This window comes from Lamprobacter sp., assembly GCF_034860625.1.
GTDB lineage: Bacteria > Pseudomonadota > Gammaproteobacteria > Chromatiales > Chromatiaceae > Lamprobacter.
Map to the genome: position 1 here is coordinate 1 of NZ_JAYESN010000006.1, position 57,671 is coordinate 57,671.

A 57,671-nucleotide genomic window follows, 5' to 3' on the forward strand; every position below is an offset into this window, starting at 1 on the left:
CGCAACTGCCCGACCAGCACCGAGGGCGGGCGCTCGGAGTCATCGCGCAGGCTGCGCCCGACCCAGCTGATCACCAGGCGTTCGCGCGCGGCGAGCAGGGCTTCGAGGAACAGGTAACGGTCATCCTCACGCCGCGAGCGATCGCCGGGGCGATCGTCGTTCGCCATTAGGTCGAAGTCGGCCGGGCGGCGGCTGCGCGGGTAGTCGCCATCGTTCATACCGAGCAGCCAGATCTGCCGGAACGGGATCGCGCGCATCGGCATCAGGGTGGCGACGTTGACCGCACCGGCGAGGAAGCGCTGGCTGAGGGTCGGGGTGTCGAGGCTGGGTAGCAGGCTGTCGCGCACCACCTCGAGCGGTAGCGGTTCGTTCTCAACACCGCCGTCGGTACAGTCGAGCAGCCACTGCTCGAGGGCGTTGCGCCAGAGCGCGAGCGCGCGCTCGTCGGCCTCGCTGCAGGCGAGGAACAGTGCATCGATGCGCTCGGCGAGCAAGGCGCTCCAATCCGTGGGGGTGCGCGGTGGTTGCAGCAGGCTCCAGCTCTCGCCGAGGGCCTCGAGCAGCTGCGCCAGGGGGCCGATCAGGGCCGCCTCCAGACCGCCGATCTCGTCGAAGGGTTCGATCCCCTGCCAGGCCTCGCTGCCGCCGGTGGCGAAGCCGAGCAGCATGCGCTTGAGACCGAAGCGCCAACTGTTCTGCTCCAGGCCGTCGGGCAGATCGAGGCCGGCGCGTTGCTCGGCATCGAGGCCCCAGCGGATTTTGGCGCCCTCGATCCACTGGCGCAGGCGTGGCAGGTCGGCCTCGGCGAGGCCGAAGCGGGCGCGCAGCGCAGGGATCTCGAGCAGGTCGAGCAGGTCACTGACGGCAAAGCGGGCTTGTGGCAGGTTGAGCAGGCTGTCGATACCGATCAGCAGCGGGTCGCGCTGACGTTCCGACTGGTCGGTGATCTGAAACGGGATGCGGCGCGGATCATCGCGCTCGAGGCGACCGAAGACGGCCTCGATGTGCGGGGCATAGACGCTGACATCGGGCACCATCACCAGGATGTCGCGCGGCTGCAGCGGCGTGCCGGCGCGTTTGGCGCTGGCGAAGGCGTCGAGCAGTTGGTCGTGGAGGATCTCGACCTCACGCTGCGGGCCATGGGCGATGAGGAAGCTGAGGCTGCGGTCGTGGCGTGGGTCGATCGCGGTGCCGAGTTCCCGACGCTCGTGCAGCGGGCGCAGTTCGAGGATGTCGTCTTGCAGCTGTTGCAGCAGCGTGGCGTTGTTCGGATTGCTAGCGTCGATCGGCGACTCGAAGAGATCGATCTTGAGATTCTGCTCGGCGAAGTGGGCCTCGTAGACGCTGCGATCGTCGTGTTCGTCAAGCAGGCGGATGTAGTCACGGCCCTGCTTGCCCCAGGCAGCGAGCAGCGGGTGGCCGTGCAGATGCAGCTCGGCGTCCTGCAGGTGCTCGGGCACCTTGCGCATGGCGGTGCGCTGGTAAGGCCGAAACAGGTCGCGAAACAGCTCACGGCCTTCCACCAGATCGCCCCAGTAGTGCTGGCTCGGGTTGTGCACGAACAGCATGACCTGGGCGACGGGCGCGAGGGCCTCGAGCACTTCGATGGCTTGGCGCGGCAGCGAGGAGATGCCGAAGACGATGACCCGGCGTGGCAGGTCACTGGGTCGGGTGGCCCAGGTCAGGGTCTTGGCCTGGGCGAGGAAGCGCTGGTGGATCTGGGCACGGCTGGCCTCGGCGGCGGGCGCGGGCGCGGTGCTGTCCTGGTGGTGCTTGGCCAGATCCTGGCGCAGTCGGCGCCAGAGCAAGGGCTGCCAGCGGTGTTCCTCAGGCAATGGGATCTGGGTGCCATTGGGGCGGATCAGCACATCCTCGCCCTGCTCCCAGGCGCTCAGCCAGTCGGCGCGGTAGACCTGGTATTGGTCGTAGAGGTCGGACAGGCGCGCGGCCAATTGCTGGCGGCGGCGGGCGTCGCCATCACTGTCGAGGAAACCGCGCAAAGGGTTGAGCCAGGTGCGCTCCTCGGTGTGGGTGGCGAGGGCATCGAGATCGCCGAGCAGCCGATACAAGCGCCAGACGAGCGGTGCCTTGTCGTAAGCGGAGATCTCAGGGAGATCGCCGAGCACGGCACGATAGGCCTGCCAGAGGAAGCGCGCCGGGAGCATCAGGTCGAGGGCGGCGGCGATGCCGCAGCCGCCGCTGAGGGCGTCCGCTGTCGCGATCCGACCTTGACGGCTGGGCTCGTCGCCGTCGAGGTCCTCAGCGCGCGGGGCGGCGAGCGCGAGCTTCAGCCATTGGCCGATGCCGTTGCTCTGCACCAGGATGACCTCGTTCTCCAAAGGATGTAGCGGATGCCGGCTGAGCCAGGCGCTGAGCAGTCCGCGCAGGGATTCGAGCCGGTTGCCCTGGATCAGCATGAAGCCGGTGGGCCAGTCGCTCGTTAGGTCCGTCTCTTCGCTCATGATTGGCCCCTCTGGCGGGTTCAGGTAAAGGATCAGTCAGTGGTCACAGGGCTTGTGACCCGCGATCGGGTAGTGCTCCAGATCTGTGGTGGTCTTGCCGGTGCCTGGATTGCCCTCGATAAAATACAGGTGGCCAGGACGCAGGACGCAGGCCGCCTTGCAGGACATCGTCCAGACCGGGGATACCCGAGGGAATCAACGTCGTCGACCTCGGCATAGATACGCTCCTTATGGTCACCGAGCCAGCATCGCTCAGAAGCATGGTCGAGCCGCCGATGTCGGACAGCAGGGGCCATCATTCATCGAAAAATACGAACTAAAATTCGGATTTTTCGAAGTGGTTAGCGAATCAGCCAGAGATGACTCTCGATATGATCAACCTACGCCAACCGCCAGAGACGTGACCGGGACCGCCGTTCCACGGCAGCCCAGCCAACGCCGGGCTTTCGGGGAGGCGAGCTTCCGTGCCTACGTCAGTATTGAGGCCAAGTTATGTCCCCATCCGACCTCCCTCCTCCGCATCCGAACTGGGCTGCATCGATGAGCCCCCAGGCACGCCGTCTCCTCGATCTGCCGCTACCGCCGGAGACTCGCTCGCTGCTGGCCGCCGCGCCGACTGTCACCGTGGCCGGCTCTCACGAGGAGCTCATGGCCCTCGCCGTCCGCGATGCCGGCGATGATGGCATCCACGAGGTCGATTACCAGGTGCCTGGAGTCGGCCCTGTGGTCGAGGCCAATGTCTGCCGCACCCGTAACGGCATCTCAGCCAACTACATCGAACCCTACATGCGTCGGCGCGACCCGGATTGCATGGTCATCGGCGATGATCGCCCAACCGATAAGCAGACTTATGTCGAGCGCTTTGGGGCCTCCTTCGACCCCGTCCGCGAGGAGACCTTCGAGTGGCTGAAGTCGCAGCCACTCGCCGTCTTCGCCTTCTATGCCGGACTGCCGAGCCAGGCAACCCAGGCGCTGGTGATCGCCCCGGACAATGCGGGTTTCTTTGCGCTGGGACTCGCCTTGCTGCAAGGCATCGTTCCGGTCGAGGACCTACCGGACGACTTCCAGCCCAAGGCCGTGATCTATGTCGCACCGCCGTTTCGGCATACCCATTTTGAAGGCCGTCAGGTCGTGGTCCACAACCGCCGCGACAGTCTGCATGAGGTGTTCAGCTACAACCTTTACCCCGGCCCGAGCGCCAAGAAGGGCGTCTACGGGGTGTTGCTCAACATCGGCGAGGAGGAGCGCTGGGTCACTATGCACTGCGCGACGGTGCAGGTGGTCACGCCCTACGAGAACAAGGTCGTCATCTCCCACGAGGGAGCGAGCGGCGGCGGCAAGAGCGAGATGCTCGAGTACGCCCATCGCCGGCCTGATGGGACCCTTTTGATCGGCCGTAATCTCGAGACCGGCGAGAAACGCAAATTTACCCTGCCCAAGGGTTGCGACCTGCGCCCGGTGACCGACGACATGGCGCTCTGCCATCCGTCGCTGGAGAAGGGCAACGGCAAGCTGACCCTGATCGATGCCGAAGAGGCTTGGTTCGTGCGCTGTAACCACATCGACCGCTATGGCACCGATCCGCACATCGAGGCGCTCACCGTGCATCCGCCGGAGCCGCTGCTGTTCCTCAACATCGAGGGTCGTCCTGGTGCAACAACCCTGATCTGGGAGCACATCGAAGACGCCCCGGGGGAGCCCTGCCCGAATCCGCGCGTGGTCATCCCACGCAAGATCATCCCCGACGTGGTGCGCGGTGCTGTCGATGTGGACGTGCGCAGCATGGGCGTGCGCACGCCGCCTTGCAGCGCCGAGCGGCCCACCTATGGCATCGTCGGACTGTTCCATCTGCTACCGCCCGCGCTCGCCTGGCTCTGGCGGCTGGTGGCACCGCGTGGCCACGCCAACCCGAGCATCGTCGAGACCGCAGGCATGACCTCCGAGGGCGTTGGATCGTACTGGCCCTTTGCCACCGGGCGCATGGTGGATCATGCCAACCTGCTGTTGAACCAGATCATCGAGACGCCCGAGGTCCGTTATGTGCTGATCCCGAACCAGCACATCGGCATCTGGGAGGTTGGCTTCATGCCGCAGTGGATCGCGCGTGAGTATTTCGCGCGTCGCGGCGGTGCCCGTTTTGCCGCCAACCGCATGCGACCCTCACGCTGTTCATTGCTGGGCTACACCCCCGGCAGCATCATGATGGAGGGCAGCACCATCGGAAACTGGTTCTTCGAGGTCGAGCACCAGCCCGAGGTCGGCCCGGCGGCCTACGACAAGGGGGCCGCGATCCTCACCGAGTTCTTCCACCGCGAGCTGAAGGCATTCCTCGGCTCCGATCTACTGCCAACCGGACAACGGATCATCCAATGCTGCCTCGATGGCGGCAGCCAAGCCGAGTATCAGGAACTGCTTGATCTGCCCTTCCTCGAGCCAGACGAAGATTAAAGGACGCGAGCTTGGAGCAGTTCGACTTCAGGCGACACCGGCACCAGCCGCGCTCCTTCGATGCCGCACCGCCGATCCTGAGGCGTCATGTCCTCGGGGTCGACTACCTGCAGCTGCGCGGCAAGCAGTCGGGCGACCTCTTTGTCACCCGGCATGGCTGGCCGGTCCTGGAATCCATCGTCCCCTCGCAGTGGTTCGTCGGCGATCGGCTGCGCAAGGTCGGTCGCCACCTCGCTGGAGCGACCGGCGCCGTCTATCGGGTGCCGGTGGCGCATCCGGCGCGCTCAGACTTTGCGTTGGTGGTGAAGTTCAGTCGCTTCGCGCAAGAGGCGCTGATCTCAATCCCGCCGAGCGAGCCCATGGGCTGGGCCGAGCGCGATCGGATCGCGGTGAGCGAGTTCCTGTCGCCGTTCGAGGAATTTGCCAATCTGGAGCGCCTGCGCACCCGTGCCGGGATGCGCATCCCGACCAAGGCGCCGCTGGCGATCTACTCGCCAGCCACCCGCTACCTCGACTGGCAGCTCGGCCGCATCGACCACCGCCGCTGGTGGTACGACCGCGTGCTCGCCGAGGACCAGGCCGAGCAGCCCGAGGGCTCCAGGGTCGCTTACGACTGGGAGCGGATGTATGTGCTGATCTATCGCTGGATCGATGGCATTGATGCCGAGACGGCCTGCCAGCAGGGCTCGCTCACCGACACCGAGCTGCGCACGCTCTGTCAAGAGGCACGCCAAACATTGCGCGATCACGGCTGGGATGTGCTGGATCATAAGGCGCGGCATGTGATCGTGCGTCCGCAGAGGACGTCCGGGGCCGACGCCAAATTGAGGCCCGCACCCATGCTGAAGCCAGCAGCTGAGCCGGAGTCCCAGTTGTCGTCCGAGTCCGAGCCCGAGTCCGAGCACCAATCGACACCAGGCCGCCTCGTCTGCCGTCACGGGCATCGGCTTTGGGCGCTGGTCGATTACGAGCTCCTGGTGCCCTATCCCGCACCCAGCGGCGAGACACTTCAAGCGCAGTAGACTGCCGCGCGCGGTCTGTTCACTATAAGGAACCACCGTATGACGAACAAACACGACGACAAACGCTGGGGCGTCGTCGCCGGGGCACTGATCATTCAGATGAGTCTGGGCGCCGTCTATATCTGGAGCGTCTTCCAGACACCACTATTGGCCCAATTCCCAGATTGGTCCGAGACCCAGGTCACTCTGCCGGCCCAACTCGTGATCGCGGTCTTCGCCGTCGCCGTGATTCTGGGCGGACGTATTCAGGACCGGCTCGGACCTCGGCTGGTCGGCAGCCTGGGTGGCCTGATCCTGGGCCTTGGGCTCATGCTTGCTGGACTGACGGACCACTTCTCTGAAGGACAGGCTTTGGCCTGGCTGGTGGGCACCTATGCCGTGATTGGCGGTCTCGGCATCGGCATGGCTTATGTCTGCCCGGTCGCGACCTGCGTAAAATGGTTCCCGGACAAGCGCGGGCTGATCACCGGCCTTGCCGTGGCGGGCTTTGGCGCCGGCGCCTTCTTCTTCGCGCCCTTGGCGCGGGCGCTGATCGGTGGTGGCGACTATGAGCTGTTCGGAATCGGGCTCTTGCCGCTGCCGCAGGCCGGCGTCTTTGACACCTTCATGGTGCTCGGTGCCATCTTCCTAACCACCGTGGTGCTCGGCTCCCAGCTGCTGCGCAACCCACCTGAAGGCTATTGTCCCGCCGGCTGGACACCACCGGCAGCCACGGCGAATCACCCCTCGACGCAGGCCAGTTACACCCCGGCCGAGATGCTGCGCACCCCGACCTTCTGGCTGCTCTGGATCACCTATCTGTCCGGCAGCACGGCTGGACTGATGGTGATCATGAAGGCCGCACCGATCTGGGAGGCCTTCAGTCTGTCAGCGGCCGTCGAGGTCCCAGTCTCCTACGAGCGCTTCGCGACCATTGCCTCGGCCGCGGCGATGGCGGTAGGGGTGCTCGCGCTGTTTAATGCTGCTGGGCGCATCCTCTGGGGCCGGGTGTCAGACAGCCTCGGCCGCAAGCAGACCTTGATCATCATGTTCGTGCTCTGCGCCTTGGTCCTGTTCGCGCTTGACTGGATGCGCCTCTACCCCCTGTACCTGCTCGGGGTCTCGTTGGTCGCCCTCTGCTTTGGCGGCTATCTCGCACTCTACCCGGCGATCACGGCCGACTACTATGGCACCCGCCACATCGGTGTGAACTATGGCCTGCTGTTCACCGCCTACGGCAGCGGCGGCCTGCTCGGCCCGTTCCTGGCCGCGGTGCTGCTGGAGACCACCGAGGGCATCAGCTATCAGGCGCTGGATGCGACCGGAACACTGACCACCCGGGTGTTCCAGCTCGGCAATTACGACACCGCCTTCCTTGCCGCTGGTCTCCTTTGTCTGGCCGCTGCAGTGCTGACGCTGGCGCTGCGGGCGCCGCAACGTGGCGATCTGCGTTTGGACGGGGCGGAGCAGGCCGGTGCCAACCGGGGTCTGCCGGCGTACGAACAATCCTGATCCAGGCAATGCGTCAGCAGCAGCCGATCGGTCAGGACACCATCGACAGAACCGATCTTCTACCAAGTCCAGACCCTCGGCTCCAGCCGCTTCTTCAGGGTGCTTGACATCCAAAAGCCAGAAACGCGGAAGACCGCGAAAATGGCTCATTTCACCAGCCTAAGTTACACCCCGGCCCGATTAGGCGTTGATGCGTAACAGTCTGAGATTACGCGCGCTCGAGCGCCTGTACCTCATCAAACCCGAGGCCACTTGCTCCGATTGCCTGGGCAAGCGCCAGGTGGTTGTAGAGAATGTTACAATCATACCTTTGGTGTTTCGTCTATTTCCGCTTTTTTGGCAAGGTGACATTATGGCGACCAAACGTCTCTGGCGTCGAATCAGTTTGATCTCACTCGCCACCATTCTGTTATTGCTAATGATCGCTTTGCCGGTCATTGTCTTTTTCTATGCCGACGTGATTGTTGATATTTGGTGGTATCAATCGCTCGGTTTGGGATTTTATTTTTGGCAGCGATTGCTATATAGCTATGTTGTTTTTGCTGTCTTTACCACGATTTTCTTCTTCTTCTTTTATTATAATTTTCGAATTGCAACCCGCGACATGCTGATCAAGCGATTGGTTCCAGCTAAATTTCTGTTGCGGCTTCGGCGCAAAAAGAAGCGGTCTGCAGTACAGAATGCACTGATTCTGACATCGGCAAAGGACTCGCAGCGCAGTCGTTTCATTCAGTTCGACTGGCTCATCTTTGGCCTGCGCAAGTTAACGATTCTGGTCGCTCTGGTACTAGCGGCAGTCCTCGCCTATCCATTATATTCACAATGGGAAGAGACGCTGTTATTCATCTTCGCGCCGAGCGCCGGCATCACTGATCCATTCTATGGCCAGGATATCAGCTTTTATCTTTTCGCATTGCCACTATTTCGTCATATTTTACTCGAAGTCTTTTTTGCGCTTGCCGTCTTGCTGGTCATACTCGGCCTAATCTATTACCTGCAGTACCAGGAGTTGAAAAAGCGCAATATGAATATTGCGCTGGGCGCCAGAAGGCACCTCAGTGTGATCGTCGCGCTGATGTTTTGCGTCGGTATCGCAGAATTAGTATTCCAACGTTACATGTTGCTTTATGGCGATAGCCATACACCGCTATTTTTTGGCCCTGGCTATACGGAAATGAACATCGTACTGCCGCTGATCTGGGCAGCGATGCTCGTGTTGCTTGCGCTTGGTGCTAGCAGCATTTGGTATCTCAATAAAAAACGCGGGTTATCGATTGTGTTGGTCTTCTCGATACTGCTAGCCGCAACCCTGGGCCTGCGGTACTGGGAAGCCATTCCCAATACGATTCAGGACTACCTGGTGGAGCCAGATGAGTTGGCCCGACAACAGCTTTATATCGCGCGTAATATCGCCGCCACTCTAGATTCGTTTGATCTGAACGAGGTTGAGACGCGACCTTATGTGATCCCAATCGATGATGGCAATGTCGAGCACACTGATCCCAGTGACATCGATCCAGTCGCGCTGCGCAATATTCCTGTCTGGGATCGCGACGTGTTGATCGATGTCTATCGCGAGATGCAAGAGATTCGCAGCTATTATAGCTTCCTCTCGGTGAATACGGATCGCTATACCATCGATGGCCGTTATCAGCAGGTCTTTCTCGCCGCGCGAGAACTGGATTTCGATCATTTACCTCAGGATTCACAAAATTGGGTCAATCGTTGGTTCCGATACACTCACGGCTACGGTGCCGTCATGACACCCGCCGCGCAGCTCGGCGAGGAAGCAATGGAGTGGTTCCTCAAGGATATGCCGCCGCGTTCCGATTATGGCTTGACGATCGAAGAACCTGCGATCTATTACGGTATGCAGGATCTTTATGATGTGATCGCTCCCAATGCCCTGGGAGAGATTTCCTACCCAGGCGAGACCGGGGTGGTTCAGGATGATTATCGCGCCGATACCGCCATCCCGATCAATAGCTGGTTCAGGCGCGCCATCTTTGCCCTTCATTACCGCGATTACAAGCTGTTTTTTACCACTGCCATCCAATCGGACAGCCAGATTCTCATCCGCCGCAATGTGCCGAGCACCATTCGCGTTATTACTCCTTTCCTAGAGCTCGACAACGATCCTTACCTGGTGGTGACAGCCGAACATCTCTACTGGATCATCGACGCCTATACCCTGTCTGATCGCTATCCTTATGCCGAGCCGGTAAATGCTAATGTCGGCGCCCATCCCGATCATGGCATGGCAAGCCCGATCGCCAAGGAGTTCAATTATATCCGTAATTCCGTGAAAATCGTCGTCGATGCCTATACCGGGGAGATGAGCTACTATCTTGCCGATCCGAATGACCCGATCGCGCGCGCCTACCAGCGGATGTATCCCGGCTTGATTAAGGACATGAATGAGTTTCCAGAGGCGTTGAAAGCGCACATCCGTTACCCTCAGGATCTGTTTACGACCCAGATGCAAGTGTATGCGAAATATCATCAGACTGATCCGACGGTCTTTTACGCACAGGAAGACCGCTGGATGTTTCCGCGGATTTCGCGCGCCGATGAGGTCAAGACACTGTTTCCCTATTACGTCACGCTCAACCTGATCGACCACTCACGTTTCGAGCATCTTCTGCTGGCGCCGATGAATCCGAAGGGGCGCGACAACATGCGAGCCTTTGCGGTGGTGAGTTCAGATGCGGAGAACTATGGTCGGATCATCGTCTACAGTCTGCCTACCGGCATGCTGGTGCTCGGGCTATCGCAGATCGACGCGCTGATCGAACAGGATTCCAAGATTGCCGAACAGTTCACGCTCTGGGGGCGTGGCGGTGCGGAGATCCAGCGCGGCAAGCTGATCCTGATTTTGCTCGACGATGTGATCACCTATGTGCAGCCGGTATATCTGAAGGCGGCGCATGGCGTGAAGATTCCCCAACTGAAGCGGGTGATCCTGAGTCAAGGCGGCGAGGTAGAGATGGCGCCATCACTTGAAGACGCCTTAGTCGCCCTCCGCGAGCGGCAACGGCAACGCGAGGATAAGGCGCGCGGGAGATCTGCGACGGAGGGCCCGAAGGAGACCCCGCGACTCGAGTTTGACCCTGAGTCGAGTGCGGAGGCCTCAGCCGAGGCCGCTGCGCTCAGCGTTGGGAACCATCCCAACGCTGCCAGCGCGTCAGGTCAGAGTCCTGACTGAGCGCGAGCCCGATCCGATGGCGCGCGGCCAGTTCATCGCCATGGCCGAGCCCGGTTTCGTTGACGCCGACATAATAGAGTCGCCAAGAGCCATCTTCCATCGCCACCAGGCAGGGCGTGCCCACCGCAAACGCATCCCAGGCCCCGGAGCCGCTCTCGGCATGGGCGAAGATTGACCCGTCTGGTTCCGACCCTGGCCGTCGGGTCCAGTGCAGGCCGTCGTCGGACTCGGCCAGCCCGATCGAATGCCCACTGCCGGCAACCCCCTCGTAGACCATCAACCAACGTCCATCGTGCCAGAGCACCTGCCGGGTACCGATGCCGAGGCCATCGAAGGCATCCGGCTCGCCGGGGCCGAGCACCTCGCCGCGTTTACGCCAATGCAGCCCGTCGTCGGAGTCCGCCAGGCCGACACCAAAGACCATCCGCGCCGGGTCCAGGCTGTGGTAGTAGAGTCGCCAAAGATCATGGCGTACCCGCACCACTTGCGGCCAGCCCAAGCTGGCGGCATCAAAGGCATTGGGCTCGCCGAAGTCCAACAGAGCGCCTTGATAGGGGCCGTCAAGACGCTGCCAGTGCAGACCATCGCGCGAGATCGCGCAGCCTGGCCGCAGACGCAGACCCTTGACGTCGAAGCGCCCCATCCGGAACCGGCTCTGATCGCCGCCCAAGTACCACATCCAGTACAGCCCGTCCTCATAGCGGACGCAGCTGACGCCGACGTGAGTCGAATCGAATCGGCTGTGATCAGCATGGGCCTCGAACACAGCGCCGCGCGTCGCTGGGCCGTTGATTCGGGTCCAGCGCAGGCCATCGTCCGACTCGGCGAGCCCGATGCGACCCGTTGGCAGATTGATTTCGGGATCGAACCCATGGTCGCGGCCGTAATACCACATTCGCCAACGCCCATCCGGAAGGCGTAGCACACAGGGACCGGAGACCCGATCGTCATCCCATTGCCCGGGGGCTCCTGGGCCGAGGAGCAGGCCTTTTTGCATGGCATCTGTCATCATTACTGGCTCCGGGTGATCTCTGTCTTAATCCATGTCCTTAATCCGCATCCAATGGCGCGAACAGCAGTTCCAAATCCTCATGACTGAGTGACTTGGTCGCGCTGCCGCCGCCTTCCAGCATCGCATCAGCCAGGGCCTGCTTGCGCGCCTGGAGCTCAGCGACGCGTTGTTCGACCGTGCCTTCGGTGAGCAGTTTGTAGACGAAGACCGGCTTATCTTGTCCGATCCGATGTGCCCGGTCTGTTGCCTGCCGCTCGGCGGCAGGATTCCACCAGGGATCGTAGTGGATCACTGTATCGGCCGCGGTCAGATTCAGTCCGCTACCGCCAGCCTTCAGACTGATCAGGAATAAAGGCACCTCGCCAGCCTGGAAGCGGTCTACTGGTGTTTGCCGATCGCGGGTCTGTCCGGTCAGCTTAACGTAGTCGCGATCTTTCTTCTGTTTGAGGCGTTTATCCAGGGCTTCTTCGATCAGGCTGAGCATGCTGGTGAACTGCGAGAACAGCAAGATGCGTCGCCCTTCTTCCATCAGATCGGCGAGGAGTTCTATCAGCAGGTCCAGCTTCGCAGAGCCCTTGACGTGCCGTGCGCTTTCCAGCGAGACCAGGCGGGGATCACAACAGCATTGGCGCAGCTTGAGCAAGGCATCCAAGATGATGATGCCACTCTGCGCCAAGCCCTTGCGCTTGATCTCCTCGCGCACCTTCTCGTGCAGCGCCAGACGGAGCGTCTCATAGAGATCGCGCTGATCCGTGGCCAAAGGGATCTCGCGCAGGATCTCGGTCTTTGGCGGTAGCTCAGCGGCGACCTGCTCCTTGGTGCGACGCAGCAGGAAGGGCGCGACACGACGGCGCAGGCGTTCGGTTCGGTCCTGGTCGCCATGGCGCTCGATCGGATTGCGGAACAGGCGCCGGAAGCCACGCTCGTCGCCGAGCAGATCGGGCATCAAAAAATCCAGCAGCGCCCAGAGCTCGCCGAGATGATTTTCCAGCGGGGTCCCGGTGAGACAGAGCCGATGGCGCGCCTCGAGCGATCGGGCGGCTTGCGCCACTTTGCTGCGCGGATTCTTGATCGCCTGTGCCTCATCCAGGATCAGCAGATGCCAGGGCTGGGCGCTGATCACTTCCAGGTCGCGCGGCAGCAAGGCATAGGTGGTGAGCACCAGGTCCTGCTCGGCGAGCGTGTCAAAGTGCGCTTGGCGTTTCGGCCCTTGCAGGATCACGACCCGCAACGATGGCGCAAAGCGTTCGGTCTCGCGCTTCCAGTTGAACATCAGACTGGTCGGCGCGACGACCAGGCTGGGGCGATCGGCACGGCCAGCCGCCTTTTCGATCAACAGATGCGCGAGGGCCTGGATGGTCTTGCCCAACCCCATGTCATCCGCGAGCACACCGCCGAGCTCGAAATCGCGCAAGAACTGAAGCCAGTTCAGACCCTCTTGCTGATAAGAACGCAGCTCCGCCTTGAGCTCGTCCGGTGGCTCGACGCGTTCGATGCGCTCGAATTCGCGCAAGCGCCGACCCCATTCTCGCGCCTGCTCGCCACCACGCCAGCTCAGGTTGGGCGCCTGCTGTTCCAACTCGGCGAGCTCGGTGGCCTGAAGGCGCGAGAGTCGCATCCGACCATCGCCCTGCAAACGCGCCATGGGGTCGTAGAGCTCAACCAGGGTCGAGAGGATTGGCTTCAGGCGGTCGGCTTGGAAGAAGATATAGCGGCCATCCTCGAGCCGGAGGCTGAATCGGGTCTCATCATTAAGCGCATTGAGCGCCTCCAGCGACAGATCCACGTTCGGATTTTGGATCAGATTCAGCAGGATCGGCAGCAAGTCCAAGCGCTCGCCGTCGACTTCGACGCCCAAGCTCAGATCAAGCCAGCGCCCAGCATCACCCTCCTCGATATCCAGATCCCAGTCGCCGACACGACCCACCCGAAAGCGGAAGCTCGGATCGACCTCGACCCGCCAGCCTTCGCCTTCGAGCAGCGGTAGATCCCGATCCATAAACGCCAGCCAGGCCTCAACTCTGGGCGGTCCGAACGGCACGCCGACGCCCTCCGAGGTCTCAACCTTTTGCTCGAGTCCAAGCATCTCCAACCGCTTCAGCGCCGCTTGCTCGGCCTGCGGTTGCCGATCGCATTCGATGACCACTCCGTCCTTCAGATGGGAGACATGATCACCGGCTTCGCGCGGGTCGATCATCGCCCCGGCATAATCCAGCCGAAGGCGAGCCTCGTCTTCCCACCGAGGCTCTGCCGCAGCACCATAGGCCCAAGCCGAATAGCTTGACACCCCTGGAATCTCGCGGCTGAGAAGCCGCAGAGAGGGCGTTGGTGCATCGATGCTGACCCGGCGATGCTTAGGGTGTGGCGGGCTCGGCAGCTTGAGCCCTTTGAACCGCGTGCGTGTCTGCTCCTCGAAGGCATCAAGGCTGGCCAGCGGAATCGCTGGCGCTCGCACCAACGCAGTCGCCTCGCGCTCGCCGAGTGGGGTTTCGATGGGGCCGCACTCGCCAGAGGCTGGGTCCAGATACCAGGGTGGGTGCAGCGGCAGCAGAACCAATCCTTCGCGTTCCGTGTTGAAGCGGAGGTGGAGCTGCGAATCCTCTTGCCAGCACCAACTCAGCTCGCCTGCAACCGGGTTGCCTCGCATCAGGCGCGGCCCATCCTTGTCCCGCCAGTGGCCTCGTCCAGATCGCAGCACGGCCTCGAGCAGTTCGATGCCCAGGTCATCGCTGAGGACCGCGGCGCCAAACTCGCCACCGCTAGGCTGCGCTGCGGAGAGCGCGATGATGCGTCGATCCTCAGCTCGAATGAAACGTCCCTTCGACTGTGCGCGCAGATTGAATGGGGCTGGTTTACCATAGCCCCCGGACTTGAGCCGGCGCACCTTAGCGGCGCTCAGGATCACCTTGGCGTGTGAAAGAGCGGGCGTCTGCAGCCGTAGCAGATAGAGCAGCCATTGTTGATCATCTTCGTCGATGTCCAGCTGCTCGGTCTCGAAGAGCCAGCTTGCGACCGATGCTGGTAGCACTTGCCTAGGTGGTGTGGGCTGGAGTCGGCGCGGCGATGGCGCCTGACGGCCCCCATCGATCGCTTCGTCAGCGGCCAGCAGCAGTGCCGCCACATGTTTGCAGTTAAAACCGACCGGGCAGGAGCAGTGACCGCGGATGTTGCTTCCTGATCCGACGCGCGCATCGATCTGGACCACAACCTGATACACCCGCGTGCCAGACCCTCGCACCCGTCCCGAGATCACGCCTTTGTCGGCACGTTGATCGACACTGAGCACATGCCCGTCTTCGACATAGCGCCGACCTCTGTCGACATAGGCAGCCGGCAGCTCATGTTCGAGCTGTTGTTCAGTAAAAAGCATGATGTGGGTTGGGTTTCGATTGGAGTCTACTGAATCATACTACCTTGCCCGTCCGATCAACCCAAGCTTCCAAGACCTTGAGACACCGACCCCAGGAAATCGCAGATTGAGTGAGCAGAACATAACGCGATCCGAGCAGTTCGCAGAGCATACCCCCATGATGCAGCAATATTTGCGCATCAAGGCCGAGTATCCTGACATGCTGCTGTTCTATCGCATGGGGGACTTCTACGAGCTGTTCTTCGAGGATGCCGAGCGCGCCGCGCGGCTGCTCGATATCACCCTGACCAAGCGCGGCCAGTCCGCCGGGCAGCCGATCCCGATGGCCGGCGTACCCTATCACGCCGCCGAGGGGTATCTCGCGCGACTGGTCCGACGTGGGGTCTCGGTTGCGATCTGCGAGCAGAAGGGTGATCCGGCCAAGACCAAGGGTCCCGTCGAGCGCGAGGTGGTGCGCATTGTCACTCCTGGTACCTTGACCGATGAGGCGCTGCTCGAGGAGCGGCAAGAGAATCTCCTCTGTGCCCTTGTTGAGTCTGGCTCTGAAGCTGCAGCCACCTCTAGGACCGGCGCCGGTTTGCGAACGGGACTCGCAGTACTGGAGCTGGCCAGCGGACGTTTCACCCTGCTTGAGCTGGAGGGTCAAGAAGCCTTGGCGGCAGAGCTTGAGCGTCTACGCCCGGCCGAGCTATTGATCAGCGAGACCAGCCGACTACCCGAGCAACTCGGCGAGCACCTGGCAACTGGCCTGACTGCCGGCATCACCCGCCGTGCGCCCTGGCAGTTCGAGGCCGATAGCGCCGAACGGCTGCTGTGCGAGCAATTCGGCACCCAGGACCTGAACGGGTTCGGCTGCGCCGGGCTGCGGTTGGCGATCGGTGCTGCGGGCTGTCTGCTGCAATATGTCAAAGAGACCCAGCGTGTCGCCCTGCCCCATCTGCGCGGCCTCAGAACCGAAACCCGCGATGAGGCGCTGATCCTGGATGCTGCGACCCGTCGCAACCTCGAGCTCACGCGCTCCCTCAGCGCGGTCTCCGGCGGCACCCATGGCAGCGGTGCAAGCGATCAGCATACCTTGGCTGGCATCATGGATCGCACCGCGACCGCGATGGGCGCGCGCTTGCTGCGGCGCTGGATCAATCGCCCGCTGCGCGATCGGGTAGCCGTTGGGGAGCGCCATCAGGCGATCGAGGCACTGCTGCTCTCAGATGCCGACGAAGCACTGCGCGAGGAGCTGGCTGCGATCGGCGATCTGGAGCGCATCCTCGCGCGGGTTGCGCTCGGCTCTGCGCGTCCGCGTGATCTCGCGGCGCTGCGTGAGGCCCTCTTGCGGCTGCCGGCGCTGCATGCGGATCTCGGCATGGCCGAGAGCGCGCGACTTGGACAGCTTGCTACCGAGATGGGCGAGCATCCGGAGCTGCTCAGCCTGTTACAGCGCGCCCTGATCGAGCAGCCGCCGATGCTGATCCGTGACGGCGGTGTGATCGCGCGCGGCTATGATCACGAGCTCGATGAGCTGCGCGATCTAGCTGAGCATGGTGACCAGTTCCTGATTGACCTCGAACAGCGCGAGCGCGCCCGCACCGGCATCAGCACGCTCAAGGTCGGTTACAACCGGGTGCATGGCTACTACATCGAGCTCGGCCGCAGCCATGCCGAGCGCGTCCCCGACGACTATCAGCGCCGCCAGACCTTAAAGACCAGCGAGCGCTATATCACCCCGGAACTGAAGCGCTTCGAGGGGCAGGTGCTGAGCGCGCGTGAGCGTTCACTGGCGCGCGAGAAGCTGCTGTACGAAGCCTTGATCGAGCAGTTGCAAGCAAGCCTAGCGCCATTACAAGCCACTGCTGCGGCCATTGCCGAGCTGGACGTGCTCTGCAACCTGGCCGAGCGCGCCGAGCGGTTCAATTGGAGCCGACCACAGCTCAACGACGCGCCGGGGATTCGGATCAAGGAGGGTCGCCACCCGGTGGTCGAGCAGGTGCGTGCCGAGCCCTTCGTGCCGAATGGGCTGAACCTGAGCAACCAGGAACGGATGCTGGTGATTACCGGCCCCAACATGGGCGGCAAGTCGACCTTCATGCGTCAGGTCGCGTTGATTGTGGTGATGGCCTATGCCGGCAGCTTTGTGCCGGCAAAAAGCGCCGAGCTTGGCCCCATTGATCGCATCTTCTCGCGCATCGGCGCCGCTGATGATCTGGCGCGCGGTCGCTCCACCTTCATGGTCGAGATGGAAGAGACCGCCAACATCCTCAATAACGCTACCGCCAACAGCCTGGTACTGATGGACGAGATCGGTCGCGGCACCAGCACCTTCGACGGCCTCTCGCTAGCCTGGGCCTGTGCCGAGGCGATTGCCGATCAACTGCGCGCCTTCACCCTCTTCGCGACCCACTACTTCGAGCTGACCGTGCTACCGGAGCGCCATGCGAGCGTGCGCAATGTGCATCTGGACGCGGTCGAGCACGGCGAGCGCATCGTCTTCCTGCATAGCCTGCGCGAGGGGCCGGCCAGCCAGAGCTATGGCTTACAGGTCGCGGCGCTGGCCGGGGTGCCAACAGCGGTGATCGCGCGCGCACGGAAGCATCTGCGCCGGCTCGAGGAGCAATCGGTCGAGCGCGACCAGAGCGCCAGGCAGTTGTCGTTGTTTCCGCCCGAGCCAGCGCCGGCCAAGACGCCAACTCCGCCGTCAGCGCCAGCTCAACCAGCGTCGTCTCAACCAGCACCAAGTGTCTCGGCAGCATCTTCATCTGTTTCCTCGGCGTCGGCTAAGCGAGAGCCTGCGCAAACGCCAAACCATACCCAAGAGCCTGCCATGATCCGCGAGCCGGACCCGAATCCTGGTTCCGGTCCCGGTCAAAATCCAAGCCCAAGCCCAAGCTCAAGACCAAGTCCGGCGCTAGAGGCACTGCGCCGACTAGACCCTGATGAGCTCAGCCCACGCCAGGCGCTCGAGAACCTCTATCGTCTCCAGGCATTGGACCATGGCATGGATTCAAGACCACCGGAGGGATTGCTGAAAAAGCGCGTACCGAATTCATGAGCCACACCTGCTCGCGCAGGCTATCGCTTGTTTGCCATCCAGTGCCGATCACTGTGCTGGCGGGGCGCGGCGATCTTTACCATCGGCCGCCTCGTTTGGCTGATCAATGGCACGGTCATCGTTCTGCCGTTATATCGATCGGGAATGAAAAACCGCCTGTTCCGCATGACCCCAAGGCCGCTCGTCGCTCTGCGCGCATGAATCAGCATCAGCCGGCCGCTCTTCGCAGGATGCCGAGCCAGCCTGAATCTCTCGCAGCGCGACCCATCTGGACGCCATGCTGGATGCTGTGCGCGGCGCTGTTCTGCATCGCCATCGCCATCACCACTCCAGCGCTCGCCACCAGTACTAGCACTAGCCTGCTCAGCCCACCCGACACCTCCTCGCCACGCGCCACCTTCGACAGCTTTCGCCGGCTCACCGACCAGATCGCTGAGCAGTATGTAGCGTATCGAGAAGCGCCCAGCGCACAACGCCAGCAGACCTTCTTGCGCGCCGTCGAGCAGGGCAAGCAACTGATGGATCTGAGCAACGTGCCACCCGCGGCGCAGCATGAGATCGCCACCGCCACCATCATCTGGCTCTGGGAGATCATCGCCCGCGTCGATCTGCCCGAGGCCGAAGTGATCCCAGAGGCGGCCGATTACGCCAGTGAGGGTCCGCTCGCCGACCAACCCCCACGCTGGCGCCTCCCGGACACCGTTATCGTCATCGCGCGCGTCGACGAAGGTCCGCGCGCAGGCGAGTTCCTGTTCAGCCCGGAGACGGTCGCCTCCGCGCGCAGCTATGCTGAACTGGCGCGGGGGCTGCCCTATCGGCGCTCCTCGCGCATCGACAACGTCAGAGACCTCACCGCCACGGCGCTCGGCTTCTCCGGCTGGATGCTACCTCCGCACCTAATCGAGCGCCTGCCCGACTGGGCGCGGCAGCCCATCGCCGGCCAGGTGCTGTGGAAATGGGCCATCCTCGTGGTCAGTCTGGGGCTGACGCTGGTCCTGCTCGGGCTGGTGCTGAATTGGGCGCACCGCCGTGCTTGGGATGCTCGCCCCGGCACCTTACTGCGACGCCTGAGCGCACCACTGACGCTGCTGCTCTGGATGCCCCTGCTGCGCCGCTTCCTCGATGACCAGGTGCAGGTCACCGGCCTGGTGATCGCCTGGCCCGACTACCTCGCCGAGCTGACCCGGGTGCTGGCCCTGATCTGGCTGGTGTTGCTGGTCGCGCGCTGGATTCCCGAGGCGCTGATCGCCGCGCCAGGGCGCAACACCGAGCGCGCGGATGCCAGCCTGATCCGCTGGGTCGCGCGGGTCTTCGCGCTGTTCACGGTGCTGGGACTGGTGTTTGCGGCGGCCCAGGATCTCGGGATTCCGGTCTATGGCCTGGTCGCCGGCGCCGGGGTCGGCGGCCTGGCGATCGCGCTCGCCGCCCGGCCGACGCTGGAGAACTTCATCGGCGCGCTGAACCTGTTCGCTGACCGACCGATCCGCGTCGGCGACCTGTGCCGCTTCGACGAGCGCCATGGTCAGGGCTGGAATCCGGTCGGCACCGTCGAGGCCATCGGCCTGCGCTCGACCAAGATCCGTCAGTTCGATCGCTCGCTGATCACCATTCCGAACGCCGATCTGGCCGAGCGCAACATCGTCAACCTCAGTGCCTGCGAGCGCTTTTTACTGCAGCAACGCCTGCCGCTGCGCTACGAGACCAGCACCGATCAGCTACGCTATCTGCTCGCGACCCTGCGCGAGCTGCTGCACGCGCATCCGATGACGATTCACACCGAGGAGTTTCCGATCCGCGCTCGCTTTCTCGGCTTTCGCGACCAGGCGCTGACGCTGGAGCTGCGCGCATACATTCGCACGACCTCTTACACGGAGTTTCTGGCCATTCAGGAAGACATCATGCTGCGCGTGATGCAGGCGATCCAGCAGGCCGGCACCGGCTTTGCGCTGCCAGCGCAGACGCTGTATCTGGCTCGTGACAGCGGCCTCGATGCCGAGGCGCGCACGGCGGCCGAACAGCGCGTGTGCGAATGGGCTGCCGCGCATGAGCTGCCGTTTCCCGACATGGACGAGGCGCAGCGCAAACGCATCACCGACACCCTGGACTATCCGCCCGAGGGCTCGCCGGGAGGCTGATCGAGGTTTGTTGAGTCGAATGTCCCAGCCTGTTGGTCAAACCCTCCGCGCCCGCGTCAGTCATCATCAGCGGAACCAACGACCATTTTCCGGTATGGTCTGTGCTGAGCGCATACAAGACGTTTCCAAGACGTCTCCAAATAGTTTCCCAAACGGCTATCGCCGCCTGTAAAGCATCAAACCGATCATCCACCCTCTCGCTAACATTCCATGCCTTCGCCTGCGATCAGACTCACGGACCCTCGCCATGCCACGCCGCTCACTACCCATCGGTATCCAGACCTTTCGCGAGATCCGCGAGTCTGATCACTACTACGTCGACAAGACCGGCTTTGCACTGCGACTGATCGACGAGGGCAAGGCCTACTTCCTCTCCCGGCCGAGGCGCTTTGGCAAGTCGCTCTTTCTGGATACCCTGGCCGAGCTGTTCGAGGGCAACGCGGCGCTGTTTCAAGGGCTCGAGGCCGAGACGCGCTGGGATTGGTCGCGACGCTTCCCGGTGATCCGGCTGAGCTTTGGTGGCGGTGTACTTCAGACGCGCGCCGAACTCGATCGTCGCATCCTGGACTTGCTGCATAAGAATCAGGAGGCGTTGGCTATCTCCTGTCGCGATGCCACCGATATCGTCGGCTGTTTCAGTGAGCTGATCCAGCGCGCCCATGCTGCCACCGGTGAGCGCGTGGTCGTGCTAGTCGACGAATACGACAAGCCGATCCTCGACAACCTCACCGATCCGGACACCGCCAAGGCGATGCGCGACGGGCTGCGTAACCTCTACTCGGTGATCAAGGATGCCGACGCCCACATCCGCTTCGCCTTCCTCACCGGCGTGTCCAAGTTCAGCAAGGTGAGCCTGTTCTCCGGGCTCAACAACCTGATCGACATCACCGTCGACGCCGAATACTCGGCCCTCTGTGGCTACACCGAGGCCGATCTGGATCAGGTCTTCGCCCCCGAGCTCGAAGGCTTGGACCGCGAGCAGATCCGCGCCTGGTACAACGGCTATAACTGGCTCGGCGAGGCGGTCTACAACCCCTTTGACCTCTTGCTATTGTTCAAGAAGCGCCAGTTTCACCCCTGGTGGTTCGAGACCGGCACGCCGACCTTTTTGGTCGATGTGCTCACCAAGCGCGGCTACTTCACCCCCGACCTGGACCAGGTGCGTGCCTCCGAGGCGCTGATCTCGACCTTTGATGTGCAGAATATGCCCTCTGAGGCGCTGCTCTGGCAGACCGGTTATCTGACCTTCACCGGCTCGCGCCAGATCGGCGCACGCTGTGAGTACAGCCTCGGCTATCCCAATCTGGAAGTGGAATCGGCCCTCAACGACGCCCTGCTCAAGGGCCTGATGGGCGATGCCATGCAGGCCGAGCGCGCCATCAGCCGCCTTTACGATGTCCTGGTGAGCGATGATCTCGAGTCCTTGCGCCAGCACCTGGTGAGTCTGTTTGCCGCCATCCCCCATCAGTGGCACGACGGCAATGACTTGGCGCGCTTTGAGGGCTTCTATGCCAGCGTCTTCTACAGCCACCTGGCCGCACTGGGTCTGGATCTGGTCGCCGAGGACGCCAGCAGCCATGGCCGGCTCGACCTGCGCCTGCGTTTTCATCAACGCCTCTGGCTGTTCGAGTTTAAGGTGGTCGAGCTGAGTCCCAAGGGCAGCGCACTGCAGCAGATCAAGGATCGCGGCTATGCCGAGAAATACCGCGCCGAGGGCCTGCCGATTCACCTCATCGGCATCGACTTCAGCCGCCAGGAACGCACGCTGGTTGGATTTGAGACCGAGACGCTCGCTTGAACGCCCAATACGGATCATCGGCCACCGGCTGGCTGTGGTTCGCAGATGCTCGCGGATGCCTGAATGAGGGCTTCTGGCCGCAGGCGAGTCCGCTTAACGCTCCTCGGCCGTGCTGCCCTCAATCGGTGTGATTGGCTCGGCGCGACCGCCCAGTTGCTGCGCTAAGAACTGCTCAATACGCGCATTCGCATCGAGCCGGTTCTCGGGACGCGCGAAGCCGTGGCCTTCGTCGGGGAAGACGAGGTAGGTCACGGGTAATTCCTTCTCGCGCATCGCGTTGACGATCTGATCGGCCTCGGCGATCTTCACGCGTGGATCATTGGCACCCTGCAACACCATCAGCGGCGCCTCGATCTTCTCGGCATGGAACAGCGGCGAAATGCGACGGTTCAGCTCAGGATCGTTCTCGACATCGCCCACGCGCTTGACTAACTGCTTCTTCATCGGCGCCCAATACGGTGGCACCGATTGGAACAGGGTCTCGATGTTCGAGGGGCCAACGATGTCGACGCCGCAGGCGTAAAGGTCGGGCGTGAACGCAAGCCCAGCCAGGGTCGCATAGCCGCCATAGGAGCCGCCGTAGATGCAGACACGCTCTGGATCGGCGATGCCCTGCTCGATCGCCCAGCGCACCGCGTCGGTAAGATCATGCTGCATGGCACCGACGCCCCACTCCTCATTGCCGGCGTTCAGGAAGGCCTTGCCGAAGCCGGTCGAACCGCGGAAGTTGACTTGCAGGACGGCATAGCCCCGGTTCGCTAGCCACTGCGCCTGCGCGCTATAGCCCCAGTCGTCACGCGCCCAAGGGCCGCCGTGGACCAGCAGCACCAGCGGTAGCTGCTTGGGCTCGAGCCCAAGCGGCAGGGTCAGATACGACGGCAGGGTCAGACCATCGCGGGCCTGAATCTCGAGCGGCTGCATCTTGGCGAGATCATACTCGGCCAGCTCCGGGCGGGTGACGAACAGGCGCTCGGCCTTGCGTGGCTCGCGCTGTTCGGTCGATTCGCGCGGCTCGCGTGACTCACGATCGTAGAGATAGTAGGTCGCCGGCCCATCGTCGGGCTGGTCGACAAAGATCCAGCGGTCATCGGCCAGGGTTCGACTGACGATCGCGACCGTGCCCTCGGCGGTCTCCTCCAGATAGGCCAGGTCGTCAGCGATGCTCGGGTCAATGATCGTCCATTCCGGCTTCAGGTAATCAAATTCCACTGCCTGTATCCGGTGCTCGGTCGGATGCATGATCACCGAGCCGACGTCGGCCTGGGCATGCTGGGCCAGTTCCTGGCTTGGCTTGCCGGAGTTGATGTCCAGCGCCAGCAACCGGGTGGTATCCGAACCGATCGAGCTGGTGATGAACAGCTGATCGCCCTTGTCATTAAACGCCAGCGCACCACCGTTCTCGCCGAAGGGGAAGCGCATCAGCTCACGCCAAGGCTGATCGACCGCGTCGCGCACTCGAATGATGTCGTCGCCAGTCTCGGGGTCGGTGGCTTCAGCAGCGCGGATGCGGAACTCGGCATCGGTCAGCCAGCTCACCACATCGCCAGGATTCTCGGTATCCAGCTCGACCTTGCCGCTGTCGAGCTGGACCCGGTACATGTCGAAGACGCTCGGATTGCGCTTGTTGAGTCCGACCAGGATCTCGTTTGGATGCTTGGGATCGGTCATCAGATTCTGCGCACGCACACCCTCGAAGGGGGTCAGGTCGCGCGCCTCCGAGCCATCCAACGCCACCACGTAGAGATGCCAGTTTTCATCCCCACCCTCGTCCTGCACATAGAGGATGCGCGCGCCGTCCTGGCTCCAGCCGTAGTTGCGGATGCCGCGCTGTTGGTCAGCGGTGATCTGGCGCGCCTCCGTGCTGCGATCGGCTGGTTGCACCCAGACATTGAGCACGCCCTCGGCGGACGGCGCGAGCCAGCTCAGATGGCGACCGTCCGGCGATAGCCGTGCCTGCGCGCGGGTTGGATTGCCAAAGAGGACCTCGCGCGGAATCAATCGCGGCAGCCCGTTACCCCTGGCCTCTGCCGCAATAGGGTCGGACACGGAATCAGTCGCATGGCTAAACATAGAGCTGCTCAAGAGGATGGCGGAGGCGATGAGACATAGGGTGAAACCGAGCTTCATGGGGCAGGCTTTTGGGTCAGGCTTGTAGATGAGGGCCTTGGGGATCAGATTGGGGTATCAGTTTGGGGATCAGATCAATCTTGCCGGGCTGCACGGGCTTTTTCGATCAGCGCATCAGCGATCTTGAGCAGATCGGCCTTGGTCTTGGCGCCTTCGCCGAGGACGACATAGCGACCGTCGACAATGATCATCGGCACCGAGTCAACGCGAAAACGGGCCGCCAGAGTATTGGCTTTGGCCAACGCGGCCTCGACCGCGAAGCTGTTGTAGAACTTAGCGAAGGTCTCGCGCTCGACGTCTTGCTTGGCAATCCAATTCAAGACGGTCTTTTCGGTATAGAGATTGGTGCGCTGGTTGATCACGGCCTCGAAGACGGCCTGATCTAGCCGCTCCAGCTCGCCGGCGAAATCAAGTGCGAAGTAAAGCCGCGCCAGGCTCTCCCAAGCGGCACGCCCAAAGGTCACGGGTACGCGCTCAAAGCGCACATCGCTTGGTAGCGTCTCAGTCCACTGTTTGATCAGCGGATTGATGTCGCCACAGTGCGGACAGCCGTAGGAGAAAAACTCCAAGACCTCGATCTCGTCGCCTTCGCTGCTGGGTGTTGTTGCACTCAGGGCCTTCCAATCTCGCCCCTCGACAAGCGCTGCGCTCGCGATGACGGGAAGATTGAGCAAGACCACAACGGCCAACAAACAGAGGCTAAATCGGCGCCAAAGTGCATCCATCGTCAGATCTCCAGATAAAACGCTTAGATCATCCGACTCGGCAGTCGGACCACAAGCGCGCTCTACGCGGACGGGCAACAGATGCCAACACCGCGCTTTGCGCGAACCCGTAAACATGGACGGCTTCTTCAAGGCATGTGCGAGCCGCGGAAGCCCTTGACCCATCGGCTATGACTGCTCCAGCACCTGGACCAGCCGCTTGGGCTCGACGAAGCCGGGCACCATCTGGCCATTCTCAAGGATGATGGCCGGAGTACCGCGAATGCCCATCAGCTCGCCCAGTTCCATGTGGCGCTGCACCGGGTTGTTGCAGGCCTGGCTGTCGACTGGTTTGCCGTTCTTGGCATCCGTCATGGCGGCCTGTTGATCGTCGGCGCACCAGACCGAGACGGCCTTGTCGTAAGAAGGCGTATCAACACCGGTGCGTGGATAGAACAGGTAGCGCACGCTAATGCCCTCCTCCGCATAACCTTCGATCTGCTGATGCAGCTTGCGGCAGTAACCGCAGTCGATGTCAGTGAAGACAGTGATCTCGTGCTTGGCGTTCGGTGCCTCGAAGACGATCATCTGATCCTTGCCGAGGGCGTCGACCACACGCTGACGAGCCTCATTCTGGGCTTTTTCGGCCAGGTTCTCGCGGGTCTCGAGGTCAACGATGGCACCGTCGATCAGATAGCGGCCATCGCCGGTCATATACATGACCTGCGGGCCGATCTCGACCTGGAACAGGCCATCGATCGGGGTCGGCTGCACGCTGGTCGGCTTCGCATCCGGCAGCACCTTGGCCAGGGCCGCGCGGATGGTCTGTGCCTCACTGGCGCTGATCGTCGTGCTGACGCTCAGCAAAGCGGCGGTGGCCATGGCGAGGCTCGCGGCCCCGATCCGAAAACGTCTTGTCATGCTGATTGCCTCGGTCGCTGGGATGATGAAAGCCGCGGAACATAGAGCATGCGGCGGATCAGGTCTACTGCTAACCGGTGATGATCCGGTTAGGCGCAGCGCGATTTAAGCACGCGGATGGTGCTTCGCGTGCAACTGCTGCAGACGCTCGCGCGCCACATGGGTGTAGATCTGCGTGGTCGAAAGATCGCTATGCCCGAGTAACATCTGTACGACGCGCAGATCGGCTCCATGGTTCAACAAATGGGTCGCAAAGGCATGACGCAAGGTGTGCGGCGAGAGCGGCTTGATGATCCCTGCCAGGGCGGCATAGCGCTTGATCAACTGCCAGAAGGCCTGGCGCGTCATGCAATCACTACGCTGGGTCGGGAACAGATACTCACAGCTGCGGTTGCCGAGCAGCACCGCGCGTGGCCCCCGTGCATAGCTGGCCAACCAGCTGGTTGCCTCCTCGCCGAGCGGCACCAAGCGTTCTTTGTCGCCCTTGCCGGTGATGCGCACCACGCCCTGGGTCAGGCTGACCGCATCTGGCCTCAGGGTGACCAGTTCGGTGACACGCAGACCGCTCGCATAGAGCACCTCCAACATGGTTCGATCACGATGGCCGCGTGGATCATCAGGATCGGGCGCCTCGAGGAGTGCTTCGACATCGGCCTCGGTCAGGGTTTTTGGGAGCGGGCGCCCCAGTCTCGGTGCTTCGATGCGCTCGCTGGGGTCCTCGGTCATCGCGCCCTGGCGCCGAAGATGGCCGTAGAACTGTCGCAGGCAGGAAAGCATGCGCGCTGACGAGCGCGGCTTGCGTCCTTGCTGTGTGAGCACCGCAAGATAGTCCAGCAGATCGCTGCGCTGGGCCTGAGCCAGGCCGCGTCCGCGCTCGCGGCTGAGCCACTGATGAAAGCCGCGCAGGTCCGACTGATAAGCCGCGAGGGTATTCGCACTGAGGCCGCGCTCCATCCAGAGGGCATCAGCAAAGGCCTCGATCACCTGCAGACCTGAATCGTCACCTGAGCCTGAGCCTGAGCCTGAGCTTGGACTTGCGCTAGATGTGGACTGTCTCGCGGACTTCATGGGCGACGATCCTGTTCGCTGAGGGGGGTAGCAGCCCCATGATCCGGACTCAACCCGGCCTCGTGGTCGAGCAGCCAGCGCTTGATCGCGAGCAGTCGACCGCTGCGATCACCAGCGAACCCCCCCAAGCCATTGGCGGCGACCACGCGGTGGCAGGGAATTCGCAGCGGCAACGGGTTGGCTCGGCAAGCGTTGCCAATGGCACGCGGCGAACTGCCCAGCAGCGTCGCCAACGCCCCATAGGTGAGAGGATTGCCAGGCGGGATGGCCGCAAGCAGCGTCCAAACCCGCTGTTGGAAAACGGTACCGGATGGCTCGATGTGACAGCTGAAGCGATATCCTGGGTCAGCAAAGTAGGCATCCAGCTCAGCGCGCAGCCAGGCTGGGGCCTCTGCGGTCAGTGGCAAGGGTTGTCGACTCAGTGACAGCTGGCGTGGGCTCAGTCGCGCCTGTTGTGTCATCGCGTCTTCACTGGGGGCGGGCTTGTGTTGAGGCTTGGGGGCATGCACTGGCGCAAACCAGGGCTTCGGCGGCAGCTCGGGTGCGAGCAGCACGCGGATGAGCTGTTGGTCCCGCCAATAGACGCCAATCAGGCCAAAGGGTGTTGGCAGTTCGCTGTAATACACCCTGCTGTCATCAGCATACAGAGTCCGATCGGGTTGTTGGCGCCTGACCATTCGCAAAGATCCGTCACTGGTGATTCAAGGTAAGCTAGAGGGATGACCAGTATCAACCAGACCTCACCCATGGCCAAGCCTGCCAGCGCAATCGGTGCCTTTTGGGAGTGCATTCCACTCAATCAACTCTCTGCCGCGCAATGGGAGTCGCTGTGCGACGGCTGCGCGAAGTGTTGCGTGACCAAGTACGAGGATGAGGACAGCGGTACCATTCACTACACCGATGTGGCTTGTCATCTGTTGGATCAGGATCAGTGTCGGTGCGGGGATTATCCCAAGCGCTCCGAGCGCGTACCAGACTGCGTTACGCTGTCGCCGAAAACCCTGGCCAACCCCTACTGGCTGCCCGAGACCTGTGCCTATCGGCTCGTCGCCGAGGGCAAGCCCCTGCCGGACTGGCATCCCCTTGTTTGCGGCGATGCTGACGCGGTCCACCGTCTCGGCCAGAGCGTGCGCGGGCGGGTGGAATCTGAGACCACCGCCGGCGATCCGCTGATGCGCCTGATCTCCTGGATTCGGTGAGCAAGATTTCGGTGACCAAGATGACGAGTAGCCTTCAGGCTGGGCAGCAAACCTCGCCACGGACCCTCGTGCTCGCCTCGACCTCCCCCTTTCGGCGCGAGATGCTCAGCCGCCTGGGCCTCGACTTTGCGACGGCAGCGCCGGATTGCGACGAAACGCGCCTGGCTGATGAGCCGGCGGTCGCGCTTGTGCAACGACTCGCCGAGTCTAAGGCGCGAGCGGTCGCCGCCCAGTTTCCAGAGGCGCTCATCATCGGCTCTGATCAGGTCGCCTGTCTCGATGATCAGGTGCTCGGCAAGCCCGGCACGCGCGAGCGCGCCTTCGCCCAGCTGCGCCAAGCTTCTGGGCGCAGCCTGCGCTTTGCGACGGGACTCTGTCTGTATGACGCGCGCAGTGATCATGCGCAGGTCTGCTGCGAGCCCTATCAGGTGCACTTCCGCAGCCTGTCGGATGCCGAGATCGCTAGCTATATCGATCGTGAGCAGCCCTTCGGCTGTGCCGGCAGCTTCAAGTCGGAGGGCCTTGGCATTGCGCTCTTCGAGCGCCTCGAGGGTGCCGACCCCAGCAGCCTCATCGGGCTGCCGCTGATTCGGCTCTGCGAACTGCTGCGTGCCGCTGGGGTCGATCCGCTGCAGGCGCCCGCTGCGTTCTGAGCATTTAGCGCAGACGCGGTATCCCCGCACCCGTGATCTCGATCAGCTTGGTCGCGAGGCTGGTCCCAACCCGCTCTGCCACGCGCTCCCAAAGATCGCGCTTCTGGCTATAGTCGATCAGCTTCTCCGCGCCGACGATCTCCCGAGCCACCGTCGACGGGCTGCCAAGGCCGTCGCTGAGTCCTAGCTCAACGCTTTCTTGGCCGGTCCAGAACAGGCCACTGAACAGTTCATCCCCCCCCTTGAGGCGGTCGCCGCGACCCTCTTTGACCGCGGCGATAAACTGCCCATGCAGATTATCCAAGAGGCCTTGGATAAAGGCGCGGTCCCAGTCATCGAAGGTCGAAAAGGGGTCCAGGATACCCTTGTGCTCGCCAGCGGTGAGGAGGCGGCGTTGGATGCCGAGCTCATCGAGCGCCCGCTGAAAACCGAAGCTATCCATCCGCACGCCGATGGAGCCGATCAGGGTTGCTCGGTCGACGTAGATCGCGTTGGCGGCACTGGCAATGTAATAGGCCCCTGAGGCGCAGACATCAGCGGCGACCGCGTAGATCGGCTTATCCGGATACGCCTCGCGCAAGCGTTGGATCTCGTCGAACACATAGCCGGACTGCACTGGGCTGCCTCCCGGACTATTGATGCGCAGGATGACCGCCTTGGCGCTCTCCGCCTCGAAGGCGCTTCGCAGCCCTTTGACGAGGCGATCCGCACTGGCGTTCGTTTCGTCCGCGATCAGCCCCTCGACCTTGACTAGGGCTGTGTGCTCACCGGCCGAGCCCATGGAGCGACCGACCCCGTCCATCAGGAGGGTGATCGAGAGCAACAGCAGATAGGCGAGGATGGCAAATTTCAGCACCAGACCCCAGCGCCGCGAGCGCCGTTGTTGGCGCAGGAATTCGGCCGCCATGCGGTTGATCAGGGCACGCTCCCATTCGGGGTCATCGGTTGGCGGCATTGCTGTGCCTGTCATCAGATCGCCCTGTTTCAAGCGACTGATCCATGCGGGTAGCTTCATACCTGGGTTCCGTCAGCAGTCGAACGCGTCAGGGGGAGTGTCAAGAGCCAGTCCGAGAGCACCGCGATCGAGGGCGCACAGCCCAATGGCTTGTGCTCGAGCAACCGCGCCGCGGACTGCGTGCCGTAGCTGACGGCCAGAGCCCGCACGCCGGCGTTGTGCGCCATCAGCACATCATAATCCGTATCACCGATCATCAAGGTGTTCGCGGGTTTAGCGCCCAGTTCATCCATCAGCTCATGCAGCATCCCGGGATGCGGCTTCGACAGCGTTTCTTCAGCGCAGCGGGTGGCATGAAACCAAGGCCGCAGTCCGGTTTGGTCGAGCGCCTGATCAAGGCCACGCCGGCTCTTGCCGGTGGCCACTGCCAACAGCTGACCGCGCTGATGCAGGGCTTCAATGAGCGCCATGGCACCCTCGAAGAGCGGTGTCGGGGTCGCATTGGCGCTCAGATAATGGTGCCGATACCGGGCGATGATCTCAGACAGATCTTCATCGCTGCTCACCCCCGGTAGACGCAACATCGCCTCCTCGAGCCCAAGGCCGATGACCGCGCGTACCGCCGCTGCAGGCGGCGACGGACGGCCGATATCCGCAAAGGCGGCCTGCATGCTGGCAACAATGCGTGCCTCCGAGTCCATCAGGGTGCCGTCCCAATCGAAGACGATCAGCTCGATCCCTTGCAGCTCAGGGACTGCGCCGGGTGTGGCTGCACTGGGAGTACCGGAACGGAGGGTGCCGGAACAGGGGGTGACTGAATGGGGCCTCAGGTCCAAGGTTCCTCCTCAAGTCTGTTCAAAACCGCTGCCAAGGAGTTCGGAAGCGGCGCCCTGACCTGCACTAGCGGACCCTCTTCCTGAGAACGGAAGCTCAGGGTCGCGGCATGTAAAAACAAGCGTTTTAGTCCAAGTGCCTTGAGGCGCTCATTATCAGCCGCGTCACCATATTTCGGATCGCCCGCGACGGCGGCCCCAAGGTGGGCCGCATGGACCCGGATCTGATGTGTCCGCCCGGTATCCAGCTTCGCCTCGACCAGGGTAAAGGGGCCAAGGCGTTGCCGGGAGCGAAACCAGGTGCGCGAAGGCCTCCCTTCCAGGGGGTCGACGCGCACCAGGCGCTCACCACCTCGCACCCGGTTCGTGCTCAGCGCCACCGCCACTTCGATCTGCGGTTGTGGAAGCTGCCCGCAGAGCAGCGCCAGGTAGCGCTTGTCAACCTCGCCATCTCGCAGTTGCGCATGCAGGCGCCGTAACGCGCTGCGGCGCTTGCTGATCAGCAGACAGCCCGATGTGTCGCGATCGAGCCGATGGACCAATTCCAACTCAGCTCCAGGGCGCATCGCGCGCAGTGTTTCGATCACCCCCAGGTGGATGCCGCTGCCCCCGTGCACCGCCAGGCCGGCTGGCTTATTCAGCACTAGCAGCCGATCGTCTTCGTACAACAGGGCCTCATCGAGGCGGTCCCTGAGCTGGGCCGAGGGCGCGATCGGTTCGCCTCGCGCCGGTCGTCGCAGCGGCGGGAGTCGCACCTGATCGCCTGCCTCGAGCCGTTGCGACGGTCGCGCACGCCCCTTGTTGACCCGAACCTCGCCGCGGCGCAGTAAGCGATAGACCAGGCTGCGTGGCACTCCCTTCAACTGCGCCAAGAGAAAGTTGTCGATGCGCTGGCCGGCGGCATCCGGGCTGACCTCGACCCATTGCACGGTTGGGCCTTGCGCGCCTTGTTCGGTTTGCGCCGGTGTTCGCATGGCCGTGTTTGTCGGGGCTCCCGTCTGCGGGTTGGCGTCAGAGGCCCGCGGTAGATGGCGTCCTGTCCGGTGCTGCTTCGGGCGAGGCTGCTTGGGGTGCTTGGATAGCGACTTGTGGGTCAATTGCCGGTACCGAGAAAGCTTGCTAGCATTCGGAGCTTGTGCTGCGTGGGAAGGTGCGTGCGCGTACCATCTGCAACGGGGAGGTGCGGCACAAGACAGGGTGAGCGTCGGCCCGAGCCCATGGCGATGGTCCGAGCGAGGTCTCAAGGTTCCTAGCTCCGGGGGCAATGCATGATGCTCAAGGGGTTGGTCGCCCCGTCACTTGGGGCCTGCACCGATGCGCAAGCCGTCTGGCCAGCCAACAGTATGGCGCATCGCCGAGCCAATTGTGACACCCGGTCGCAATTCCTTCCTCCCTACTGGTTTTTCGACGAGCATTGGCATGGCGCTGGTGACTCGACAGGGTGTTCGGCGCGTTGCGCGAGGCACCATAGGTTAATTGAAAGCGCGTGCCCAGGCATGCCAAGGGCTCAATAAAGCATCTGCTCAGCGCGAACGCCGCGCGGGCAGGTCCGCCCCGGCACCCGGGTGCGGCGGCACATGAAGCCGCTCGCGCGCGCCGCCACAACCGAGCTGTTCGGCGGTGGACCGCGCCTCGCGCCAAGGCGAGAGATCCGATAACGATGAAAAGAATGCTGATCAACGCAACTCAGCCCGAAGAGTTGCGGGTGGCCATTGTCGACGGCCAGCAATTGTACAATCTGGATATCGAGAGTGCGGGACGCGAACAGAAAAAGGCCAATGTCTACAAGGGCACGATCACCCGCGTTGAGCCGAGCCTGGAGGCGGCCTTCGTCGACTATGGCTCTGATCGCCACGGGTTCTTACCGCTCAAAGAGATTGCACGGAGCTACTTCCGCCAAGACGCGCCTAAGCCTGGCACCCGCGCCAACATCAAGGAGCTGATCAGAGAAGGTCAGCAGGTGATGGTGCAGATCGACAAGGAGGAGCGCGGCAACAAGGGCGCGGCGCTGACCACCTTCATCTCGCTGGCTGGCCGCTACCTGGTGCTGATGCCGAACAACCCGCGTGCCGGTGGTGTCTCGCGGCGGATCGAAGGCAACGATCGCTCCGAGCTGCGCGAGGCGCTGAGCCAGCTCGAACTGCCCGAGGACATGGGCCTGATCGTGCGTACTGCGGGCGTCGGCAAGAACGCCGAGGAGCTGCAGTGGGATCTCAACTACCTGCTCCAGCTCTGGGATGCGATCAAGACCTCCGGCGAGGAGCGCAAGGCGCCCTTCCTGATCTACCAAGAGAGCGATGTCATCATCCGCTCGATGCGCGACCATCTGCGCGCCGACATCGGCGAGATCGTGGTCGATGATTCCAAGGTGTTCGAGAAGGCCGAGGCCTTCATGCGCCAGGTGATGCCGCAGAACCTGAAGAAGCTGCGGCTCTATCTGGACGAGGTGCCGCTGTTCACCCGCTACCAGATCGAGAGCCAGATCGAGTCGGTGTTCCAGCGCGAGGTACGGCTGCCCTCGGGCGGCTCGCTGGTGATCGACCAGGGCGAGGCGCTGACCTCGGTCGACATCAACTCCGCACGGGCGACCAAGGGCGCGGATATCGAGGAGACCGCACTCAACACCAACCTCGAGGCGGCCGACGAGATCGCCCGCCAGCTTCGGCTGCGCGACCTCGGTGGTCTGTTCGTGATCGACTTCATCGACATGACGCCGGCAAAGAATCAGCGCGAGGTCGAAAATCGGCTGCGCGACGCCCTCAAGCATGATCGCGCCAGGGTGCAGGTCGCGCGCATCTCGCGCTTCGGACTGCTGGAGATGTCGCGCCAGCGCCTGCGTCCCTCGCTGGGTGAATCCAGCCAGCTGGTCTGCCCACGCTGCAAGGGCCAGGGCGTCATCCGCGGCGTTGAGTCACTGGCGCTGTCGGTGCTGCGGATCGTCGAGGAAGAGGCGATGAAGGATCGCACCTCGCGCATCATCGCGCAGCTGCCGGTCGAGGTTGCCACCTTCCTTTTGAATGAAAAGCGCCGGCAGATCCTGCAGATCGAGGAGCGCCAGCAGGTCGATGTCGTGCTGATCCCGAATCGGCACATGGAGACGCCGGACTTTGAGATCGAGCGCATCCGCGCCCAGGATGCCGAGCGCCTCGCTGATAACGAGATGAGCTACGACCTGGCCGCGCAACCGAAACAGGCCGAGCCCGCTTTTGCGCGGCCTCACAGCATCCCGCGTCCGGAAGAGCCTGCGGTGAAGGCATTGGCCCCCTCGATGCCCGCACCGCAACGCCCCGACCCCTTGGACGATGTGCCGCCGATGCCGACCGCAGCCGATAGCGCCAGCGAGCAAGGCCGGCGCACCGAGAGCGTGCTCAAGCGGATCTGGTCGACACTCTTCGCCCTGCCGGCTGATCAGCCCGACGATGCGTCGGCGCAAGGCGCTGATGCGGGAGGCGGATCGAGGCGCTCGACCGGTGCCGGCCCGCGTGCCGATCGATCGACGTCATCAGGTGGCAGAGGCGCTGGATCTGACCGCGGACGGAGCGACCAAGGCAGTCGCAACGCCCGTGGTGAGCGCCGCTCGCGTCGGTCGAGCAGCCCTGGCAATGATCGCAGCAGCGCGAGGGAGACCGCGTCTGCGGCAGATCAGGACAGCACGAGCACGGAGACCAATCACATCAATAGCAGTGCACAGGGCACGCAAGAAGCGCTCGGCCAGACGGCGGCAAACGGCGGCGCTCAGAGTCAGGGTCCATCCAGCCAGGGTCCATCGCGACGCAGCAGCTCTCGTCGCGGCTCGCGAGGTGGCCGCGGTCGGCGCACTCAGCAACCTGGCGATTCCGCAAACGCTGCCACTGACGAATCGGGCAACACGGCAGCCTCGGACGAGGCGCAGCCGTCATCGGCAACTGCAAAACCCGCGGCAACGCCAGTGTCCTCCTCAAGGGCGCTGGTGGTGAGCACATCAGGTGCGAACGCAGACAAGAACGACAACGACCAGAAAACAGGCCCTGAAACTGGTTCAACGACTGGCGAGCGGGCGAAGACGGATAGGCATACCGACAGGGGTGCTGCGAGTGTCGAAGAGACTGCTGATGACACGCGCACTGAGCCAGGCGCAGAGGACGGCGAGAACAAGCCTTCGGGTCGAGCCCGCTCAAGCCGCCGTCGCCGTGGTGGCCGCGGCCGCCGGCGCAGTGAAGGCACCAGCACTGCGAGCGAACAGCAAGAAGACCTGCCATCGGATGCAGCAAGCCCATCGATGACCGAAGTAGCACCGGCCGCTGCGCCAGAGCCGAGCCCCGCGTCCGAGGATCGGCGGGCGAGGACAGAGGGATTGATGCGGCAAGCAATGCAAGACGAACCGCCGCCCGACCCCGTCCGCACCGCCCAAAGCCCGTCTGATGCGAAGTCGACGACGCCCAGCCCATCCACTGCGCCAACCTCGAATCCGCCGGCGCCCACTGCTGACGCCAAGACGCAGCCCGAAGCGGAGGCCAGCGCGGAGAAGGCGGACTCAGCCGTCACTGCATCGACCGCGAAACCGCAACTGCAGCCATCCCGGCATGAGGATTCCCCGGTTGCAGCCCCTGATGCTGAAAATCCGGCAGCGCCCAAGTCTGAGTCTAGGCCTGAGCCTGAGTTTGAGCCCAAGCCTGAAACCAAACTTGAGCCAACATCAGCACCCAAACCTGAGCCCACACTTGTGAAGCCGATACCCGAGACGACAAGCAGCCAAGAGGTCGCTCCGAGCCGTACAATCTCTGCAACAGCCGAAACCACCGACCAAGCTTCGCCGACTGCGGCAGCAGCCGAGCACAAGGAGAGGATGCGACCAGCGACGCCGCTGGCGCAGGGTGGCAACGGTGAGCCAGCGCCGCCGAGCGATGCGACAGGCCAGCAGTCGAATCCAGCCGGTCAATAAGGAAGTGTCCATCATTTGCTTCCCGAAGCTGCCGCGACAGGTCGCTCCGAAATCGGGAAGTCATTTCTGGACAGTCACTAAGCATGACGATGCAGTTCAACCAGGGTCTTCTGATGCCATCATGACAAACGCTAGTCATTCTGATGACCTTGCCAACACCAAGGCCGAATACAGTTGCCATGCTTGAGCTTTTCCTCATCTCGACCAAGCGCTTCATCGGCCTGATGGGCTCGAGTCTGACCGCCTCTCCAGACGGCCATGCCGCCTTGAGGCCGCGGCGGCTGTTGATCATGCTCGGTTTCCTGCCGATCTTTGCATTCGGCCAGGCGCTGCACTGGCTTGGTTTCCTGCTCGATGATCTGTTCTTCCGCGGCTGGCGCCGGGTGCGAGTGGAGGCGCCTCTGTTCGTGCTCGGCGTCCCTCGCAGTGGCACCACGCGCTTGCATCAGGTGCTGGCTCAGGATGAGCAGTTCACAACCTTTCGGACCTGGGAATGCCTGTTTGCCCCATCGGTCACGCAGCGGCTGTTCTTCCGCGCGCTTGCGCGTGCCGATCGGGCCATTGGCGCGCCAATGGCTCGGCTGCTGAGCAGGCTCGAGCGGCGGGTCTTCGCTGGGCTCGATGATGTGCATCCAATGGGATTGACCACGCCGGAAGAGGACTACTTCGCGCTGATGCCGGTCCTCTCCTGTTTCATCCTGGCGCTGCCGTTCCCGCAGTTTAAGCACATCTGGCGCGTCGGTCGCTTCGATGCTGATCTCGAGCCGGCTGAGCGCGAGCGCCTGCTCGATTTTTATGAGTCCTGTCTCAAGCGCCATCTCTATGTGCAAGGCGACGGGAAACGCCTGCTGTCAAAGAACGCGGCCTTTGCGTCGATGGCACAGAGTCTCGCCCAGCGCTTTCCGGATGCCCGCTTCATTGTCAGTCTTCGTGATCCGCTCGAGACCCTTCCCTCTCAGCTCAGCTCGATTGAGGCCGGCCTGGCCTTCTTCGGTGTGCCGGCGGATAGCGAGCCGGTGCGTCAACGACTGACCGCCCAGCTCGCCTTTTACTACGAGAACCTGGATCGGCTACGTGAACAACTTCCAGCGTCGCGGCATGCGGCGCTTGGCATGCAAGACTTGCGCGGCGGTCTCGGCAAGACCCTAAAAGAGGTCTACGAACGCTTTGCGCTGCCAGTCTCAGCGGACTTTGATCTGGTGCTCGCGCAGGAAGATCGCCGGGCACGGAGCTACAAGAGCAGCCATCATTACAGCCTCGAGCAGTTCGGCCTGACCCCGGCCTCGGTCTCGGAGCGCTTCGCGGCGGCTTATCGGCATCCAGTGCTGGCGTCGGCAGTGGCACCGCGCACCGCGGTGGCTGAGGCTCGGACAGCAACATGCTGAACACCGCTCAGCCAGCAGCGCCGACCGCGACCCTCGATGTCGCTCGGATGCAAGCCGCCGATGCACGCGGACTTCGAGTGGCCATCATCTCGGATGCCGCGCCGGAGCGTAATGGCGTCGGCACCTACTATCGAGATCTGGCCGAACACCTGAAGGCCGCCGGGGCCAAGGTCGAGTTGATCTCGCCCCGCTACCGCGCCGGCCGCTGGCACGGTGGTTTAGCGATGCCGATGCCAGGTGATCCTACGCAGCGTTTTCTGATCCCTTGGCCGAAGCTCATCCTTCGGCGGCTCAAACGGCTTGACCCGAATGCCATCATCATCCCGACACCAGGCCCCTATGCAATGCTCGGTCTGCTGTTTGTGCGTCGCTCCCCAGCGCGGTTGGTGGTGGGCTTCCACACCCATTTCGAGCGCTTGGCCGCACTCAACAATCACTGGCGCCTGTTTGGCATGCTCGCCCAGACCTATCTGAACAACTGCCATCGCGCCCTGTTCAAATCGAGCCACTTGGTGCTGGCGAATTCGCACGAGATGCTGGACGTCGCGCGTTCAATCGGCGCGTCCAAGGTCGGCCTCATGGGCACCCCGATACCGAAGCAGTTTCTGGATGTGCCGGTCAGTCCGCTGCGCCCCCGGATCGAACAGGTGCTGTTCGCCGGACGCTTGGCCCCGGAGAAGAATCTGGGTGCCGTGATCGAGGCCGCCGAAGCCTTGCCGCAACTGAATTTCCAGATCGCCGGAGATGGCCCGCTGCGTGATTGGGTCCAACAAGAGGCCGCCCGCCTGCCGAATCTCGACTACGTTGGTTGGGTCCGACGCCAAGCGATTCTGCCCCTGATCGATCGCACCGATCTCTTGGTGCTGCCATCGACGATCGAGTCCTTTGGCACGATCGCCCTCGAGGCGATGGCCCGCGGACGTTTAGTCGTGGTCTCATCGCAGTGCGGTATCCTGAGCTGGGACCAGCTCAATCGCGCGCTCTTCCAGATGCGTGACGATGAAACGCTCTCTAGCACACTGACACGCGTGTGTGCGCTGGACCAGGAGATGCTCGAGCACCAGGCCTCGCTTGGGCGCGAGGCGGCGCGGCAGATCAACGATCGTAATCTGCATCACTGGCTCTCGGTGCTGCGCGACCAAGACCCGCAAGGCCTGGAGCAGTATGAAAGCCGTTGATCAGGTATCGCGAGTCACCAATGCCGCCTTGCCAAAGGCGTTAATCTCGGTGCACGACCTGATGCCGGAGACCCTGCCGGCGGTGCTGCAGATCGTCAAGCGGCTAGAGCAACATCAGCTGGCGCCGGTCACCTTGCTGGTCGTGCCTGGCCGCAACTGGAGCCGCAAGTGCATCGAAACCCTCCGCAGCCTAGAGCGTGAGGGCTACACACTGGCTGGTCATGGTTGGCAGCACCAGGCGGAGCGGATCGGTGGCCTCTACCACCGCCTGCATAGCCTCTTGCTATCGCGCCAGGTAGCCGAGCATCTGGCGCTCGATGAGGCGGGGATCATCGCACTGATCAATCGCTGCCACGCCTGGTTCGCTGAGCAGGGGCTGAGGCCGCCAAGGCTCTACGTGCCGCCGGCATGGGCGATGGGTCGCATCTCGCTTGCACGACTGCGCGAGGCCTGCCCCTTTTCGCTCTACGAAGGGTTCGACGGGATCATCGACAGCGCTGCCGAACGCACCCAACCCCTGCCCCTCACCGGCTATGAGGCAGATAACGCGCTGCGCGCGCCCGTGTTACGGCTCTGGAATCGCTGGAACTGGCATCAGGCGAGGAGCCGCAACCTGCCGATCCGAATCGGCATCCATCCTGGTGATCTCGAGCTCAGGCTTGCCGATGATCTCAAGCGGGATCTGTCAGGGTCGATGAGACCCATCGATTACGACAGCCTGCTCAGCACGACGGGCTAAGGGAAACGGGCTGGGCTTAAACAGACCCGAGCCGCTCGCGGCGAATCGCCTCAAGAAGCCCGCGCGCCGCCTCATCCACCATATCGAAGACCACCTCGAAGCCATTGGCGCCGCCATAATAGGGATCAGGCACCTCGCGGATCTTCAGATGTGGTGCGTAATCCATGAACAGCTTGAGCCGGTCCTCGAAGCCTGGCGGACAGAGCGAGGAGAGCGCCCGGTGGTTATCCTGGTCCATCGCCAGCACATAATCGAACCGCTCAAAGTCCTCAGCCACGGCCCTGCGCGCGCGCTGGCGGGAAAGATCGATCCCGCGCCGCTGCGCCGTGTCCCGCGCGCGCGGGTCTGGCGGCTCGCCAACATGGTAGGCATGGGTTCCTGCCGAATCGACCTCGATCAGCGGCGATAAACCCTCCTCGATCACGAGCTTGGTAAACACCCCCTGCGCCGTCGGCGATCTGCAGATATTACCCATGCAGCAGAAAAGGACACGGATAAGTTTTTGATTCATAAGCGTTTTTAGAGGTTTTCGTTTCGGAGATTGCGGAAATTAGAGCGTTTAGCGTAGCAGTAAAATCAACTGCATACATGCTGGTTTTGGATGGCTTGGCACTCGGGATGCGATACCCTAAACCGGCCACAACGATAGAAAACAGGAGTCATCATGAGCAAACTCACCCCCTGCAAGACCTGCGGCCATCAGATCGCCAAGAAGGCCAAGACCTGCCCGAGCTGCGGCGCAAAGAACAAGCCGCCAACCAGCGTCGCCGCCTGGTTCGCGTTGTTCCTGATCATCGCCGTTACCCTCTCGGCCATGTTTGCTGAGCCGCCGAGCGAGGAGCAACGCGAAGCCGCCAAGGCCGAGCGCGAAGTCGCCAAACGCCCAATCGCCGGCACGATGACCGAGCGCGACATCTGCCAGACCGCTGGATATCTGATTCGTCGCAGTCTTAGCACGGCTTTCAAGACCATCAACGTCCCCTGCTCGGTCACCGCAAAAGGTGACGGCGAGGTCGAGGTCGAGTCAGGCTACAGAACACCCGAGGCGATGGGGGAGCGCCTGCTCACCTATACCGCACAAGGCGTCGTCAACGGTGACACGCTTCGGTTGAACACGATCCGGGTTCATGGGGTCGATGACGAGCCGATCGATTTTGCCGAGTTTGGATTTTGAGCCACGCCAACACAAACCAGGACTAACTATGAAAGCCAACATCAGACTACACCTCGGACAGAACAACTCAGTCGCCATCGATGGCCTAGAGCTCGCCAACCGCATCGGCATGATGGAAGTAGTCGCGCGACCCGGTGTGTATCCGACCTTGACCCTGGCCTTGCAGTTGAACGAGACGAACATCAGCGCAGAGCGATCTATGAATCGCTCAAGGAGAAGTACAAAGGAAATGGCGCTAAGGCCCAGCCGCAACAGACTCACTCACACTCACGCTGCTCACGCTCGTATCACTGACCCGGCTTTCAAGCCGGGTATCGCTCAATGCTGTAGCCAATGATCGGGATCGGAACAAACCCGAGAGAGCAAGCATCTTGGCAGCAGCGGTCTTTCGAGGCCCAGCGCACCATGGTAGTGCAGGAACTGCTTTGCTTGATCCAATTGTTACCCACTCGCACCCCTTTGTTTGCAGGGTTATACAGGCCGTCTCGCACGATCACAACCCATCGCAGGCTGCCAGACCAATGCATAGACGAGCTGGGATGCCGACACGTCAAGTTGGCACTGATTCTGCTTCGATCTCATTGAGGCGGAAACCTCCCTCTCTGCTATTTCCGTCCTCTGACCTCCTCAGTGGTGAATTGCCCCGCGATCTCGCGGGGCATTTTTTTTGCTCGCCGCAGCAACCATCTCCTACTCGTTGCCATCCTCTCTGCCATCCTCTGGATATGATGCTCGAGAATGCTGATGACCCATGACGCCTTTACCCAACACTTGCGAGCGCTCATCGGGCGTGACTGCCTCTACTTTGGCCGTGACTGCCGAATCGTCGAGATCCTTGGTGACAGTGATCCAGATCAGGGACACCTGGTCCTTGAGGCCTTTGATGTAGTTCCGCCTATCCAGACCGACCAGTTCGGTCAGGCGGTGTTCCGCGCCAATGAGCACATCGAGGTTCCGATCCATGGTCCAGAGGGCGAATTTTCCGAGGAGCTGATGCATCTGCTCGACGGACTTGAGGCTGGGGCTTTAGGCTAGCCAGTAAGCTAACGGGTCCGTTAACCGGTACGCTAGGCTGGCAGGCTAACCGATGGACGTGATCAGAGTCGAGGTTGTGCCTATTGCCTCGCCTTCAGCCAGCGCGTGGCTTGAAGAACGTCGTCTGGGGTATCCACCCCCGGACCAGGCAAGGTCTCCGCCTCAGAGACATGGATGCGCTCTCCATGCCAGAGCACCCGCAACTGCTCTAACGACTCGGCCTGCTCAAGCACAGACGGGGGCCAGGCGAGATAACGCGCGAGAAAGCAAGCACGGTAGGCGTAGAGCCCGATGTGGCGCAGAAAGGGCACACCACTGGGTAGCAGCGTCTGATCGCGCGAGAATTGGTCGCGATGCCAAGGGACAGGCGCTCGGGTGAAATACAGCGCATAGCCGTTACGATCAGTGACCACTTTGACGACCTGTGGATCGAATAGGGAATTGGCGTCCTCGATCGGGCAAGCCAAGGTTGAGAGGCCGGCATCGGGATGCTGGACCAACCCGCGCGCCACCTGATCGATCAGCGCCGGCGAGATCCCAGGCTCATCGCCCTGCAGGTTGACGATGATCTCCCCTGCTGCCCAACCACGGCGCTCGACAACCTCGGCGATTCGCTCCGAGCCGCTCCTGTGGTCAGCGCGCGTCATCACCACCTTGGCACCCAAGTCTGTGCAGACTTCGGCGATCCGTGCATCGTCCGTCGCGATCAACACCTCGTCGGCTGAGCTGGCGCACGCACGCTCCCAAACCCAGCCAATCATGGGCTTGCCGGCAATTTGGATCAGTGGCTTGCCCGGCAGGCGGGTAGCGCCATAGCGAGCCGGGATCACCACGCGAAAGGGTTGCGTTAGGCGTTCTGTGCTCATTGATCCTATCCACCTATTCACTGCTAATGACGCCGATTCCACTGGGTTCCTCACCGATCTTACTCAATCGGCGCCAGCGTTCGTCCCAGCGCCTGATTCAACCTTCCCTCTAACGCCCGGATGAAACGCGGCTCGGGCAGGGCTGTCACCGGCACGCACCAATGGGCTGGTCCCGCGAAGTCCCGACATTTGACCGCATCCTTCTCTGTCATCAACACCGGACCCTCAGGCCAGGTCTGGAGATCAGCGGCGCGATAGCGATAATGGTCAGGATAGGGCCGAGGCCGTATTTGCAGGCCAAGGCCCCGCAGCATGGCGAAGAAGCGCTGTGGATTGCCGATCCCAGCAACCGCGGTCACCTGCTGTCCCGCGAAGTCGGCCAGCGGTCGTCGCAATGCCGAATCAACTAGGCTCAGGGCATCAGCAGGCTGCAGCCGCATGCGATACCTGTCGCTTTCTAGCATGGCGCCAGGATCGCTGATTCCAGGACGGCTGAGCGGAGCATCCCTGACGCCAGAGCCTTGGCTGCCGCCGTTCTCGATCAGCAAATCGACCCTGCGCCCGCGGCTCACCGGCTCGCGGAGCGGCCCCGCCGGCAAACAACGGCGATTGCCGAAACCACGCTCGCCATCCACCACCAGGATCTCGAGCTGACGCTGCAGCCGGTAATGCTGCAGGCCGTCGTCGGTCACCACCAGATCACAGTCGCAGTGTTCGGCGAGCTGACGCGCCGCCGCGACGCGATCACGCCCGACCATCACCGGACAGCCAGCGCGCCGGGCCAGCAGTACCGGCTCATCACCAAACCGGCTGGCCTCGCCATCGGTCGGGACCTGCTGCGGTAGCTCCCGGGATGTCCGCTGCCGCCCATAACCGCGCAGCGCGATGCCAGGTCGATAGCCGCGCTCGGCCAAGTAGCGCGCTAGCCAGAGCACCAAGGGGGTCTTTCCGGTGCCGCCAACGCTGAGGTTGCCAACCACGATGACCGGAACAGGGGCCGAATAGGAGGCCAGCCAGCCACGTTGATAGAGCCAGCGACGCAGCTGTGCAAAACCGCAGTAGAGCCCGCCGAGCGGCGCCAGCCAAAGGCCAAGCCAATGGCCCTGATACCAAACCCGCTCCGGCAGCCTGCGCAGCAGTGGGTGCTGGAAGCGGTCTTGGTGCTCCCTGACAGGAGCCTGCTCGGGCTCAGGCCCTTTCGCTCGGGCGCGCACGCTACAAGGCCGGCTCGATCCCAGCGTCCGCGAACTGCATCCGATGCAGACGGGCATAGTAGCCGCCGCGGGCGATCAACTCGGCATGCGTGCCGCGCTCGACGATGCGGCCTGCGTCCAGGACCAGGATTTCGTCGACGTGCTCGATGGTCGACAGCCGATGCGCGATCACCAGCGTGGTGCGATGCTCCATCAGTGCCGCCAGCGCAGCCTGGATATGACGCTCGGCCTCGGTATCCAGTGCCGATGTGGCCTCATCGAGCACCAGGATCGGGGCATCCTTGAGCATCGCACGGGCAATCGCGACGCGTTGGCGCTGTCCGCCCGAAAGCAGGATACCGCGATCCCCGACCAAGGTATCCAGGCCCTTCGGCAAGGCGTTGATGAAGTCGGCCGCGTGGGCGGCCTCGGCAACACGCTCCAGCTCGGACCGGCTCGCACCGCCCTTGAGTCCATAGGCAATATTGTTGGCCAGGGTATCGTTGAACAGCACCACATCCTGAGTCACCAGCGAGATCTGCGCGCGCAGGCTGGCCAGGGTCAGGTCGCGAATATCCACAGCATCGATCAGGATCTGGCCTTCGGTTGGATCGTAGAAACGAGGTAACAGGCTCGCAATGGTCGACTTACCACTGCCTGAGCGACCAACCAGCGCGATGCTTCGCCCGGGCTCGATGATCAGATTCAGATCCTCAAGCACGGCGCCCTTCTCCGGATCATAGACATGGGTGACGCCGCGATATTCCACCCGACCCTCGGCACACACCATCACCCGCTGACCGCTGTCGCTCTCGATCTCGCTGTCGATCAGCTCGAACAGGCTCTCGGCAGCAACAATGCCGCGCTGCAGATGCGAATTCACCGAGGTCAGCCGTTTCACTGGCGGCAGCAGGAGCCCCATGGCGACGATGAACGACATGAAGGTGCCCACGGTGATGTCCTCCCGCAAGCCTTGCAGCGTCGATAGATAGACAATGATGCTGATCGCGATCGCCGCGATCAGCTGCACCAACGGTACGCTGATCGAGTCGGTGGCGACAATCTTCATCTGCAGCGAGCGGGTCTTCTCGTTCACCGCGGCGAAGCGCCGGGACTCGAACGCCTCTCCACCGAACGCCTTGACCACCCGGTGCGCATCGATCACCTCTTGTGCCGCCTGCGAGAGCAAGCCCATGCGCTCTTGCACCCGCCTGCCGTAACGGCGAAAGCGCTTGGTCGCGTATTGGATCGCCAGTACCATCGCCGGCGCCACCAGCAGGAAGATCGCCGAGAGCGCGGCATCGATGTAGAGCATGTAGAGGATCAGCGCTAGGGCCGTGAAGCCATCGCGAACCAGCGTCGTCAGTGCCGTGGTCGAGGCCGTTGCAACGTTCTCGACATTGAACGTGAACTTGGCAACAAGCTGGCCGGAACCCTGCTGGTCGTAATAACGCGCGGGTGAGCGCAGCAGATGCTCGAACATCTGCTGGCGCAGATCGGCCACCACCCGCCGCCCGACCCATTTCAGACAGTAGGTATTCACAAAGCCAGCAATACCACGCACTAAAAAGATGCCTATCAGCAGGATGGGCATCAGCCGCACCACGTCGGGATCGCGATCGACAAAGCTGCCATCCAACAGGGGCTTGATCATCGCCGCGAACAGCGGCTCGGTGAGCCCAAACACCAGCATGCCAGCGATCGAGATCGCGAACATCTTCCAATACGGGCGCACATAGTCGAGTAAGCGCCGATAGATCTCGCGGGCGGAGGCCTCCCCCGGCGAACTCATTGGTCGGCCTCCAGCGCTGAACTCGGCTGGTGCACCCGTCCCTGGTCCCCTGTCTGCTGTCCAGTCTGGCCGCCTGCTTGGTCGAGCCCCTGCTGCGGCGCTAGCCCTGGCACTAGGCTCGGCACCGAGCGCATGGCTTGAGTCTGGCTGGCCGCGAAGGCAACCTGGCTCAGGCCGAGCTGACCGGCGGCATCCAGTACCCGCATCACCGCCTGATGCTCTGCCTTGGCATCGGCCTTGATCAGGACAGGAACCCCGCGCTCGGCGCCAACCGCGCCGACCAGTGCCTGCTTGAGTGTCTCCAGATCAGTTCCGTTGACCCTTTGTGCATTGACATAAAAACGCCCGGCCCGATCGATCATCACCTCGACCAGCTCGATCTCTTCTGGCACGACGGCCTCGGCATCGGCCTCAGGCAGCTGCAGGCGTACCCGACCCTCGTCACGGAAGCTGGTGGTGACCATGAAGAAGATCAGCAGCAGGAAGACGACGTCGATCAAGGGGGTCAGATTGATCTCGGGCGTTTCGGGTCGATGCGGACGCAGATTCAAGGCGTCTCTCCATCTGTGGCCTCACGATCGCCCTGCATCACCTCGATCAGCCGCAGTGCCTGCTCTTCCATGCCGACCACCAGCTTATCGACCCGACTGACAAAATAGCGATGGAACATCAGTGACGGAATGGCGATCGAGAGACCGGCGGCGGTGGTGATCAGCGCCTGTGAGATACCGCCCGCGAGCACACCCGGATCGCCGACCCCCGCGTCCATGATCACCGCAAACACATCGATCATGCCGATCACAGTCCCTAGCAGTCCAAGCAGCGGGGTCACGGCAGCAATGGTCCCGAGCGCGCTGAGGTAGCGATCCATCCCGGAGACGACGTACCGGCCTGTATCCTGAATGGCCTCCTTCATGATCTCGCGCCGGTGAAACCGGTTCACCAGTCCTGCGGCGAGCATCCGTCCTAACGCCGAGCCCTGTCGAATCTGTTCAATCCGCTGATCGTCAAGCTGATTGGTACGCTCTAGCTCCCAGATCTGCATCACCAGTCCATCCGGCATGATCCGCTTGCGGCCTAAGGCCCAGAAGCGCTCGATCACAATGGCCATCGCGGCAACCGAGCACAGCAAGATTGGCACCATCAGCCAGCCACCAGCCTTCATCAGATCGAGCACTAGGGGGTTACCTCGGGACGCAAGTGAGCCAACAACATCGGGTGGCCATCATAACGCACTGCAAACGCATCAGGCCGAGTCGGCAGTGGCTCTTGGGGATATTCCAGCGGGCTTGGAGACGGCCAGATGGGCTAGGGCCCAGCGGACATATCAGGCATGGCAGGCGCAGGGCGATGGCGCCAGAGCCGATCCGCACGCTCTCGATAGGGCCGCGCCATGCGGAGCTCACCACTGGGGTCAAGCGACAGCTCAATGGCACCCGCGCTGGCGGTGTCCAGACTTGCGGCACCCGACGCGGCCACACGCGCACGCACGGGCGGCGAGGGAAAGCCGAAGCGATTCTTCCAGCCCATCGAGAACAGCACCCACTGCGGCGAAACGGCATCGAGGAAAGGCTGAGTGGTCGAGCTTGCACTACCATGGTGCGCCGCGACCAGGATCTCTGAGCGCAATGCATCGCCCTTGCGCTGCAGCAGGCTTCGCTCAACCGCGGCCTCGGCATCGCCAGGCCAGAGCAGCGCGGTCTTGCCAAGCGCAATGCGGAGCACGCAGGAGCTATTGTTGCCGGACTCAATCGGCTCCGTCGGATGCAGGATCTCGAAGTCGACGGCATCCCAGTGCCAGCGTTGCCCAGCGAGACAGGTCTCGACGCGCACCGGCTCAGCCCCAGCCTTGGCATCAGGATCTCGTCCAGTCGATCGGGTTCCGGCGCGATCCGCCGGCGCCGCCGCATCGGAAGCTTGAAGCAGCTTCTCGAGCTGATCAGGCTCGCCGCTCAGGATGCGTTGAGCCCTCACCGAATCCAGTAGCCCCCGCACCCCGCCGGCGTGATCCTGATCCGCGTGCGAGATCATCAGCAGATCGATCCGGCGAATACCGAGATGTCGCAGGTAGGGCGCAACCACCGCCTCGCCGGTGTTGAAACCGCTGCGAAAGCCCGGCCCGGTATCATAGACCAGCGTATGTCGATGGGTTCGGATCACCGCCGCGAGCCCTTGTCCAACGTCCAGCAGCGCCACCTGAAGCGTTCCTGGCGCGGGAGCAGCTGGACGCAACAGCCAAAGCGGCAACAGCAAGATCAGCCCCAGCCAGCGCCCTGGCAGGCCGCGAGGTGCCAGCAACAGCAAGGCGCCGAGTCCAGCGATCAGCCAAACCCAGTCTGGCCGCCCGCCCAGCGTCACGCTGGCCCAAGGCAGAGAGGCAGCGCTCACGAGCAGGCTATAGCCCTGGCTCAGTAGCCCACTGACAGCGACCAGCGGGGATGCCCAACCCGTGGCCAAGAACGCCAGGCTGGCGATGAGGATCACCGGCAGGCATAGCCCGAACAGGGGCACCGCGACCAGATTGACCAGCGGCGCAATCAATGAGGCACGACCAAAGAACGCGATCAGGAGCGGTAACAGGCCCAGCGCCACCGCCCATTGAGCGGCACCCCAGCGTGCGATCCAGCCGGGTGGTCCGAGCCTCCAGCCGAGCGCGTAGAGCAGCACACCAACGGCGCCAAACGAGAGCCAGAAGCCATAGTCCAGCACCGCTGCCGGATCGATCAGCAGCACCGCGGCCAGCGCCACCGCCACGGCGCTTGAAGGGCGCAGGGTGCGACCAGCCATGATCGCGACCAACACCACCGCTAGCATCACCAAGGCACGCTGCGTCGACACCGAAAACCCAGCCAAGGCGGCATAGCCGAAGGCGGCAAGCAGGGCCGGCAGCGCCGCCGCGCGCGGCGCAGCGATACGCAGCGCCAAGCCCGGAACGCGCGCCCAGAGGCGCCGAGCGAGGACGAAGATCGCTGCCGAGACGAGCCCGACATGGAGCCCCGAGATCGCGATCAGATGCGAGGTTCCGGTGCGCGAGAAGACCGTCCATTGCGAAGGGTTGAGTCCACTGCGGTCGCCGATCACCAGGGCTGGGATCAAGGCCGCGCCGACACCACTCGGCAGCGCTTGGTACAGGCGCTCGCGCAGCCGCTGACGCCATCGGCTCAGCCAATAGCCCCCTGCACCGGCTGCTAACTGTTGTGGTCTGTCCTGCATGCGCACATAACCGGTGGCCTTGACCTGCTGCCGGAACAGCCAGCGCTCATAGTCGAAGCCACCGGGATTGATGAAGCCATGTGGAGGCTTGAGCCGAGCCTTGAACTGCCAGCGCTCGCCGGCCAGAAGCGGCGGCGCCTGCTGATACCAAGACAACCGCACCCGCCCCTTGAACGGGATCGGGGTGCCGGCGTCGAGCGTCTGCTCGACATCGAACAGAAACCGGGTTCTCTCAGTCGTGGCATCGGGTAGCGAAGCGATGCGACCGATCAGGGTCAGATCCTGCTGCGCAAGGGCGTCTGGAAAGGGCGCACACAGCAGCGAGCAGGCCCAGAGATGCGACCAGCAAAAGCCGAGGGCGAGCACCACCAAGGGCCAGTCGATCCGATGCAGCAGCCGGCCAACAGCCGCCAGCACCAGCAGCACCACAACCGCGAGATGAGGTGGTGGCTCAGCGGCCAGGAAATAGCTGCCGACCCCCAGGGCAAAGCCCAGGCTAATGGCGACAGGTCCAGCCCTTGGCCTGGCTGCAAAGCGCCTGTTATGCGGCCTCGACCAGTCGGCCTTCATCCAGACGCCAGACCTGATCGGTGCGCGCCGCCAGTGAGGGATCATGGGTGACGATGATGATGCTGGTGCCGATCTCGGCATTGAGCTCAAGCATCAGATCATAGACGCCCTCGGCGGTATGCCGATCAAGATTCCCGGTCGGCTCATCGGCGAGCACGCAGGCGGGTCGGGTCACGAGTGCCCGGGCAATAGCCGCGCGCTGGCGCTCACCGCCGGAGAGCTCAGACGGCTTGTGCAGCTCACGATGGCTCAGCCCAACGCGGCCGAGCATCGCTGCGGCCTGCGCTTGCGCCTCCGCCGGCTCAGTACCGCGGATCAACAGCGGCATGGCGACATTCTCAAGCGCGGTGAACTCCGGCAGCAGATGATGGAACTGATAGACAAAGCCGAGCTGGCGATTGCGACGCTCGCCGCGCACCCGCTCCGAGAGTCGCATCACCGCTTCACCCGACCAGAGCACCTCGCCGGCACTCGGCTGCTCAAGGCCACCAAGACAGTGCAACATGGTGCTCTTGCCCGAGCCCGAGGCACCGATAATGGCCATGCGCAAACCGGCAGGCACCACCAAATCGATCCCTCGCAACACCTCGACGTCGATCGGCCCCTGGCGAAAACGCTTGCTAACGCCGCGCGCCTCTAAGACCGGACTGACCGTCGCCTGACGAATGCCCCCCACCTGCGCCGCGCCTGCCGCTGCAGTGCCTACTCCTCTCTGTTCATTCATAGCGCAGAGCCTCGGCAGGGTCTGTCCGTGCCGCTCGCCAAGCCGGGTAGAGCGTTGCCACCAGGCTCATCAGAAAGGCACCGAGTCCGATCCGAATCACATCCGCGGCGCGGACATCCGATGGCAGCACGCTGATGTAATAGATGCTCGGGTCGAGGAAATGGACATCGAACAGCCTCTCGATGAAGGCCACGATCGACTCGACATTCCAGCCGAGCAAGACCCCACCAACCATCCCGAGTAAGGTGCCGAAGACGCCGATCGCGGTGCCTTGCACCATAAAGATCGCCATGATCCGGCCTGGTGAGGCGCCCAATGTGCGCAGCACGGCGATATCAGCGCGTTTATCGGTCACTACCATGACCAGGGTCGAGACGATATTGAAGGCGGCCACGGCGACGATCAGGAACAGGATGATGGACATCATTCGCTTCTCGGTGCGCAACGCGGCAAAGAAGTTGCGATGCACTTGCGTCCAGTCCGAGACCCGATACAGTCCATCGAGCGAATATTGCAGCTCGCGCGCAATCATCGGTGCCTCCCACATATCGGTCAGCTTCAGCCGCACGCCCTCGGCGGCATCGCCCAAGCGCAGCAAGCGTGCTGCATCCTCCATGTGCATAAAGCCAGCCCCGCGGTCGTAATCGGACATGCCGACCTCGAACAGACCAACCACCGTAAAGGCCTTCAAGCGCGGCATCACGCCGACGGGAGTCGCATTCAGCTGAGGCGTGACGACCGTCACCTTATCCCCTACCCCGACCCCCAACACGGCCGCCAGCTCGCGACCGAGGATGATCTTGAACCCGCCAGCGACCAGTGAATCGACCGATCCCAAGACCATGTCTTGTCGCAGATTTGAAACCGCGTCCTCCTCGGCCGGCAAGATGCCACGCAGCAAGGCGGCTTGCGTGCGGCCAGCGTTCATCAGCATCGACTGGATCTCGACGAAGGGTGCGGCGCCAATCACCTGCGGATGCTGACTCAGCTCATCGACCAGCTCCTGCCAATCACGGATCCCGCTCGGATCGGACAGGGTGGCATGCGAGGCCATGCCCAGAATGCGCACCTGGATCTCCTTGTGAAACCCGTTCATCACCGAGAGCACGACGATGAGCGCCACGATCCCGAGCATGATCCCGAGCATCGAGATCAGCGAGATGAAGGAGATGAAATGGTTGCGCCGACGCGCGCGGGTGTAGCGCAGGCCGACGAACAGCGAGAAGGGTCGAAACATGGGCGCGGATTAGACCAGAAACGGAGCCTTCAGGATACCAGCGATCGGGTCAGCGGCCACCCATCAGCCATCAGCTACCAAGCTGAACGAGCATCCAGCATCCCGTCAAAAAGTGGCAAAGCCTTTGCTTTAGACTGTTTCCAATCCACCCTGGCACGTCGCCGCCTGCTGTACCACGAGTTCCATCTCATGCTCATCCCTAACCGAAAAACCAAGATCGTCGCAACCATCGGCCCAGCCTCCGACCAACCCGAGGTGCTGCGTGCCCTGATCCGCGCGGGTCTCGATGTCGCCCGCCTCAATTTCTCGCATGGCAACCCGGATTATCACGCCGGGCTGATCACCGCAATCCGCGCGGCCGCGCTCGAGGTCGGTCGCCGGGTCGCGATCATGGGCGACCTACCCGGCCCCAAGATGCGCATCGGCGATCTCGACCAGGAGCCGATCGAACTGGTGCGCGATCAACCCTTCACGCTCACCACCGAGCCTGGCATCGGCCAAGCCGATCGTGTCAGCATCACCTTCCCCGGCCTGCCGGCGGCGGTGAAGCCAGGCGATCGGCTCTTCCTGAACGACGGCTTCATCCTACTCAAGGTGGTCGAGGTCACCGAGACCGATGTGGTTTGCAATGTGCGCGCGGGTGGAGAGCTGCGTTCACGCAAGGGCCTGAATCTACCCGGCATCGATCTCGGGATCTCCGCCTTCACCGAGGATGACCATCAGTGGCTACGCTTTGCTGCTGAGTATCGGATCGATGCGGTGAGCCAATCGTTCGTTGCGAACGCCGCCGACATCGACGCGGTACGCAAGGCCGCCAAGACCCTCGACTACGCCCCCTTCATCATTGCCAAGATCGAGCGCGCCTCGGCGCTGGATAACCTGGATGAGATTCTCGACGCCGCTGACGGCATCATGGTCGCCCGCGGCGACCTCGGCGTCGAGATCCCGATCGAGACCATTGCCGTCGCCCAGCGGCGCATCACCGAGCAGGCCAACCTGCGCGGCAAGCCAGTGATCACCGCCACCCAGATGCTCGAGTCGATGGTCACACTGCGCCGTCCAACGCGCGCGGAGGCCACCGATGTCGCCAACGCCATCCTCGGGGGCACCGACTGCGTCATGCTCTCGGCCGAGTCTGCCATGGGCCGTTTTCCGGTCGAATCGGTCGAGATGCTCGCCGCCATCGCTGCCGCCATCGAGCCGGAGCGGGATAACCGCCTGCTTGCGCAGGCCCTGGGCGCCTATGGCAACGGCGGCCCACTGCGCGCCGTGGATCTGATCGCCCGCAGCGTCTATCACACCGTCGAGCGCAGCGCCCCGCAAGCGGTCGTGGTCCCGACCCGCAGCGGCAACACCGCCCGCAGCATCGCCCGCTTCCGACTCCCCTGCTGGGTGGTGGCCCTCAGCCCAACGCCGAGCACCAGCCAAGCACTCAAGTTTTCCTATGGTGTGCTCGCCGTCGATGTCGAGAGCGATCTGCCGGATTGGAGCGAATATGTGCGCAGCTGGCTCGCCGACAAAGGCATCAATGATGGCTTGGTGCTGCTGACTCAGGGACCATCGGAAGAACATCCTTGCGGCAACCATCGGCTCGAGATCATGGAGCTGAGCCCAGAGCGAAATCCAGCCTGCCAATGAGCCAGCATGCCTTGGTTCATCGGCTCGAAGCCTACATTCACAGCTGGGTAACGCCCCAATCCGTAGGATGGGCAAAGCGCAGCCCGCACATCTATGCAGAGACTGGCGGATGAGGACGCTCCTCTCGAGTGGAGGACTACCCACAGCTGCTCTGGCAAACGCCCCTCTTCGCCCGCAACGCACAGGATCATCGACACAGTGACTGGATCAGACACACCGCCACTCGAGCAGCTCGAGATGGCCATCGCGGCGTCGGGACGGCGCATTGCCTTCTCGCAGTTCGGCGACCCAGCGGGAACCCCCCTGTTCTATGTGCATGGGTTTCCGAGCTCGCGGCGTGAAGCCTGGCTACTGCATGCCGTCGCCTGCGCGCTTGGCGTGCGCCTCATCAGCCTCGACCGGCCCGGCTATGGAGACAGCGACCCCGCCCCTGGACAATTACTCAGCGACTGGCCCGATGACCTGCTCTGCGTCGCCGATCAGCTTGGCCTCGAGCGTTTCGGGCTGATCGGCGTCTCTGGCGGCGGTCCCTACGTGCTGGCTTGCGCTTGGCGGCTCGCTCAGCCTGAGGCGCAAGGATTGCAAGGACGCATAACCGCCTGCGGCTTGGTTTGCCCACTCGGGCCGATCTATCGCGACGAGCAGCTTGAGCAGATGCATTGGGCCGCGCGGGCGAATCTGCGCATCGGCCAACAGGCGCAATGGCTCGGCGACCTGATCTTTGGCGGCCCCACCACGATGCTGCTCGAGCATTGGCCATCCCTGGTCGAGCATACCCGCAGCCTCGCCGCCCCAGCCGCCGACCGCGCCGTGCTCGCCGACGCCGAGACCGCCGCCATCCTCAATCGCACCATCGCCGATGCCATGCGTAACGGCGCCCCTGGCGCCCGCCGGGATCTGTACCTCTACACCCACGATTGGGGAATTCCCTTAGAGCAGATCGACCGACCGATCCGCATCTGGCATGGCCAAGCCGACGGCACCGTCCCCATCGAACATGCGCGCTGGTACGCCGAGCAGCTCCCCAACGCCCAGCTCACCGAGCTGCCGGATGAGGGGCATTACTCGGTCCCATTTCGCTATAGTCGCCAGATCCTCAGCGAGCTGATTAAGTCTGCTGCTTGAGACCCCGATCTTTTCAACAGAGGCTCGCTGCCCGCAGCCCAGAGAGCACTGCCTTCACACGGCAGGGGGCGCTGGTTTCGAGTTCCGCAGTGCCGACCTGCGCAAAACGACCTGCTGTTCGATTTGACCGCCAGCCAAGCGCCCGCTATGCTTCGCGGTCTATCCCGCATTCTAGGGCGCGTAGCTCAGTGGGAGAGCACTGCCTTCACACGGCAGGGGTCGCTGGTTCGAACCCAGCCGCGCCCACCAAACTCCCAAGACGATCAGTCTCGCAAGAGGCTCGCTTCAGCGAGCCTCTTGTCGTTTGAGTCCAAATCACCAATGTACCGCTGCTCCCAGCATTGAGGAAGGCGGCCAGTGTCTTGAGTACTGGCGAGACTGACATCAGCCGGCTGCTTCCCAGGCCTGTGCGAGCCCGTCCTGACTTCAGCGCCTAGCCCGGAAGAACCTTGTCCTTCACCTGCTCATAATCGAGGTTGATAAGCCGTCCCGACAGCCCTGCAATGGCGTCCTTATCGAACTCAAGCGGATTCCCTTCCGGGTCAGTGATGCCGCTCAGCGATACTCTGACGCTCGGCACCTCCAAACTGACGGCGACAAAGGCGCCCTCAACGAGAATGGCATCGTCCTGACCACGCGTGAAACGGGTGATGCCGTTGTCGCGGGTGAATTCCCGCCTCTCACCCTCGCAAAGTGCATCGCAGACCCGATACAGAACATCGAGGAACGCTACATCGTCGTGTTGTCTCGCCATACCTAATCCAGCATCTCGTCGATCGATCGTTGTTGATCCCTGTCAGTCTGCCAGCTCAGCAAGGCCGCGGCCAGGCCAATAAGAACCGCCACGCCAGGCAGCGACCAAAGTGGGTCACCCAGCCCTAACTGCAGCAGACTCACGACCAGACACCAGAGCAGAGGGATGGGCATCAGCAGCAGCGAGCATCGCGGAGCGAGCACTGCCACAAGACCCAATGTTCCGATCGCGGTCGGGGTTGCGGCACTGCCGAAGAGCGAGAGCCCCGGCCAAGGGCGCCCTGCGGCAAGCTCGATCAGCGGTAGCAGCAGGACGGCAAACACCAGCATCCCATAGCCAAGCCAGAAACCTAGCGGAGACCGATCGGCCAGTCCCTGTGCTGCCAACCGAGGCGCCAGCAAGCGAGGCGCCAAGCCAGGGCTCAAGCCAGGAGACAAGCCGGGGCTCCAGCCAGGCCCTGAACAGACGGCAGTGGCGAGCAAGAGCCCGCTTTGCAGCGCGAAGGCGATCGCGAACAACTCGCCAGCCCAGAGCAGCGGTGCCAGGGTTTGCAGCTGGTAAGCCCAGCTGATCCAGAGCCAGCAGAGGCCAAGACCGAGGAGCACCAAGCGCAGACGCCTGGGCCTGGGTCGCCAAAGCAGGAGCACGGCGAGTACGCCGATTCCGAAGCCAACCACAATGACAGCGCTGAAGCGCGCGTTGTAGAGCACCCCCAGCCGTTGATAGGTCTCGAGCGAGAACGGCAGAAAATCACTCAGTACGTAGCTCGACCATTCAGCCATCGGGTCTGCCTGGGCCAGATTGATCCTACGCTTTCAGAGCGCCGCGAAGTCCTGTGCCATCCGCTGCCGCAGCGCCTTATCCGGCAACGGCTCGCTGGCAGCGGCCATGTTCTCACGCATGTGTGCCACCTGACTCGTGGCCGGGATCGCGCAGGTGATCGCCGGATGGGCGACGATGAATTTGAGCAAGGCCTGCGCCCAATGCTCGCAGCCAATCTCAGCGGCCCAGCCCGGCAGCGGATGACCTTCAACGCGGTGGATGAGCGCCTTGCCCTGGAAGGGTCGATTGGCAATCACCGCGATCCTGCGCTCTTGCGCCAAAGGCAATAGGCGTTGCTCGGCCTCCCGATCGACGATGTTATAGGTGAGCTGGACGAAGTCGATGGGCTCATCACGCATAATCTGCTCAAGCTCGCGATGGCGACGGCCGTGCGAGGTGGTGATGCCGATGTAACGCACAGACCCCTCGGCCTTCATCTGCTTCAGCGTCTCGAGATGCGCCTGCCAGGCGAGCAGGTTGTGGATCTGCAGCAGGTCGAACCGCTCAACACCCCAGAGACGGCTCGATTCGGCGATCTCGATCGGCCCCGCCGGGCCGGAGCTGGTCCAGACCTTGGTTGCCGCGAACAGGCCCTGGGTATCATCTAGCCGCGGCAGCACGCGCCCGAGCACCGCTTCCGCTGATCCGTACATCGGCGAGGAATCGATCATGCCGCCACCAGCGGCAAAGAAGGCGCGCAGGATCTCGGTCCGGATCGCCAGCGCCGCGGGATCATCGCCCACGTTGAAGGTGATCCAGGTGCCCATGCCGATCACCGGTAGCGGTTCGCCACTCGCCGGGATCGGCTTAGTCAAGGGCAGACGTTCAGAGGCCGTAGCCCAGCGAGGCCCGGCGATTGCCGTTACCGCGGCGAGCTGTAGGAAGCCGCGTCGGTTGAGTGTGATCTTGGCCAATGGACTCGTCTCCAAACGCTATCGATTGAACGCGATTGAACGCTATCGAAAGCGCCGCAGCAGCCAATGCGCGACGACGATCAACAGATCGCCGGGCGGTACTTGCGGGCGCCGCGCCAACCAGGGTGCGAGCAAGGCGCTAAAGGTCGCGGCAACGATCAGCGCCACGGCAGCCCGTGGCGCCGAGACGGGGGCATAGCATGCTGCGGCCAGCGGTTCGCTGAGCGGCGCGATCATCGTCCCAGCAGCGACCAGCAGGGCCCAACCGGCTGCCATCAGGCTCAGCGTGACCGGCCGGCTGGGTTCAATCGCCTGCAAGGTCTCGGTGCCGCGCGACCCTGCCCAGAGCAACCGCCCCAACAGTCCACCAAACAACCCACAAGCGGCGATCATGAAGCCGTTTTCGGTCTCGAACGCCAACACCCCGGTCATGCTGAGTAGCGCATCGATCAGCAAGAGTAGTGTAAACCCGTTCAGCAGCCAGTCCAGCCAGAGGTGTTTCGACCAGCGCCGTGCGCCCTGCACCAGCAGCGCCGCTAACGCCAGCCCGGCTTGGCCCAAGGCCAGCGCCATGGCCAGCGCGCGCGCTTCGGCTTCGGCGGCGGGCATCAGCCTGCCCAGCTCGCCACCGGCCATAGTCAGCAGCAGCAGCCAGAATCCGCTGAGGCCGCAGAGCGTATAACCCAACAAGGCCCGCCGCCCGCTTTGCAGCAGCCCTAGCAGCACGGCAAGCCCCAGACCCGTCAGCGCGATCCAGGCCAGCAGCAGCCTTGCATCGGCACCCGACAGGGCCCCCGGCGCCAGCAGCCGCAGCCAGGGCAGCAGGCCAGCAGCCAGCACGAAGCCGATCAACATCGGACTCAGCTCGACCGCCGCGCCGGAGAGCAGGCGTGGCAGCCAGGCGTGCAGACCAAACACCGCGGCCTTCGCGCCAAAGCCAAGCAAGGTGAGCAGGAGCAAGACCAGGCTCCCGCCAATCGCGGCACTGGGTGCGGTCGCTGGCGCCAGGCTCAGTCCAATACCGCCCTTCACTAGCAGCAACAGCAGCTCGAACAACAAGAGATCGCTGAGTACCAGCAACACCACGAAGGCACGCGCGCCAGGTTGTCTGACCGCGAGGCCATAGAGTGCATAACCGCTGACTGTCGAGGCGAGCAGGAACACCACCAGATTGCCTGCAACGATCAGCCCGAGGCTGCCACTCATCGCCAACAAGAACAACAATGCCCGACCACGGCGACGCAGCCGGTCGCCAGCGAGCCAGCCAGCGATCAGCCACAACAGCGCCAGTAGCACCAGAAAGGGACGCCCGATGGGGTCGATCATCAGGCTACTGCCCAGCAGCAGTTGCGGCAGAAACAGCTCGGTTTGCGGCGCACTCAGGCCTGCGAGCAGGGCCGGCAGCACCGCCCAGGGTGCCAGCACACCCATGATGCTGGCCAGCCGCGGAAACGCCAGCAGGCCGGCTAAGGTCAAGGGTGTAACCAGCACCAGCAGGGGCGCCCACTGCCCCAGGGTCGCCAGCAGCGAGGCAACACTCATGGCTGATAGAACTCGCGCTCGGCGATCAGTCGTGCCCATTCCAAAGGCGTGAAGGGCATCGACGCGAATAGGCCGATCATCAGCGATAGCGCGGCCGTGACCAGCGGCGGCAACAGCAGCAGCCAAGCGGTCTCTTTGCCACCGAAATCCCGCTCATCCGGCCAGGTTTCAGGCGGCTCGCAGAACCAGGCCCGGTGCAGGATCGGCAGGAAATAGGCCGCATTCAACAGGCTGCTGCCGGCGAGCACGAACAGCGGCCAATGCAGACCGGCCTCGAGCCCGCCGAGGCCCAGATACCACTTGCTGATGAAGCCGGCCACCGGCGGCAGGCCGATCATGCCGAACACACCGATGCTAAAGGCGAGCATGGTCCAGGGCATGCGCCGGCCGACGCCATTCATCT

The 57,671-nt window shown here is 62.9% G+C and carries 43 protein-coding genes and 1 tRNA gene (1 of these 44 running past the window's edge); 19 read left to right on the top strand and 25 right to left on the bottom strand.

The annotated features are described in order from the left end of the window. Positions 1 to 2,462 (bottom strand): exodeoxyribonuclease V subunit gamma (gene recC, locus VBE63_RS02655; RefSeq protein ID WP_323681444.1); only part of this gene is annotated, 2,462 nt, incomplete at its 3' end. A gap of 492 nt (positions 2,463 to 2,954) precedes the next feature. Between recC and VBE63_RS02660 the strand changes: the two genes are divergently transcribed. From VBE63_RS02660 to VBE63_RS02675, 4 genes are all read left to right on the top strand, one after another. Continuing rightward, entirely contained in the window at positions 2,955 to 4,910 is a 1,956-nt protein-coding gene (locus VBE63_RS02660) for a DUF4914 family protein (protein ID WP_323681445.1), read from the top strand. An 11-nt stretch (positions 4,911 to 4,921) separates the two neighbouring features. Beyond that, on the top strand, positions 4,922 to 5,932 hold the full coding sequence (locus tag VBE63_RS02665; protein WP_323681446.1) for a hypothetical protein: 1,011 nt from the start codon (positions 4,922 to 4,924) through the stop codon (positions 5,930 to 5,932). 39 nt (positions 5,933 to 5,971) lie between these two features. After that, positions 5,972 to 7,423, top strand: a complete 1,452-nt coding sequence (locus VBE63_RS02670; RefSeq protein ID WP_323681447.1) for an OFA family MFS transporter — start codon at positions 5,972 to 5,974, stop codon at positions 7,421 to 7,423. 190 nt (positions 7,424 to 7,613) lie between these two features. Continuing rightward, entirely contained in the window at positions 7,614 to 10,628 is a 3,015-nt protein-coding gene (locus VBE63_RS02675) for a UPF0182 family protein (protein ID WP_323681448.1), read from the top strand. On the opposite strand, the gene VBE63_RS02680 is transcribed toward VBE63_RS02675, so the two are convergent. Together VBE63_RS02680 and VBE63_RS02685 are read right to left on the bottom strand one after the other, a co-directional pair. Then, positions 10,573 to 11,640 (bottom strand): glycosyl hydrolase, encoded by a 1,068-nt coding sequence (locus VBE63_RS02680; protein WP_323681449.1) that lies wholly within the window; start codon positions 11,638 to 11,640, stop codon positions 10,573 to 10,575. The genes VBE63_RS02675 and VBE63_RS02680 overlap by 56 nt on opposite strands. Before the next feature lie 37 nt (positions 11,641 to 11,677). Then, positions 11,678 to 15,010 carry a DEAD/DEAH box helicase gene (locus tag VBE63_RS02685; RefSeq protein ID WP_323681450.1) on the bottom strand — a complete coding sequence of 1,111 codons (3,333 nt, stop codon included), beginning with the start codon at positions 15,008 to 15,010 and terminating at the stop codon, positions 11,678 to 11,680. Between the two features lie 157 nt (positions 15,011 to 15,167). Between VBE63_RS02685 and mutS the strand changes: the two genes are divergently transcribed. From mutS to VBE63_RS02705, 4 genes are all read left to right on the top strand, one after another. Further along, positions 15,168 to 18,053, top strand: coding sequence for a DNA mismatch repair protein MutS (gene mutS, locus VBE63_RS02690; protein WP_323681451.1), 2,886 nt, complete (start codon positions 15,168 to 15,170; stop codon positions 18,051 to 18,053). Positions 18,054 to 18,080: 27 nt separating this feature from the next. Beyond that, the gene (locus tag VBE63_RS02695) at positions 18,081 to 18,254 is read left to right on the top strand and encodes a hypothetical protein (RefSeq protein ID WP_323681452.1); all 174 of its coding nucleotides are present in this window, start codon (positions 18,081 to 18,083) and stop codon (positions 18,252 to 18,254) included. Positions 18,255 to 18,337: 83 nt separating this feature from the next. After that, positions 18,338 to 20,188, top strand: coding sequence for a mechanosensitive ion channel family protein (locus tag VBE63_RS02700; RefSeq protein ID WP_323681453.1), 1,851 nt, complete (start codon positions 18,338 to 18,340; stop codon positions 20,186 to 20,188). 247 nt (positions 20,189 to 20,435) lie between these two features. Beyond that, positions 20,436 to 21,986, top strand: a complete 1,551-nt coding sequence (locus tag VBE63_RS02705) for an ATP-binding protein (RefSeq protein WP_323681455.1) — start codon at positions 20,436 to 20,438, stop codon at positions 21,984 to 21,986. A gap of 93 nt (positions 21,987 to 22,079) precedes the next feature. Here VBE63_RS02705 and VBE63_RS02710 read toward each other — a convergent pair whose 3' ends face one another. The 5 genes from VBE63_RS02710 to VBE63_RS02730 all read right to left on the bottom strand — a co-directional run bounded on the left by VBE63_RS02710 (position 22,080) and on the right by VBE63_RS02730 (position 27,483). Next, a complete protein-coding gene (locus VBE63_RS02710; RefSeq protein WP_323681456.1) occupies positions 22,080 to 24,032 on the bottom strand; it encodes a S9 family peptidase in 1,953 nt (650 codons plus the stop codon). A gap of 155 nt (positions 24,033 to 24,187) precedes the next feature. Beyond that, entirely contained in the window at positions 24,188 to 24,838 is a 651-nt protein-coding gene (locus tag VBE63_RS02715) for a thiol:disulfide interchange protein DsbA/DsbL (protein ID WP_323681457.1), read from the bottom strand. Positions 24,839 to 25,006: 168 nt separating this feature from the next. Continuing rightward, positions 25,007 to 25,738: a DsbC family protein gene (locus tag VBE63_RS02720; protein ID WP_323681458.1), complete on the bottom strand. Its 732-nt coding sequence runs from the start codon at positions 25,736 to 25,738 to the stop codon at positions 25,007 to 25,009. Positions 25,739 to 25,843: 105 nt separating this feature from the next. After that, positions 25,844 to 26,722, bottom strand: coding sequence for a site-specific tyrosine recombinase XerD (xerD, locus tag VBE63_RS02725; protein ID WP_416274496.1), 879 nt, complete (start codon positions 26,720 to 26,722; stop codon positions 25,844 to 25,846). 80 nt (positions 26,723 to 26,802) lie between these two features. Continuing rightward, positions 26,803 to 27,483 carry a methylated-DNA--[protein]-cysteine S-methyltransferase gene (locus VBE63_RS02730; protein ID WP_323681459.1) on the bottom strand — a complete coding sequence of 227 codons (681 nt, stop codon included), beginning with the start codon at positions 27,481 to 27,483 and terminating at the stop codon, positions 26,803 to 26,805. 42 nt (positions 27,484 to 27,525) lie between these two features. On the opposite strand from VBE63_RS02730, the gene VBE63_RS02735 reads away from it, so the two are divergent. Both VBE63_RS02735 and VBE63_RS02740 read left to right on the top strand, forming a co-directional pair. Then, positions 27,526 to 28,005, top strand: a complete 480-nt coding sequence (locus VBE63_RS02735) for a YcgN family cysteine cluster protein (RefSeq protein WP_323681460.1) — start codon at positions 27,526 to 27,528, stop codon at positions 28,003 to 28,005. Positions 28,006 to 28,025: 20 nt separating this feature from the next. Continuing rightward, entirely contained in the window at positions 28,026 to 28,658 is a 633-nt protein-coding gene (locus VBE63_RS02740; RefSeq protein ID WP_323681461.1) for a Maf family protein, read from the top strand. A gap of 4 nt (positions 28,659 to 28,662) precedes the next feature. Here the strand turns inward: VBE63_RS02740 and VBE63_RS02745 are convergent, their stop codons facing one another. Genes VBE63_RS02745 through VBE63_RS02755 form a run of 3 tightly spaced genes read right to left on the bottom strand, consistent with a single transcriptional unit; the run spans position 28,663 to position 31,420 of the window. Further along, positions 28,663 to 29,673, bottom strand: coding sequence for a S49 family peptidase (locus VBE63_RS02745; protein ID WP_323681462.1), 1,011 nt, complete (start codon positions 29,671 to 29,673; stop codon positions 28,663 to 28,665). Then, positions 29,670 to 30,449, bottom strand: a complete 780-nt coding sequence (locus VBE63_RS02750; protein ID WP_323681463.1) for an HAD-IA family hydrolase — start codon at positions 30,447 to 30,449, stop codon at positions 29,670 to 29,672. Before VBE63_RS02750 ends, VBE63_RS02745 begins: the two co-directional genes overlap by 4 nt. Next, positions 30,440 to 31,420, bottom strand: a complete 981-nt coding sequence (locus VBE63_RS02755) for an RluA family pseudouridine synthase (RefSeq protein ID WP_323681464.1) — start codon at positions 31,418 to 31,420, stop codon at positions 30,440 to 30,442. The genes VBE63_RS02750 and VBE63_RS02755 overlap by 10 nt, the downstream gene beginning before the upstream one ends. 686 nt (positions 31,421 to 32,106) lie before the next feature. Here VBE63_RS02755 and rne point away from each other — a divergent pair. The 4 genes from rne (at position 32,107) to VBE63_RS02775 (ending at position 38,669) form a co-directional block, all read left to right on the top strand. After that, a complete protein-coding gene (gene rne / locus VBE63_RS02760; RefSeq protein ID WP_323681465.1) occupies positions 32,107 to 35,367 on the top strand; it encodes a ribonuclease E in 3,261 nt (1,086 codons plus the stop codon). 179 nt (positions 35,368 to 35,546) lie between these two features. Then, entirely contained in the window at positions 35,547 to 36,752 is a 1,206-nt protein-coding gene (locus tag VBE63_RS02765) for a sulfotransferase (protein WP_323681466.1), read from the top strand. Then, the gene (locus VBE63_RS02770) at positions 36,746 to 37,930 is read left to right on the top strand and encodes a glycosyltransferase (RefSeq protein ID WP_323681467.1); all 1,185 of its coding nucleotides are present in this window, start codon (positions 36,746 to 36,748) and stop codon (positions 37,928 to 37,930) included. Before VBE63_RS02765 ends, VBE63_RS02770 begins: the two co-directional genes overlap by 7 nt. Then, positions 37,917 to 38,669 carry a polysaccharide deacetylase family protein gene (locus tag VBE63_RS02775; RefSeq protein ID WP_323681468.1) on the top strand — a complete coding sequence of 251 codons (753 nt, stop codon included), beginning with the start codon at positions 37,917 to 37,919 and terminating at the stop codon, positions 38,667 to 38,669. Before VBE63_RS02770 ends, VBE63_RS02775 begins: the two co-directional genes overlap by 14 nt. 16 nt (positions 38,670 to 38,685) lie before the next feature. On the opposite strand, the gene VBE63_RS02780 is transcribed toward VBE63_RS02775, so the two are convergent. Then, on the bottom strand, positions 38,686 to 39,180 hold the full coding sequence (locus tag VBE63_RS02780; protein ID WP_323681469.1) for a low molecular weight protein-tyrosine-phosphatase: 495 nt from the start codon (positions 39,178 to 39,180) through the stop codon (positions 38,686 to 38,688). 153 nt (positions 39,181 to 39,333) lie between these two features. Here VBE63_RS02780 and VBE63_RS02785 point away from each other — a divergent pair, with 153 nt between their 5' ends. Then, entirely contained in the window at positions 39,334 to 39,843 is a 510-nt protein-coding gene (locus tag VBE63_RS02785; protein ID WP_323681470.1) for a zinc ribbon domain-containing protein, read from the top strand. A gap of 744 nt (positions 39,844 to 40,587) precedes the next feature. After that, complete coding sequence (locus VBE63_RS02790; RefSeq protein ID WP_323681471.1) at positions 40,588 to 40,878, top strand: hypothetical protein; 291 nt, start codon at positions 40,588 to 40,590, stop codon at positions 40,876 to 40,878. 80 nt (positions 40,879 to 40,958) lie between these two features. Here VBE63_RS02790 and kdsB read toward each other — a convergent pair whose 3' ends face one another. From kdsB to VBE63_RS02830, 8 genes are all read right to left on the bottom strand, one after another. Next, positions 40,959 to 41,744, bottom strand: coding sequence for a 3-deoxy-manno-octulosonate cytidylyltransferase (gene kdsB / locus VBE63_RS02795; protein WP_323681472.1), 786 nt, complete (start codon positions 41,742 to 41,744; stop codon positions 40,959 to 40,961). 59 nt (positions 41,745 to 41,803) lie between these two features. Continuing rightward, complete coding sequence (gene lpxK / locus VBE63_RS02800) at positions 41,804 to 42,880, bottom strand: tetraacyldisaccharide 4'-kinase (protein WP_416274497.1); 1,077 nt, start codon at positions 42,878 to 42,880, stop codon at positions 41,804 to 41,806. Positions 42,881 to 42,959: 79 nt separating this feature from the next. Beyond that, entirely contained in the window at positions 42,960 to 44,729 is a 1,770-nt protein-coding gene (msbA, locus tag VBE63_RS02805; RefSeq protein WP_323681474.1) for a lipid A export permease/ATP-binding protein MsbA, read from the bottom strand. Further along, the gene (locus VBE63_RS02810) at positions 44,726 to 45,280 is read right to left on the bottom strand and encodes a biopolymer transporter ExbD (RefSeq protein ID WP_323681475.1); all 555 of its coding nucleotides are present in this window, start codon (positions 45,278 to 45,280) and stop codon (positions 44,726 to 44,728) included. The genes msbA and VBE63_RS02810 overlap by 4 nt, the downstream gene beginning before the upstream one ends. Next, complete coding sequence (locus VBE63_RS02815; protein ID WP_323681476.1) at positions 45,277 to 45,906, bottom strand: MotA/TolQ/ExbB proton channel family protein; 630 nt, start codon at positions 45,904 to 45,906, stop codon at positions 45,277 to 45,279. The genes VBE63_RS02810 and VBE63_RS02815 overlap by 4 nt, the downstream gene beginning before the upstream one ends. Positions 45,907 to 46,037: 131 nt before the next feature. Beyond that, positions 46,038 to 48,512, bottom strand: a complete 2,475-nt coding sequence (locus VBE63_RS02820; RefSeq protein ID WP_323681477.1) for a DNA internalization-related competence protein ComEC/Rec2 — start codon at positions 48,510 to 48,512, stop codon at positions 46,038 to 46,040. Further along, a complete protein-coding gene (locus VBE63_RS02825; protein WP_323681478.1) occupies positions 48,484 to 49,236 on the bottom strand; it encodes an ABC transporter ATP-binding protein in 753 nt (250 codons plus the stop codon). Before VBE63_RS02825 ends, VBE63_RS02820 begins: the two co-directional genes overlap by 29 nt. Next, positions 49,229 to 50,473 carry a lipoprotein-releasing ABC transporter permease subunit gene (locus VBE63_RS02830; RefSeq protein WP_323681479.1) on the bottom strand — a complete coding sequence of 415 codons (1,245 nt, stop codon included), beginning with the start codon at positions 50,471 to 50,473 and terminating at the stop codon, positions 49,229 to 49,231. Before VBE63_RS02830 ends, VBE63_RS02825 begins: the two co-directional genes overlap by 8 nt. 189 nt (positions 50,474 to 50,662) lie before the next feature. Here VBE63_RS02830 and pyk point away from each other — a divergent pair, with 189 nt between their 5' ends. The 3 genes from pyk to VBE63_RS02845 all read left to right on the top strand — a co-directional run bounded on the left by pyk (position 50,663) and on the right by VBE63_RS02845 (position 53,485). Then, on the top strand, positions 50,663 to 52,111 hold the full coding sequence (gene pyk / locus VBE63_RS02835) for a pyruvate kinase (protein ID WP_323681480.1): 1,449 nt from the start codon (positions 50,663 to 50,665) through the stop codon (positions 52,109 to 52,111). 198 nt (positions 52,112 to 52,309) lie between these two features. Further along, positions 52,310 to 53,236: an alpha/beta hydrolase gene (locus VBE63_RS02840; protein WP_323681481.1), complete on the top strand. Its 927-nt coding sequence runs from the start codon at positions 52,310 to 52,312 to the stop codon at positions 53,234 to 53,236. A 174-nt stretch (positions 53,237 to 53,410) separates the two neighbouring features. Further along, positions 53,411 to 53,485, top strand: a tRNA-Val gene (locus VBE63_RS02845). Positions 53,486 to 53,669: 184 nt separating this feature from the next. Here the strand turns inward: VBE63_RS02845 and VBE63_RS02850 are convergent. The 5 genes in view from VBE63_RS02850 to VBE63_RS02870 are tightly spaced (at most 42 nt apart) and all read right to left on the bottom strand, a layout consistent with a single transcriptional unit that may run on beyond the window. Then, positions 53,670 to 53,990 (bottom strand): hypothetical protein, encoded by a 321-nt coding sequence (locus VBE63_RS02850; RefSeq protein WP_323681482.1) that lies wholly within the window; start codon positions 53,988 to 53,990, stop codon positions 53,670 to 53,672. A gap of 2 nt (positions 53,991 to 53,992) precedes the next feature. After that, positions 53,993 to 54,772 carry a DUF6064 family protein gene (locus tag VBE63_RS02855; RefSeq protein ID WP_323681483.1) on the bottom strand — a complete coding sequence of 260 codons (780 nt, stop codon included), beginning with the start codon at positions 54,770 to 54,772 and terminating at the stop codon, positions 53,993 to 53,995. 33 nt (positions 54,773 to 54,805) lie between these two features. Continuing rightward, the gene (locus tag VBE63_RS02860) at positions 54,806 to 55,726 is read right to left on the bottom strand and encodes an aldo/keto reductase (RefSeq protein ID WP_323681484.1); all 921 of its coding nucleotides are present in this window, start codon (positions 55,724 to 55,726) and stop codon (positions 54,806 to 54,808) included. A 42-nt stretch (positions 55,727 to 55,768) separates the two neighbouring features. After that, complete coding sequence (locus tag VBE63_RS02865; RefSeq protein ID WP_323681485.1) at positions 55,769 to 57,268, bottom strand: proton-conducting transporter membrane subunit; 1,500 nt, start codon at positions 57,266 to 57,268, stop codon at positions 55,769 to 55,771. Next, positions 57,265 to 57,671, bottom strand: the end of a protein-coding gene (locus VBE63_RS02870) for a complex I subunit 5 family protein (RefSeq protein WP_323681486.1). The gene runs 1,117 nt beyond the window's last position; 407 of the gene's 1,524 nt are visible here — the last part of the coding sequence; its start codon lies beyond the right edge, outside the window; it ends in the stop codon at positions 57,265 to 57,267. The genes VBE63_RS02865 and VBE63_RS02870 overlap by 4 nt, the downstream gene beginning before the upstream one ends.

Coding starts and splice junctions, on each gene's coding strand:
- VBE63_RS02660 (WP_323681445.1), top strand. CDS start 2,955: ATGTCCCCATCCGACCTCCCTCCTCCGCATCCGAACTGGGCTGCATCG.
- VBE63_RS02670 (WP_323681447.1), top strand. CDS start 5,972: ATGACGAACAAACACGACGACAAACGCTGGGGCGTCGTCGCCGGGGCA.
- VBE63_RS02675 (WP_323681448.1), top strand. CDS start 7,614: ATGCGTAACAGTCTGAGATTACGCGCGCTCGAGCGCCTGTACCTCATC.
- VBE63_RS02680 (WP_323681449.1), bottom strand. CDS start 11,640: ATGATGACAGATGCCATGCAAAAAGGCCTGCTCCTCGGCCCAGGAGCC.
- VBE63_RS02685 (WP_323681450.1), bottom strand. CDS start 15,010: ATGCTTTTTACTGAACAACAGCTCGAACATGAGCTGCCGGCTGCCTAT.
- mutS (WP_323681451.1), top strand. CDS start 15,168: ATGATGCAGCAATATTTGCGCATCAAGGCCGAGTATCCTGACATGCTG.
- VBE63_RS02700 (WP_323681453.1), top strand. CDS start 18,338: ATGCTGTGCGCGGCGCTGTTCTGCATCGCCATCGCCATCACCACTCCA.
- VBE63_RS02705 (WP_323681455.1), top strand. CDS start 20,436: ATGCCACGCCGCTCACTACCCATCGGTATCCAGACCTTTCGCGAGATC.
- VBE63_RS02715 (WP_323681457.1), bottom strand. CDS start 24,838: ATGGATGCACTTTGGCGCCGATTTAGCCTCTGTTTGTTGGCCGTTGTG.
- VBE63_RS02720 (WP_323681458.1), bottom strand. CDS start 25,738: ATGACAAGACGTTTTCGGATCGGGGCCGCGAGCCTCGCCATGGCCACC.
- VBE63_RS02730 (WP_323681459.1), bottom strand. CDS start 27,483: ATGGTCAGGCGCCAACAACCCGATCGGACTCTGTATGCTGATGACAGC.
- VBE63_RS02735 (WP_323681460.1), top strand. CDS start 27,526: ATGACCAGTATCAACCAGACCTCACCCATGGCCAAGCCTGCCAGCGCA.
- VBE63_RS02740 (WP_323681461.1), top strand. CDS start 28,026: ATGACGAGTAGCCTTCAGGCTGGGCAGCAAACCTCGCCACGGACCCTC.
- VBE63_RS02745 (WP_323681462.1), bottom strand. CDS start 29,673: ATGAAGCTACCCGCATGGATCAGTCGCTTGAAACAGGGCGATCTGATG.
- VBE63_RS02755 (WP_323681464.1), bottom strand. CDS start 31,420: ATGCGAACACCGGCGCAAACCGAACAAGGCGCGCAAGGCCCAACCGTG.
- rne (WP_323681465.1), top strand. CDS start 32,107: ATGAAAAGAATGCTGATCAACGCAACTCAGCCCGAAGAGTTGCGGGTG.
- VBE63_RS02765 (WP_323681466.1), top strand. CDS start 35,547: ATGCTTGAGCTTTTCCTCATCTCGACCAAGCGCTTCATCGGCCTGATG.
- VBE63_RS02770 (WP_323681467.1), top strand. CDS start 36,746: ATGCTGAACACCGCTCAGCCAGCAGCGCCGACCGCGACCCTCGATGTC.
- VBE63_RS02775 (WP_323681468.1), top strand. CDS start 37,917: ATGAAAGCCGTTGATCAGGTATCGCGAGTCACCAATGCCGCCTTGCCA.
- VBE63_RS02780 (WP_323681469.1), bottom strand. CDS start 39,180: ATGAATCAAAAACTTATCCGTGTCCTTTTCTGCTGCATGGGTAATATC.
- VBE63_RS02785 (WP_323681470.1), top strand. CDS start 39,334: ATGAGCAAACTCACCCCCTGCAAGACCTGCGGCCATCAGATCGCCAAG.
- VBE63_RS02790 (WP_323681471.1), top strand. CDS start 40,588: ATGACCCATGACGCCTTTACCCAACACTTGCGAGCGCTCATCGGGCGT.
- kdsB (WP_323681472.1), bottom strand. CDS start 41,744: ATGAGCACAGAACGCCTAACGCAACCCTTTCGCGTGGTGATCCCGGCT.
- msbA (WP_323681474.1), bottom strand. CDS start 44,729: ATGAGTTCGCCGGGGGAGGCCTCCGCCCGCGAGATCTATCGGCGCTTA.
- VBE63_RS02820 (WP_323681477.1), bottom strand. CDS start 48,512: ATGAAGGCCGACTGGTCGAGGCCGCATAACAGGCGCTTTGCAGCCAGG.
- VBE63_RS02825 (WP_323681478.1), bottom strand. CDS start 49,236: ATGAATGAACAGAGAGGAGTAGGCACTGCAGCGGCAGGCGCGGCGCAG.
- VBE63_RS02830 (WP_323681479.1), bottom strand. CDS start 50,473: ATGTTTCGACCCTTCTCGCTGTTCGTCGGCCTGCGCTACACCCGCGCG.
- pyk (WP_323681480.1), top strand. CDS start 50,663: ATGCTCATCCCTAACCGAAAAACCAAGATCGTCGCAACCATCGGCCCA.
- VBE63_RS02850 (WP_323681482.1), bottom strand. CDS start 53,990: ATGGCGAGACAACACGACGATGTAGCGTTCCTCGATGTTCTGTATCGG.
- VBE63_RS02855 (WP_323681483.1), bottom strand. CDS start 54,772: ATGGCTGAATGGTCGAGCTACGTACTGAGTGATTTTCTGCCGTTCTCG.
- VBE63_RS02865 (WP_323681485.1), bottom strand. CDS start 57,268: ATGAGTGTTGCCTCGCTGCTGGCGACCCTGGGGCAGTGGGCGCCCCTG.